Raw genomic sequence first — 57126 nt, forward strand, 5'->3', positions numbered from 1 at the left:
CCGACATTCCTGGGGGGAAATTTGGCATCCGTGAAGTCTCTATCGCAGGCTGAAGTCAGTGTCATAAAGGGTATGCTGAACCTCAGCCCCCGGCCAACTGATCAGAAAATCCTGGCCTATTTCACCCATCCGGATCGAGACCTCAATCACCGCCTAATCGGGCAGATTCGCAAAGGCCATTGGTTTAGCGCGATCAGACCCGCATCTGAGACAGCGGTGCACGCCTTTATGCTCGCGTGCCAATTTGGCGTTTATCCTGACGCAACACTGTTCGAGCCGCCTGCTGGTGGTCCCTCTCTTGGAGGGCATGGCCCACGATATCTCTTGCTCGATTGGTGGCCCGTAGGCCAGGGCCTTTTCTCCTCAGGTGCAATTTTGGCGGACAACGGCCCCCGCTTCAATTGGGTCTATGACTGCGGAACGACATCAAAGGACAGCCTCTTGGCGGATGCCATTGCGTCCTGCAATTTCAGGCGTTCTGCACTGGGTTTCAACCGGCTCGATCTGGCCGTCCTCTCCCATTTCGACCGCGATCATATCAGCGGCTTTTCGCGCCTCGTGCAGACATCTCGAATTCGGATGATCTTGCTCCCCTATCTCACGCCGCTCCAGCGCCTTGTCTTGGCGCTTCAGCAAGGCGTATCAGCCGACGACGCCGAGTTTGGCTTCTACATTGACCCGGTTGGCTATCTCAGAGCCTTGGACGGTGGCGATATAGGCGAAATCGTGTTTGTACTGGCCTCCGGACCGGATGACGAACTGCCACCTCCGCCTATCGAACCGGGTCCAGATCTTGAGGGACCGGAAGAGCCCCCTATCAAGTTCCCCGAGGACACGCCACCGGAAGGGTCACAGGATGAGCTATTCTGCGCGCAAGACAATGCGAATGTGCGCTATCTGAAGCGAGGCGGAACGATATCAGTACCGTTCGATTGGGAGTTTCTTCCCTATAACGACCCGTCAATGCTGCCAAAAGCCACGAAAAGGTTCCAGTTAGCAGCGTCGAAGTTGGTACAAGATATCCTGACCGTACCGACGACACGCAGCGCCACGCTCGACAAGCTAAAGAAGCTTTACGATGCCCACTTTGGGAAATCATCAAAGAACCGGAATATTATCTCGCTTTTCCTTTATTCCGGCCCCGTCAATCAATCTGCGGTCCTGCTTTGGCACTCCTCCAATCGTCCGCTCGGCTCCCTCGCCGGAAGCACGCGCTTCTCGCAGATGTATACGGGCGACGGAACCCTCGGCGCAGGGAAACAATTCGCCGATTTTGAGAAGCATTATCGACCCGGAAGCCGACTTGCACGTGCTGGCATCCTCCAGGTCATGCATCACGGGGCCGAGGGTAACTGGCACTCAGGTTTGGGATCGCTTCTAAAACCGGAAGCGAGCATTTTCTCATCTGACCCAGACCACAAAGGCTACGCGCATCCGCACGCAGCTGTCCTCCGTGACTTCTGGTCCTTTCATCCGGTGCAGGTCGACGGATCTCAAGGATTGCATTTATTGGGTGCGTTTTAAGACTATGGCCAAAACTCAGTCGCCTGAAGCTATCCTGGAAGCGGTGTGCGCAACACGAACAATTCCCTCGTCCTGACTAGCCACTCTCAGACTACCCGCTCGCTTCACAACAACGTGCTGCTTTCCTCCTCCGCGAGGACTTCTTTCTGACCCAAAGTTCGGCGGTTCGTCCCATCGGGTCATCGACGCCTCATTACTCCTTTTTGCCGTCCGTAGATGGTTCAGGACGGACAAGGTCGTTGACCCACTCGCCAATCAAGACCTTCGATTCCAGAAACATTCCGCTGAATAGGAAAAGGGATGAAAACGGAATTCCTTCGATGCGGAGAAGATGCGTTCGAAAGGTAGCGTCATGAACGCGGCCATTCTGGAGGCTGCCGTCAAACCTCTTTTTCCGGTCCTCGTCCTCATAAACATTAATGGCTAAATCCAGATGCTGCATCTTCACTTCGCCAAGGGGCGTAAACGCTGGATCACGAGAATGCACTAGTTTGGCCAGTTTCTCGAAGTATCCGTCAATATTCATGCTGGGCCACCGAAATTTATATCTCAAATGTCTGTACGCGCTGGATTGTTAGAGCGACACTGTATCGCGATCAACCCAGGAGTATTACTCTGTAAGACAAGCCCACCGCCGCGCAGGGGCCTATCGATGTCGGCCGACCAAAGGAAAGACCACGGCCTTGCGCTTGCCGATCCTTCGAGGTGAGCAATTAGACCTTCGTTGAAGAAAGGCACGGGCCACCACATTGCAAACTGTCAGAAAGCTGCATATATTTCTGACAGGAGAAATAATATGCAACGACTGACAAGTCAGATCATGGCCTATGCCGAACAGCTGCCCGAGGGAACAGCGCTGTCCGCAAAGGCCCTCCTGCATTTGGGAAACCGTGCCGCGGTAGACCAGGCACTGTCGCGCCTATATGAACGCGGCGAGCTCGTCCGGGCCGGTCGTGGGATCTATCTCAAGGCGATCAAGAGCCGTTTCGGGAGCCGACCGCCGACGGTCGAGCAAGCCGTCGAAGCCGTTGCACACCAGCGTGGCGAGGTCATCGTTTCGAATGGTGCTGCGGCTGCAAACTCGCTGGGGCTGTCCACTCAGGTACCGATCCGGTCCGTCTATTTCACATCCGGCCGCAGCCGAACCATTACTGTCGGTAGCCAGACGGTCGAGTTGAAGCACGTGCCGCGCTGGCAGCTCGCCTTGGCGAACAAGCCTGCCGGCCTGGCTGTGCGCGCGCTGGCATGGCTTGGTCCGGAAAAGGCAGAAGAGGCACTTCCGAGCATCAAGCGGAAGCTTTCCGCCGAGGCATTCGGCGAACTCGTTGCCGCCGCCCCTCAGTTTCCCAGCTGGCTTGCCCGCAGTGTAGGAAAGGCCGCCTATGGCTGAGCAGTTTTTGAAGCTGTCCCTGGACGATCGAAGAGACGTTCTTGCGATCGCCGCAGAGAAAGCCGGGCGCCCGATCCATCTCCTGGAAAAGGACACGTGGGTCGTCTGGGCTCTGCAGACCCTTTATGGAACGGCGCTCGGTGACCACCTCGTCTTCAAAGGCGGCACGTCCCTCTCTAAAGCCTACAACGCCATCCGTAGGTTTTCGGAAGATGTCGACCTGACCTACGATATCCGCGAACTCGCTCATGATCTCGTCGGCGAGAACGAGCAGGCGTTGCCGGAAACCAGAAGCGAGGAAAAGCGCTGGTCGAGCGAAGTCCGCAAGCGTTTGCCGACCTGGGTATCGGAGACCGTGAGCCCGCTCATTGTCGATGCGATCGACGCCCAGTCGCTTCCAGCCACCGTCCGTGTCGACGGCGACAAGCTCTTCATCGACTACGAAGCAGTTGCTGGAGGATCCGGCTATGTCGCGCCGAGCGTCATCTTGGAGCTCGGGGCTCGGTCGACCGGAGAACCGGCAAGCGTTCGTGACATTTCATGCGACGCTGCTGGCCTTGTCGATGGTATCCAGTTTCCCACCGCAAGGCCGCGGGTCATGCATGCCGAACGCACGTTCTGGGAAAAGGCGACGGCAATCCACGTTTTCTGTCTGCAGGAACGGCTCCGCGGAGAGCGATTTTCACGACACTGGCACGATATCGTTCGTCTCGACGAAATAGGCATCGCCGACAGCGCAATCGCTGATCGCGAGCTGGCCAAGTCGGTGGCGCAGCACAAATCGATGTTCTTCGCTGAGAAGGCGGCTGACAAAACGCCGATCGACTACGAAGCAGCAGTGGGCGCTGGGCTTCAGCTGACGCCCTCCGGCGCAGGGAGGGCAGAACTCGAACAGGACTACGCCCGAATGCTGGATGACGGCCTCCTTCTCGATCAGGCCGAGACCTTCGACGAACTCCTCGCTCGATGCGCAAAAATCCAAGACAAGGCCAATGCCAGCGGCTGAGAAAAGCGCCCATGATCGCGGGAACCCAACTGAAATGACAATTCGCGCGATGGCCGATCCGTGATTTTCAACCGCTACACCACCTATCGGCCCGGCCTTTTCGCCCGTCTGCTTCCCTCCGGCAGGTGGAAGCTCCGGCTACCGACGGCGACCACGGCGTCCGTCGAGCTCCACACCGGAACGCGGGCCAAGCTACGCTGTCTGGACATTACCGCCATCGGGATCAAAAAGGCCCTGCTTTGGCACACGGTCGAAATCCGCACATGCAGTCATGTCGAAACTCTGTCGTGCCTCGGCGAGGACGCCGCTACTCGGCTCGCGACGGACCTTCACAGGTTCATCAATCGCTACCTGCTCGAACTGATCCGGTCGGATCAAGAGGTTTTGAAAGAGGTCGATGCGAAACTCGAGCCATTGATCGAGGGGAAGCGGCAATACCTCGCACAGGCAGATCTGGCGCAAGCCATCGCGAGTGTTTCTGGTCCGGCCGCCGCAGCACTCTCCCGTCCCTTGTTCGACGCCGACGGCTTAACCGCGGCCATGGAAGCCGATCTTCCACGGTCCCTGTTTTTCCTGACCGACCCCGACCGGCGCCATCAGTACAATAATGAATTTGTTGCGACCGAGATCACCAGATACGCCCCCTTCTTTGACGATCTCGATGGCCGATCATTGTCCGACCAACAGAGGGAGTCCTGTATTCGCCTTGAGGACAGCAATCTCCTCATCGCGTCCGCAGGGTCAGGCAAGTCGGCGACGATGGTCGGCAAGGTCGCTTATGTGCTGGACAAGGGACTGTATCAACCGGAGGAAATCCTTGTCCTCGCCTATAATCGGGCCGCAGCTGAAGAGCTGAGGGAACGAATTGCGCAGCAGCTTGGCGTCCAGCCAGCGGATCTGCAGTGCAAGGTCACGACGTTCCACGCTCTCGGTCGGGGTATCATCGAACTGGTGGAGGCCAGGCCACCGCAATTGGCGAATTGGGTGGACCACCCTACTGGCGAAGCACGGGTCATCGCAAAGATCATCGAAGACTTGATGCAATCGGACGCGGGCTTTGCCAAGGTCTGGATTGACCTTCTCGTGCTATATCCGCAAGCCGATATTCCAGCGTCCGTTTTTGACAGCGATGCGGACTACAACCGCTACATCTCGGCGCGCCGGCGTGGTGGCGACGCGTCTATCGGCGCATTTGGCGGGATCTATGTCAGATCTTTGCAAGAGCAGACGATAGCGAACTGGCTGTGGCTCAACACGGTCGAGTTCCAATACGAGCGCCAAATCGACACGGAAGACGAAGACGGGACGATCAGATATGTGCATCCCGACTTCTATTATCCGGCAAGCAACACCATCCATGAACATCTTGCCATCGATAGCGCCGGATCCTCGCCATTTGCCAACTATGTGGAACATGCCGATAGCAAGCTGGCGGCCTACAACCGCGCACAGCTTGACGTTTTCACGACGGAATCGGCCCAGGCAAACGACGGAACGCTTCTTCTTCAACTCGAGGCCGAGCTTGCAAAACGAGAAATTCAGTTCCATCAACGCAGCCTTGAGGAAATCCTGAAGGCGGTCGAACCGGTCGTTATCAAACACTTCCAGAAGCTGATCGCCATCTGCATCAAGCATATCCGTGCTGGCGATCTGACATTGGAAATGCTCTTGGTGCGCGCAAATTCCCTTCACGACAAGAAGCGTGCCAAGGCGTTCGCGCAGGCAATCTGGAAGATTACCGAGGCCTACTCGAAAAAACTAATTGATGACAAACGCATCGACTTTGATGCCATGATCGCCAACGCGACCCGTTTGGTGGAAGAGGCCCGGTATAAGAGCCCCTACTCCCTCATCCTCGTCGACGAATTCCAAGATATCTCAGATTCCCGCGCCAATCTGATTAAAGCACTGAAGCACCAGAAGCCATTCTCGAAGATCTTTGCGGTCGGAGACGACTGGCAATCGATTTATCGCTTTGCCGGCTCTGATATCAGCATATTCACGCAATTCGAGGAAAATTTCGGCGCAAGCTGGCAAGGCAGGCTCGAGACGACCTACCGATGCAATCAGGTGATCGCCGATGCTGCCGCAAACTTCATACAGCGAAACCCCGCTCAGCTGAGAAAGGCAGTTCGCTCGGCCAGACCGGCGATTGCGCGATCCATCAGAGCAATTCCGATAACGGGCGAGCAAGGCAAGCCCGACTTCGGTAAGGCCAGCCTGCGGCTCCTGGACCGGCTTGACCGGTTTCTCGGCGGGATCGCAAGCCAATGGCGCACGAGCAGCGCTGCCCGGCTGAAGGTCATGGTGCTTTGGCGGTATAACCTGCTTGATCCGTTTGCCGGCGGGCTCCCCCGGTTTGAAAACATCGAGGTATCGGGTTTGTCATTTCATCGCGCGAAGGGGCTGGAGGCGGATTACACAATCCTGCTAGATGTCAGCGAGGGTGAATATGGTGTTCCCAGCCGAATTGAAGATGACGAGCTTCTAAACCTCGTTATGCCGCAGCCAGAGACCTTCGAATACGCTGAGGAACGGCGTTTGTTTTACGTCGCCCTAACGCGGGCAAGCCGAGGTGTCTTCCTGCTGATGAACGATCGGCAGCCATCACGTTACATTCACGAGTTGGCAAACATCGCCGGTGGCAACTTCCGACTGGAGACAATTGACGGCGAGGCGCTGCCTCAATGTCCAACATGCCATGTCGGGCATGTCACCGAAAGAAAGAGCAAGACCGGAGACCGCTTTATGGGGTGCACGCAGTACCCAGATTGCAGTTACACAGCGCAACTTGGTGTGCGCTGAAGAACATCCGATCATCGTGGACAACCAAAAATGCTAGAACCGGCTCAAGAACTCCCACGGGTACCCTTGGAAACCGTGGACCCGATAGCGCGTAAGTGAATAGTCGTTGCGATTACGATGTCCCCGGGTAACGAGCGTTCGCCGTTTCGTCGCGGCGGTCGGCTGGGACTGGGATGACGGTCGACCGGAGTCGTTCCGGGCTCCGATGACCTCATAGTTGACTGAATTGTCCAGTGCGCGCCAGGCGGGCCGGCAAATTGCGGAAAAGATCACGGATCCCGGTGGTGTCCGCACATCACCAGAGCACCGGGAACTCCTCGAACCCGCCATTGATGATCTCCTTGCGCAACTTGGGTTCTTCCAGCGCCACGACCAGGCGCAGCGTGGGGAACCGCTGAAGATCGTACCGAACACCACCTTGACGGCGCGTCCGATGTGGAATTTCCGGGTCGTCGAAATGGCTTCGATCGAACAACTTCGCCGGTAGCCGATCAGCACCTTGCTCTCCGCGGGAATATGCACGCCCGCGATGGTCGCGGCCGCCCCTTGGATAGCGCACGATGCCATCCCAGCCCGCGCCCCGGCCAACGCCTTGTCCACCAGGGATGGATCGCCGACCAGGGTTCGGCTTAAGAGAGCGCGCGTATTCGTCCGGTCATCGCAGGCGCTCGGGCTGCTTCAGGTTCCGCAACCAGCAATCGGTTAATGATACTAGTGGATATACAACTAAAAGTGCAGAAAAGGTCCGACCCTACTCTCGACTAAGAGACGCATCAGCGGTTAAACATCCATCGGGTGGAAGCAAATTTCGCACGGCAAAGCCGCTTTACTTCAGCGGAGTGAACACCTGTTGCCGTTCAGGGGGGTCTTATGAAATTAATCTATTCGCTCTTTCTTGCCTTTACGCTATCAGCAAGTTCGGCTACCGCACACGGCGGCGGAACTGACGGGAACGGGTGCCATACCAATCACAAGACCGGGGGCTACCATTGCCATTGAGAACTCTTGCACTGATTGGAATGTTTTTCGCCTCGAGCAATATTTGCCTTGGCTGGGATGGCGTCGATAACGAAACGGGGGCCTCAGTCGAGATCGGTAAAGGTAATCTTGTTAGATCCGGCCAGACTATTGAGATCTACGACCACGGGTCCGGTGAATACCGCGACGTTGACGTCCAAAGCATTCAACGTTCCGGTGGATCCGTTGAAGTGGAAGTCTACGACAGTGAGAGCGGCGAATATCGCACTCTCGAGATGGATGATTGAAGCCATGAGCAGGCGTCATGGTGGCGCCTGCTTCATATTGTTGCACAGCGTTGAATCAAGTTTTCAAAGGCGCGGTCAGAAATTGACGATCGGCTCCCAACCCCGGTGCAAAAATCGCGGAGATAGTTGCGCTACGTAGCTCCTGCACGCTTGCTTGCGGGGTATGGGTTGCTTGTCACACCGAAAACCAGAGTAATCCATGTCTATTGGTATCCTCACGCCGACTGGTGAATGCAGCATCGAGCCTGCTCCTGGAAGGCCTATCATCCTCCTCGGACCTAACGGTACTGGAAAGAGTCGCCTTGGCATCCACATCGATAATCTTGAGGAGACAGGAGCCTCTTATCGTATCGGGGCACAACGCTCACTTGAGCTCCCGGATGAAGTTTTTTCGGAAAGGTACGAACGAGCCATCGGCTTGCTTCGCCGTGACAGCCGGCGCGTCCAGGCCTCGCCGGGATCAATGGAGCATAATTACGATGAAGTACTTGTCGCCCTCTTTGCCGAACGCCTCCGGGCACTGGAACTTGCGCACGAAAAATCGAAGGGGCGGAAAAATTCCATTCGACCGGTTACCGTGATCGACAGACTTCAAGAGCTTTGGCATGAGTTGATCCCCAGCCAAAGCCTTCTGTTTTCGGAAGCCACCGTCCGGGCGGTCAGGCTCGATGGCGATGGCGAGTCATACGAAGCGTCCGCGATGAGCGATGGAGAGAGGCTTGTTCTCTATATTCTCGGTCAGGTCCTACTGATCGAGACCGATAGCCTTCTGATTGTTGACGAACCCGAACTGCACATGAACCGCTCGCTGCTTGTGCGGTTATGGGACCTTGTCGAGCGCGCCCGACCGGACTGCTCTTTTCTCTATGTGACACATGACATCGATTTCGCGGCGTCCCGTCGCAGCGCTCAACTATATGCCGTTCTAAACTATGTGCCGGCGACCTATAAGGAGGTGCTTGTTCGCACACGAACTCGGCTTGAGGAGGACACGCCGGCAATGTGGACGATCGAGCCCGTGCCCTCGGCGACTGAGCTCCCGCGCGATCTTCTTGTGCGGATGGTCGGAAGCCGCAAACCAATCCTGTTTGTTGAAGGGAAACAAGGCGGCCTGGACGAGACGATCTATAGGGCGATCTATGGCAATTTCACCGTCATCCCGTCCGGATCTTGCGGCCAGGTGATCCAGTTTGTCCGCAGCTTCCGCAAGCAGGAGGAGTTGCATTGGCTGCATTGTGCCGGTTTGGTGGATCGCGACAATCGCGATCCAGCGGCGGACGGTGCTCTTGAGGAGGGGATTTTTACACTTCCCGTTCACGAGGTCGAAAACTTGCTTCTCGCGCCCGAAGTTTTCTTTGCGTTGGCCGAGGAACTCAAGCTCGACAAACGTGAGGCGACGCGCCGCTTTGACACGCTGACGAGTGACGTCTTTGAAGCGGCAGGACGCGACGCGGACCGCGTTAGCCTGAGACACACCAGCAATGTTATCTGGCAATCCGGTAAATCAGTCGGCGCGAAAGCCAAGAACATCAATGAGTTGTCGCGCATTTACGCTGAGCTTACGGCTAAAACCGACCCCTCCTCGATCTATTCTGATTTTCACTCAAAATATCAGGGCGTCTTGGCAGCGCGGGACTTCGAGCAACTTCTCCTTCTATACGACAACAAGAACAAGCTTTTGGACATGCTCGGGAAAGCATTGGACCTGCAAGGCAGAAGCGCGCTCGAAAATCTCGTGTCTCGGCTTCTTGTATCGCCAACCGCGAGCCCACTGACTGGCGCTCTCGTGCAACGACTTCCGGTAATTGATACTGGTACGTACTGACACGCAGGCAACTTCCGTGAACCCCTCGTACGCGGCTCCTGCTTGCTTCAGAAGCTCTGGGGCCATGACATCTCCATGCTACCCTCGACCTCCGATCGATCTTCGCCTCCGCCCATGCTAACGCCGAAACGCGCAAGAGGTGCGGCAGCGTCGCCGATCGGTTGGTTGCAAAAGCCCTATCCGGTTGACGCTTTGATCGATCTGGCCGGGTGGCATCTGGCTTCATCGTCGTCATCGGACGACCTCCAAAAGGAACGGAAGTTAGCGCGCTCCTATGGGATCCGAACTTTGAAGCCGAAGGGGATTTCGAACGACGAGTTCGACGCCGACCACGTTCTGATCGCTTCCCTTACTTGGTGGCTTCCTGTCGGACGATCGGCGTGCGCAACGCTTCTGGGCAGATCTGCAGAAACTTGTCGATCCAGATGAGGACGTGCTTCTGAATGCACTCGGCACTTATGACGCTGGCCGCGGTGCCGCGTGATCAGGCTTTACAGCCCTTGGTGATGCCAACGTCGGTTGCGGCCTTGACTTTCGGTTGCATTCTGGGGAATGGGCTTTGGTGCAGACGGGCCGGCGACGAAGCCGTGCCGTGCAAGCTGCGGAGACCGTCGGTCGACAGTGCCCGGCCGGATGACTGCGCCGCAATGCGCCGGCAAGTGCGGAGCACGTTGTCAGCCTTTGGTGAGGTCATGGGTGTCAATCGGCGCGGCATAGGACGGCTGGTGAGCAGTACGAAATCGAGCGGCTACAACGTCTTCAGATATTCAACCAAGGCCCAACGATCTGCATCCGATAGCGAACCTGCTCCGTACTCATGACCCACATTGCTGTTTCCATCGATGGGGACGCCATCTTCGTCAACAGTATTGAATTCAAAATTCATGGCACCTAATGGCTGCAGAGGCGGAGCATAACCGACACGGACCGGATCATACTCGCGATTTCCTGTCGCGAACCTCGGAGGACGTTTGTTGGCAGGAAGGAGAAGATCGTAAAGCGTCGGAACCGATCCGTTGTGTAGATAGGGTGCTGTCGCCCAGATGCCATCGAGCGGGCGAGCCTTATAAGCTAAGAGATCGTTCTTCGTGGTCTTGCAGAGTTGGCGCCGCTGGTCCCGAGGGTCCAAAACGGTCTGCATCCAAGACTTGTCTGTAATCACCGGCGGCCCGCCATCGCCGAAGATTTTTCCCGCGGCAACGCCGACAAGCTCGGGCTTTCGCCCGAGCATCACGCCAACAACTGTCTGCGCGAGCAGACCGCGGATTGAGACGAATGTTTCCTGCCGCTTATCGCCGTCCGCCAGTTTCCCAGCCGGTGCCAGGTAGGTAAACGCATTGCAGGCCATCCAGATATCCGTCAGTTCGTTCGCCGGCATACCGACGAACTTGTGCATCGTCTCGGTATCTGTGGTTTCATGGGTGGGCTTATGGCAATTGGTAGCGCACTTCATCCCGAAGAGCTCGGCACCACGAGATGCCTTCGATTGATCAATCGGCGGAAATGAGATCGGCCATCTGGGTGCCTGAAGCTTCTCAAGGGTTGTTTCCATCCGATCGAGATTTGCGAGGTCGACGCTTGAACGGAAACCCTCAAATGAGCCGAGGAGACCGTTCTGGGGAGTTACGACAACCTCACCAAAGACACCGAGAACCTCACCGGTGTTCCTGCCCATGGCCCCGTAGTCCAGATGTCCGACGCCGAGCTGAACCTTGGTGTTTTCTGCAATTCCATTCCATTGCACATGTTTCTGTCGGTGAATGTTCCAAAGGAAAGGAAAGCTCACCGGAGCGTCGGCAGGATTGTTCGTAAATTTCTCCGAACCGGCAAACATCGCCACTTTGTTGTAGATATGGCCGAATGCATCGACGCGTCCGTAACCGTATCTGAGCGGCGTGGCATTCAGGCGTGCCGTTTCGTCCTGCCACTCGATCAATTTGTCGAGCGCAGCCACAAGCAGATGCCGATTTTTCGCGCTGTTTCGACCGGCCAGAACTTTCCGGGAAAACCGCTTCAATTTCTCCGGTTCGCTTTTCGTTGCGATCAGTGCTTTGTCCAGCGCTTCGATGAATGACTGGAAATCTGTCAAACTGGGACCGCCGTCGATGCGAAGGCTGTTACCCTGATAGGCGATCTCAGCGGTGTGACAGGCGGAACAGTTGAGTCCAACCCAGGGCTCTGCGTGACTGCCGCCTTGTTGCGTCTGATACCACCGAAGCTTGGTCGCGACCAAATTGGCATCCGGCTGCTTGTCAACGGCAAATCCGATCGGCCGGCGGAAGGACGATCCGCTCGGGGGCGCGAGATAGCCGAAAGAACTGAGGTATCCGATGTCAGCGAACGGTTTGTCGTTGTCGGGCTGCTCCAATGACTCGAACCATTTCAGCGGCAGCAGTCGGGACCCTTGGCTGCCCCAATACCAGCCCTGTCGCTGGGTGGTTGTCCACCCTTGGACCTCGTCAGCAGTATTTCCCCCAACGGGCTTCAAATAGGCCGATAGCGCAATAGCCGTGCCGACAATCAAATTAAGGATTGTGTTCGCCCGAAATCCCATCCGTCCCCTCCTGGATAGTTCGAAATTGTCGCGGAGGTTGCATGCCTCCTTCGATCAAAGCAAGTAACCAAGTATCTTTGTTGCGAATAAACCGAATAAAGCAGAAGAAACTGCGCACCGATGAATAACGTCGAATTCAATGGCAACTTGCACTTTCATTTCGACGCTCCGAACTTGGGTCCCTCCCCGAGTTTTGTTGAAAATTTGCAACTCAGGCTAAGAAGGAAACCAGCGGGGATACGCTAGGCATTCGTCGGACAGGCCGGTGCCTGAGAATATTTCCTGTAGGTATCCGCCCGTTGTCGCGAAGGCGGCTCGACACCTGTAGTACGGGCCGACAACGTGATCGCCGTAATCGTGTTCTCGACAACCATGTGGAGCGTCTCGAAGAACGATCGGCGCAGCTTCTCCATCTCCTCCGCCGCCGGCTTGCGGCCGCAGGCGGCAATCTGCTTCAGCGCCTCTTCCTGTCCCTTGAACATCAACGGCATGTTATTGCCGTTGACCTGGCTGGCGCCCACGGTCCCATGCCTGCCGGGCGTGGCGCCATGAAAACGAAACCATAATCCGGGTTCAGAAGCTCGGGTCGATCTCGTCGCGGATGCATTTGTAGACTTTCTCGGAGCCCCCAAAACGCGCCAAAGCACTTTCGCCCGCTTCTGCAATCCGCGCTCCCGTTATCGGCCTATCGAGAACGAGATCGTTTCCAGGGAAGAGCAGAAGTGCTGTTCGTCCGGCCTGGAAACGGTCTATAGCGTCCTGACGGTGCCGCGGTTGATCATTGTCAGCCAGTCCATTGAGCTTGCGGTTCATTGCAATGTTGGCTTCGCCGATTTCCTTAACGGGACCGTAGTCACCCACGATCCCAAAAACCGTTCTCGTCGTCGCGCTCCGCGAGAAACCCACCACGAGACTACGCTTGACTACGCCGTTGGTGGTAAATTCAGACGGCGTGGAGCTAGTTTGTTTTGGCAGGACAATCGCCGGAGCGGACAAGGCGTCAATCCATTTCGATTGGTCGCAGTCACCCACCCGGTTCCAGCCACCCGCGACCGCGACATCCGCAGTCATCGACACAAGATAGCCATCCGGCGTTGTGCAGGGCTTCTGGGTCACCGAATTCTTCTCGATAATATCCGGGCTGAGAACCTGCCAAGTTTTATTAACAGGGAACCCAGAGTCACGGACTGCACCGAAATCCGAGACGGGCCTGTCGGAGTTATTGAAGGCGTTCCGGATATTGTTGATGGCACAGGGGGTCGCGGACGGATCGGAGGCGCAGCGTCGTCCAGTCGCATCATCAACGTGATACGATATCTTCGTCCCGTCAGTGTTGACCTTCAATGACGTGACCAGGAGAAGCGGCCGGATGCCGTTGAGTTGGGAGACAGCATTGCCGCGATAGACCTTTACAACGCTCGATCCACCTTCGTCAGGTCGCGTGAAACTTAGCTGAAACCCGCAGTCGGCAGAATAGGCATCTAAGCCCGACGACAGCATGAATAGGGAAAGCAACGCCGCACGACAAAATATCTGGTTAGACATCCCTAATATCCCTTAGGTTCGTGGTCAATCGACATGGTTTAGTTGCAAATTCACCGCATCCGCCCAGCCTGTTGATGGCGCACGATTACAAGCCCGCCAGACATTTCAGCCAATGGCGCAGGCCATCGATGCGGTTTCTCCTCGCGTCCAAGGCATTCTACGCATCTTTGGTTCGCCAAATCGAGGCGCTGCTTATTGAACCCTTCCGAACTTTTTGGCAGAGGCCGAAGCTAGTGCCTGAGATGCGGTGATCTCAAGCCACCGGAGTGATTTCCTCCATCTTTGCGAGGTATTTTTGAGCTATTTTGATCGCTGCGCTTTTGTCAGGATGGAGCTCGTCATGCCAATGCCCGGTGCAGCACCCCCTGGCGTTGATCAGATGGACGCCGCTTTCCCGACGATCAAAATCCGCCAGGAGTCCGTAAAACTCGTCAACGACGACGCGGATGATTGCGGCCGCGATTGGATCACTCGCGTTATAGCCGAGCGCGCTGAACGGCGTACCCATCCACGGGCCACCAGGGCGAGGTATGGCATGGTCATAGCCGTGTAGCAGAATTTGAGTGTTTCCGCTCCATGCCTGGACGTTGTCGATGATCCGCTGATAACCGGCAGCAACTTCAGCAAAAATTGCCCTCAGATTATCCTTGCGAACATACGCCCAGGGATCGCTGGCACCGCCGCCTGCCGAAAATGGTTTTACGAAACGCGCCAAGCTCCGCCCGCCGAGAAAATCGTTGCCTCCGCCGGAGAGTATGAAAAAACCGAAAATCCCGCTCTGTATTGGAGCCTTATATTGCTCCTTCGCGACAATGTCCGAGAACTCATCGCCCGGCCATCCGATGTTGTTTACGAAGCAACGACGGTCACCCTCGATGATATCGACGAAACTCTCGTTGAATCCTTTGACCTTCGAGATTGGCCAGAGGATATTCACCCAAGAGTCCCCTTCAGCACAAATCTTGTAAGGTCGCGTCAGACGCGCTTGTAGTTCGTGATCAACGGAAGGGGACGGGCCTGGAAATGGTGGGTAAGGTTGCCTAAGAGCTTGATACTCGGCTTCGGTCAGCGCGGTGCCGTCACTTCTCTTTACTTCAAAGACGAGACTGTCGCTTCGTTTCTCAAGCTCGATGTCATCCAGAACCAGAGGCACATCCATCCTGTTCTCAGCTCCTTGTTCGAGAAAAAAGCGATCAACTTTTAGGCGGGCATTTAGCGAGAGCCATTGTCAGCTTTAGCATTGGCGCGGCCGCGTCTCCGGGAACCCCGGATGAAACCATGCACTTAACTGCTTCCACGCCGGTGTACCCGGGTCGGATCAGGCCGAAGAGGACGTGAGCAGAAGCACAATATGGCGAGGCCATGGAAGTCCCACTCATCTTTCCATAGGAGGAGTTTGAAGGGCTGCTCTGTCCGTCAAAGGCCAGCGAACTCATCACGTCGACACCGGGGCAGGAAATGTCGGCATCGACATTCGAGAAGTTTGCGCGCTTACCTGCCGCGTCGTGTGCGGCAACTATAACTCCGTTTTCTATGCCTTTGTCTCGGGCCGCCAATGCCGCCCAATTGAACGGGCTGGCATACTTTGAGCTGATTGGCGTCTCACCTTTTTTGCTGTCATTGCCGGCAGCGGAAAAAATTACTTTCCCATCTTTGTTAGCTGCCTCGAGGATAGACACAAGGATTACGCCTTGGGATTCCACTAACGAACGCCACGCGCTTGATTCAGGCAGATCGGGATTGATCCCGAAGTTACTGCGCCAATTATACCCCAGGCTGACGTTGTAGGTGGAAACGTCGTCTTCGCCACCGACGAAGTTGTTGAGGGTCGCGAGTATTTGGCTGAAGAGAACGACAAAGCGCAATTCGGGCGTCTGGGCTCCGGACTGGAAGAAGACGTCGCCGGAGCGTGCACGGACAAAACAATTGGGTAGGACGCCCTCGATGCCTTTCGAATTGTGCAATCCACATGCAATTCCCGCGACATGGTTGCCGTGATTGTCAGCATGAGTGTCCGTGGGGAACCCGAGGAACGATAGGTCTTCATGTCGCGAAAATCCGACATCCATCACGCCGAATATGATCCCGTCATTGGCTCCTGGCATAGACCAAAGCTTGTCTGCCTCGATATCCTTGACGCCCCAGTCAATCGTTGACGCCAACGCCGCACCAGATGCGCCGGTTATTATTTCGGTGGGCTCGATCATATTCCGCACATCGAGCTCGTCCTCATGAGCCGTTTTGTCTGATAGGAAAACGTCCGGCGTCGCGCTGAGGACGCGGGGGTCCTTTTTGAAGCTGTCGATTGCTTGGTTCATGCCTCTGAGAATGGACTCATTCGCGCTCTTGTCCGTAATTTCACTGTGAAAATATTTGGAAATATCGGTTATGACCTGGACTGCGCCAATATTTTCGAATTTTTGAATGACTGGGAGATTGTTGGACTTTAGATAGTCATCGACTTGAGCGGGCGTGACGTCAGAGTCGAATTGGATGATCATCGAATTTGGCACGACGAATGGTACTGTCTTTTGCTGACCATCGTTCATTTCAAGCTTCTGCTGTCCAGCAGCGTTCAGATTGTTCTGATCCACCACAAGATCGCGGAACAACGGCTTCTCCGACGCCCAAACCTTGGCACCCACTTCAGGCAGGCTACGAATGAGATCGTTTGTCGCCTGGCTTGGAAGCGTTGTCGCTTTCGAAAGTGCGTCCTGCGCGCTTGCAATTCCAGGCGCGATCAACTGAGCCGTCGCCGATATGATGACAAAGGCGCCGCTCAAGCGAAGCGCGATCATTTTCCCCTCCAATGTACATTTAGCGCCTGGGCACCTGCTGATCAGGCTGATCCACCATCCAGATAGACAGGGATGGGATAGAAATGGACTTTGAGCCTCTTCATGTCGCGATAGCGGGCTACCCATTTCTTTAATGTGAAGTTTTGCTTCCAGAGCGCCGCTGCGCTTGAGTTCGAGTAAATTAGCCTGCTGTCGTCACCGGTGGGGGGCCCAAGAATACCCACGTGACCAATGTTCGACCCCTCAGTCGGCGATATGATAATCCCGCCGGCAGGAACGTCACGTTCGCTGATGTTCGAGCCAAAGCATCGCCGTAGTTCCGGGTCAAAAACAGCGGTGCCGTCGGTGCGCGTAATCCATCGACCGAGGGCGTTCTTCGCGATGTGCCTCACTGCCCAAACGCAGGCGAGGTTTCCGCCGTCTGGTCCTGTTGCCGAAGAAAATCGGTCGACGGATTCCAGCGACTCGTTATGCACCGCCTTGATATCACCTGAATCACTAACCTCACAGCGGAGCGCCGCAGCCGGAGAGAACGTATCAATTCGTGGACCGATGACGACCGCATTATCGGATTCCTTTAACACCAGGCCCTGGTTGGTTATCTCGAAAAGCAGCTGGCCGGAATCCACTTCGCCGACCTGCGTAACGATGAGATATTCTCGACCACCTGAGTTCATCTCACTGGCCGATAGTGTGTAAGAATCCGTTTTATCGATGAAATTACCGACTTCTGGGTATTGATCAAGAATGCCCATGATTGCCCCCTGTCGTTGAACCCACGGCGGCAAGAATACATCTTAAACGGTACTTAACAAGGTTTATTAACTAGCGCCGAAATTGCATTTTATTGCAAACATAGTGAGATCGGTAACAAAATCCCCGTATTGGCCACTTCAGTATCGAGGTGTTGATGCAAGTATCGAAAGTGATTGCTTTGCTGAAACAACGATGAAGAAGAGGCCGCGGTTGGTAACTACAGATGCGGCGTCACAGAGCTATCAATTTGGAAACCATCTCGTGCTCCGCAAATACAATTTTGGCGAGCTTCAAATTGCCGGATCTAGGGACATCAAGTGCCGATTTCCGATGAAGCCTGCCTTTGTCCCAAGATGATCGCGCCCCCGGCTTCACGGATGATCTCTGACTTTCCATCCGGCTTTGGACCCCTCACCTGGCCGGCCGAGCCAGTGAGCGGGCGATATCGACGATGTCGTCGCGCGAGGCGGTTGGGTCTTCCTTGTTCCAGGCGACACCGAGCCCGATCCTGAAGTCGATGCCCCTGACCGCCTTCAGCTCGAAGGCCCGGTTCGGCAGGCCCTCGGTCCATTCCGGCGCAAAGCCGATGCCAAGGCCTGCCGAGACCAGCGACACCAGCGAATAGGTGTCGTCGCAGCTATAGGCGATGTTGCCGGTCAGATCGTATTCCTCGAACTTCTCGTTGAAGTACCGCTCGGTGTAGGAGAGGTTCTTGCGGTTGAAGGCGATGATCCTTTCCGAGCGCAGATCGTCGATGGCGATCTCCGCCTGCTCCGCCAGCCGGTTGGTCCGGGAAACGGCCAGCAGATAGCGCTCATGGGCGATCGAGGAGAAGCGCAAGGAGCCGATGTTTTCCACCGGGCGGATGAAGCCGAGATTGATCTGGCCGTTCTCCAGGCCGCGGATGATGTCGCCGGTATTGCCGCTTGATATATGGATGCGGATATCCGGGTACTTGCGGGCGATCTTTGCCAGAAACGCCGGCAGCACGCCGGTGGTCGCCGGATAGACGGTGCCGATCCTGATCTGCCGGATCGTCTTGCCGGCCACCGCCCTGGTGATCTCCGCCGACAGATCGACCTCGCTCAGGATCCCGACGCAGCGCTCGTGGAAGATCTCTCCTGCCCTTGTGAGTTCCACCCGCCTGGTCGAGCGGATGAACAGCGCACAGCCGAGCTCCCGCTCCAGCGCCTGCACGTGGTTCGACAGCGCCGGCTGGGCGATGCGCACCTTGGCTGCCGCCCGGCCGAAGTGCAGTTCCTCGGCCACCGCCACGAAGTAGGAGAGCTGGCGTAGTTCCATGAGTGGGTTCCTCGATCGACGTGAGGATTAAGCAGTTTATCTGAATTTAAGATAACTGGAAATCAGATATAATCAAACACCCCATCTTAAGCAAGGTGGGTGAACGTGGCGAAGACGCTCGGCACGGAAAGGCATAGAGCGCTGATAGCGCTCCTGGTCGAGAAGCGAGAGGCATCGGGTCTCACGCAGACGGAGCTTGCCGACAGACTTGGGGAGTATCAGTCCTTTGTTGCTCGACTGGAGAGCGGACAGCGCCGGGTCGATGTCGTCGAGTTTCTCGAGCTGGCGAGGATACTAAACTTTGACCCATTGGACGCCCTGCGCCGACTTGCTAAGGAGTAGGCCGCTGAATTCTACTCCGCGAGCACTTGTCTAGGACGATTTGCCAGCTGAACCGCGACTCATTGCGACCTGGCGGGTATAGACGGAGCCTTTAGCAAGAGAAGCGGTCTTGAAGAGATGCGCACCGCAAACCCGTGAACTCATTGGTGCGGCTTAACCCCTATTTATGGAACATCGAGGCGGTTTGCTGGCTGTTGCATTTTGAGCTGAAACCGCGTTTTGCAAGATTGTGGAAAACGGGAGATTCTGCGGTTTCTGGCTTTGCTTTCTCGCTTGCCGATGAGATGGTTGCACTCGCTTGGAAACGACGCGAGTCACTATGCCGATCATTAATATAAGAGATGCAGCGCTGCCGCTATTCCATTGATCTCTCCGAACCTGCGTCGAATGGTTACCTTAGACCTGTCTAGCGGACAGAAGGGCAATGGCTTCGTCTGTCGGTCGCACATCGCCAAAGCTTCGATAGATATTGTGGAGTGCCGCGTTGTGATCCTGATCGCGCCTGGCAGCCGTCCCATCAGCTATGAAAATTACCCGGAACCCGCTTGCATACGCGTCTCGGGCCGAGGATTCGCAGCAGATGTTCGTCACCGTCCCGGTGATGAAAACCGTGTCGATACCGTGAGCGCGAAGGGCCTCAGGCAGGTCCGAAGAGCCGGGGAAGAACGCGCTATACGAGGACTTCTCGAAATACAGGTCTTGTGTCTGCGGAGATAGGCCAGCCCACACTCTCTCCGAGATCGGGCCAGCCCCACCCGACGCCCTAAATATCTCCGCTTCCTCTTCGCCAAAGAATTCCCGTGTGAGGTCTGGATGAGGTTGATCGGAGCCGGGAATAACCCACGCCACCGTGCCACCAGCGGTGCGGAGAGCGTCTGCGAGACGAATGATGTTGGGCAGTATCCCTCTGCAATAGCCGCTTCCCTCGACAAAAAACGGGACCATATCGATCACGACTAGAGCCGTTCGACGTGGATCGACGGATTCATACGCATGGCGTCGCCCACGCCTCTGCTCCTGCCGGTCGTACTCACGCTGCTCAATCACCCAATCGTGGAGCTTCGGGCGTGGGCCGGTATTACTAGGTGCAATTGTGCTGCCCTGATCAGAATCCATCTCGGCGAATCCTCGTGCGATTCAACGATGATCACCGGCCGTTGCGTCACCGTCAACGGTTCGCACTACGACGCCCCAAAAGCAACAGGAGGTGTTTTAGGGATGAGCTACAGGGCCTTTCTGTTGCAAATCCTCGGATGATTATGTTCCTTGGTTTATCGTCAGAGATATTTGAATTGGAGATAGTATTGGAGCGCTTCGAACTACGCCGTCCTTCGCAGCGATGACGCGTCGGCAAGGTCGGCGACACGTTCCATGATGAAATATTGATGCGCTTGGACGTGAGAAAAAGCGACTAGAGCGCCATAACCTGGGCCTCTGAAGCAGAACAAGGACGTCGGGGCGGCAATATCGGACTACATCCTACATGGTCGTCCAACATCCGGGTCCCGCACTATCTTTCACAGGGTGCAGACCCCATGCACACCGTTCGAGACGGCCACGCCCGTCATCCTGATCGCACGCAGGGCGCTGAAGCGGGCAAAGGTTTCAGGCACGCGGTCTCATCACGCGCATATTTTCAGGCACACCTTCGCCACGATTGCGATCAGGTCTGGCGTGGGCATGACCGAGCTTGCCCAGCTCCTCCGCCATAAGGACCCTGATACCACCAGGATATATGCGAAGTTCGATATTGAGGGCCTGCGTTCCCTCTCACGGCCATGGGCAGGAGCGGTTCTATGATGGATATGTCCGATGCCCTTGAACAATATCTGACGTTGCGGCGCTCACTCGGATTCAAGCTCCAAACTCAGGAGAGCCGTTTGCGCAATTTTGTGAGGTATGCGACTGCGCGTGGCGAACTGCGGGTTACTGCAAAGATTGCGGTGGATTGGGCAAGCCACCAATGTGGACCCGCAACGTGGTCGTCGCGCCTTTCGACGATAAGAGCTTTTGCCCGCCATCTCCAGGTGGTCGACCCCCAAACCGAGATTCCGCCTTCGCACATCTTTCCACCACAACGAAGACCGCGTCCTTTCATCTATTCGGATGAACAGATCGCCGATCTCCTGAAGTCGATGCTCGACATGCATCCTGGAAGCTTCCGAGGGCCGACATATCATTGCTTCTTCGGCTTGCTGGCATCCACCGGACTTCGATTCTCAGAAGCGGCGCGGTTGCTTCTGAGGACGCCGATCTGGAAGCAGGCATGCTGACGATCCGTGAGACGAAGTTCGGAAAGACCCGCATCGTGCCGCTGCATCCGAGTACGACGCTGGCGCTTCGGCGATATGCGTCAATCCGTGACGATCACCCGGTCAGACGGGTAAGCAAATACTTCTTTACCGGAGACCTTGGCAGGGCCGTGATCCATGCTAACCCACACTTCTCCTTTATCCGCTGGACACGCCAGGCGGGACTGAGGCAGCCGGATGAGCGTGACGGTCCCAGGATTCACGATCTCCGCCACACCTTCGCCGTTCGAACGCTGCTGTCCTGGTACCGGGATTGTGAGGACGTTGAGCGGCGATTGCCTGAGCTTTCGACCTATCTCGGGCACAATCATGTCAGCGCCACCTATTGGTATCTTACCGCGCATCCCGATCTGCTGGATCAAGCAAGACTTCGCCTCGACGCAAGGTGGGAGATGGCAGAATGACCAATCCGCTACCTCGACTGATCGAACGCTTCTTTGGGCAGCGCCTTGCTCGCCAGCGCAACGTGAGCCCACATACGATTGCCTCCTATCGCGACACATTCAAGCTCTTCCTGAAGTTCGCACACTGTCGAACCGGCAAATTTCCGTCTAAACTTCGACTGGAGGATTTCGATGCGAAGCTGGTTGTCGCATTCCTTGATGATCTGAACTCCGAGCGCCACGCCAGCCCCGCGACCTATAACCTTCGGCTAACTGCAATCCGGTGCTTCTTTCGCTTCTTGGCCTTCGAGGAACCAACATATAGTGGGCAGATACAGCGTGTCCTTGCGATCCCAGGGAAGATCGGGTCGAAGCGGGAGGTGCAGTTTCTCACTCGCGACGAGATCGAAGCGATCCTCTCGGCTCCTGATCGACGAACCTGGGTTGGGCCTCGTGATTATGTTTTGATGCTGACAGCCGTGCAGACGGGGATGCGCCTCTCCGAGCTAGTGGGCCTCGATCGAAGTGCCGTCACCATTGGCACAGGGGCGCACATCCGGTGTTTTGGGAAGGGGCGCAAGGAACGCACTACGCCGATCACCAGAATGCTCAATGCTACGCTCAAGGCCTGGTTGGATGAGCCGCCGGTTGGGAACGGCAGTGCTCTTTTCCCGACCGTTCACGGCGGGCGAATGAGTTCTGATGCAGTCCAGTATCTTCTGGCCAAATATGTTTTGGCAGCATCGAAGGGCTGCTCGTCGTTACGATCAAAGCGGATATCACCCCATGTCCTTCGACATAGCGCGGCGATGGAGTTGCTGGATGCCGGTGTCGACAGCACGGTGATCTCATTGTGGCTCGGCCATGAGTCCACGCGGTCCACACAGCCGTACTTACATGCCCAACTGGCAATCAAGGAGGTCGCTCTAGCCAAGATCGACCCGTTCAATGGACAATTGCCTGGCCGGTTCAGGGCTGGCGACGAGCTATTGGCGTTTCTTGACAAACTTTGATCCCTGCCAAAGCTATTGACATCGCGGTGAGGGCCGCGATGTCACGCCGAGCGCACCAAACATCGAGGAACGTTCACTAGGCAGTAGAGCGCCATTTGCAGACATCTGAACTCACGATAGTGTTGAGCGATGACAAGCGAAGCATCCGACGAAAGAACCGAAGCGAACCGCCATGCTTGGAACGCTCAACGATTTGACGCGTGGCTATCGGCGTTTGGTAGCCCGGAGGCCGAGGCGCGGAGAATTGTTGCTGAACCGGGGCAGGTTCTCCGGCGACTCCTGCCATATCTTGGGGAGGTTGCGGGCAAGCGCATCTGCAATGTGCAAGGCTCGCATGGACGCGTTGCGGTCGCCCTGGCCCATCTGGGCGCGGATGTTCTTGTGATCGATTTTGCAGAAGACAACAGGCGCTTTGCTCTTGAACTCGCAGCATGTGCGGGTGTGGTTATCGATTATGCTCTCTGTGATGTCCTGAAGGCAGATGAACTCGGCCGAAACCGCCAATTCGACGTCTTGGTGCTTGAGCTTGGCATTCTTCACTACCACCAAGACTTAAACCGCTTTTTCCAAGTGATGCGAGAGCTTGCGACAGATGGTGGCACTCTCCTTTTGAATGAATTTCATCCCATTCAACGCAAACTGTACTGGCCAGAAGGCCCGCACCACTACTTCCAGACGGACCTGATCGAGGCGGACGTTCCGAACCCCGCCCAAGACGGCGAAAGTCTCGGGAGGTGTATGTACCGGTTCTGGACTTTGGGAGAGATCGTGACTGCAGCCGTAAACGCGGGGTTTAGGATTGCAAGGCTCGACGAGCATCCCGATTGGAAAGACCCAACTATTCCCGGCTCCTTTACAATGCTGGCCGAAGCGTGAGCCGATGCCATGACCGGTTCGGGCCGAGCCTGGTCTTCCAACGCCTTCAAACTATGCCGAGCTTTTGATCCTGGATTACCGGAAATCTCGGGCTTTAGGGAATGGACTCGGCATAGTATCGGGCTCGGGATAAATTCCGTTATGCCGAGTTCGGCATAAAGGCACGAACATGTCGCGCGGGGCTATAACCGGCTTCAGCTTATCCCGTGGATCAGGCCCATTGCCTCTGGCAAACTCATCACCACGGCCGGCCGGCAGCTGGAGCTCTTCATCACGATCGGCAAGGCCGCTCAGATCGCCTGACAGGTCGAACAGCTGCTGGGCGACAAGATGCACGACGTCCCCTTCCCGCTGGATCCGGCCGTTGATCGCCATCATCGAGGACCCGAGCACGACCCGCCGGCGTTTTTCGAATAGTGTTGGCCAGACGACGAGATTGGCCGGCCCGGTCTCGTCCTCGATGGTGATGAACATGACGCCCTTGGCCGATCCGGGCTTTTGCCGCACCAGGACAAGACCTGATGTATAGACCCACCGCCCGTCCCGCGAATTCATCGCCTCGGCACAGGTGATGATGTTGCGCACTGATAAATCCTTGCGCAGGAAGGCGATCGGATGCTGCCGCAATGTCAACCCGGTATGGCTGTAGTCCTCAATGACGTTATGGCCGTCTGTCATCTGCCGAAGTGCCACCTCCGGCTCCTGCTGCTCGGCGATTGCAGCCATCTCCCGTTCGGCAGCCGCCGCAAACAACGGCAGGGGTTCATCGCGCAGCGCCTTGATCGCCCAGAGCGCGTCGCGCCGTTCGAGCTTCAGCGACGGCAGAAAGGCATCGGCCTTGGCAAGCTGGAGGAGCGCCTCCGATGGCACACCGGATCGGCGCCACATATCATCAACCGAGGCAAAGGCATTGTCCATGCGTGCCGCGACGATGCGCGCCGCGTCAGCGACCGCCAGTCCTTTCACCTGCCGGAAGCCGAGCCGAACTGCGTGGCGGCCAGAATCGCCGATCCGCTCCAGCGTACAGTCCCACCGGGACCGATTGATGCAGACCGGCCGCACCTCGACGCCGTGGGCTCTCGCATCGCCGACGATCTGGGCGGGCGCGTAAAAACCCATGGGCTGCGAATTGATGAGCGCCGCGCAGAAGGCTTCCGGATAGTGGCATTTGATATAGCTCGACGCATAGGCGATCAGCGCGAACGAAGCCGCATGGCTCTCCGGGAAACCATAGGAGCCAAAGCCTTCGAGTTGGGAGAAGGTCTTATCGGCGAATTCGGGCGTGTAGCCGTTCCTCACCATGCCGGACACGAGCTTGTCCTTGAACCGCGAAACGCCGCCGGTGAACTTGAAGGTCGCCATCGACTTGCGCAGCTGGTCGGCCTCGCCACCGGTGAAGCCGGCGCAGACCATCGCCACCCGCATCGCCGACTCCTGAAACAGCGGCACGCCCAGCGTCTTGCCGAGCACCGCCTCAAGCTCGGGCGTCGGATATTCGACCGCCTCCTTGCCTTCGCGGCGGCGCAGATAGGGATGCACCATGTCGCCCTGGATCGGGCCGGGCCGGACAATGGCGACTTGCACCACGAGGTCGTAGAAGGTTCGGGGTTTCAGCCGCGGCAGCATCGCCATCTGCGCGCGGCTTTCGATCTGGAAGGTGCCGAGCGTATCGGCCTTGCGGATCATCGCATAGGTCGCAGGATCCTCCTGCTCGATTTTCGAGAGATCAAGATCCCGATCCTTGTGCTCGCGGATCAGATCGAAGGCCTTGGCCATGCAGGTCAGCATTCCAAGCGCCAGGATGTCCACCTTCATGAATTTGAGGGCTTCGACGTCGTCCTTGTCCCATTCGATGATCTGACGGTCCTTCATCGTGGCGGGCTCGATCGGCACGAGATCGTCGAGCCGATCGTGGGTGAGGACAAAGCCGCCCGGATGCTGGCCGAGATGCCGTGGCGCGCCCATCAGCTGCTGGGCAAGCTTCAGAGTCAGCACAAGACGCCGGTCGTCTGGATTGAGATTGAGCTCGCGGACATTGCGATCGCAGACCTCCTCCGACCATGACCACATGCCGGACGACAGCGCCTTGATCACGTCCTCCGGCAGGCCGAGCGCCTTGCCGACATCGCGGATCGCGCCGCGCGCCCGGTAGCGGGTTACGGTGGCGCAGAGCGCTGCCTTTTCTCTGGTATAGGTTCGATAAATCCACTGGATCACCTCTTCGCGCCGCTCGTGCTCGAAATCCACATCGATATCCGGCGGCTCGTCGCGCTCCTGGCTCACGAAGCGTTCGAACAGAAGATCGTTTGTCGAGGGGTCGATACTGGTAATGCCGAGAATGTAGCAGACGGCGCTGTTGGCAGCGGAGCCCCTCCCCTGGCAAAGGATACCTTCAGACCGCGCATAGCGCACGATCGAGAAGACGGTCAGAAAATAGGGCGCGTATTTCATGGTGCGGATGAGATCGAGCTCGTGGCGCACGACCTTCAATACATCGGGCGGCAGACCTTCGGGATAGCGATCGGGCACGCATTGCCAGACATAATGCTCCAGCGAAGCCTGCGCATCCTTGCCCGGCACGATCGCCTCCTCCGGATATTGGTAGGTAAGCTCCTCGAGCGAGAACGTGCAGCGACGGACAATCTCCATGGTTCGTGCCAGGGCCTCAGGATATCGCGGAAACAACCGCTCCATTTCTTCCGGCGGCTTCAGATAGCGATCGGCGTGGCGCTCGCGCTCGAAGCCCACCTCGTCAATCGTGGTGCGGGTCCGGATGCAGGTGACGATGTCCTGCAACTGCCGGCGGCCTGGCTCATGGAAGAGGACATCATTGGTGACGACCGTCCGCACCCTGAACCGCGCCGCGAGATTGGAAATCTCATGCAGCCGCAGCTGGTCGTTCTGCCGGCGCCGCAGACAGAGCGACACATAGGCCCGATCACCAAACAGCTCGGCCATCTTGCGCAGCTGGATCGCGCAGGCGTCATCCGGCAGATCCGGCACAAGAATGCCGATCATGCCGTCGGCGTAGGCAATGACATCGTCCCAATGCAGGATGCAGTTGTTCTTGCCGCCGCGCGACTTGCCGAGCGTGATGAGGCGGGTCAGCCGGGAATAGGCAGCCCGATCGGTCGGGTAGACCAGCAACGACATGCCGTCCTGCAGATCGAGCCGGCAACCGACAACGAGGCGCAGACCGGTGGCGCGGGATGATTCAAGTGCCCGGACAATCCCTGCCAGCGAATTGCGGTCGACGATGCCGAGGGCTTCGATACCAAGAGCCTTGGCGGTCTCGAACAGCTCCTGCGCCGAACTCGCACCGCGCAGGAAAGAAAAATGGGTGGTGACCTGTAGCTCGGCATAGCTCATGCGAAGATCCCGTGGATGAACCAGCGATGGCTTCCGGTTTCCGGATCGATGCCATCACCGGAGCGAAACACCCAAAGGCGCTCGCCGGCCTCGTCTTCGATGACGAAATAGTCCCGCACCGCCTCCATCTCGGCGTCGCGCCGCCACCACTCGCCAAAAATCCGTTCCGGACCATCGGCGCGCTTGACCTTCCGGCGCTTGCCGCGCCAGGTGATCGAGACCGGCGGCCGGTCCGGCAGCAAGGCGATGGCCTCGATCAGCTCGGGACGGGCGAGCAGCCGGACCGGCCGGCGCCAATGGCTGACCCAGGTGACCTCCACCGGATCGGCAGCAGGACTGATGCGCTGGACGGAGCGCTCGGGCACGTCGGAGGCAACCGGTGCCACCCGATACACGCGCTGCCCGCGGTTGCCGTAGATATCGATCAATGGCGTCACGTCCTTCACTTCCTCCTCGACCAGCGAGGAGGACTTCTGGCGCTCCTCCAGCGGCTCAGCCATCACCGCAACCAGGGTCAGCTTCTCGATCCCGAAACCGGGCTCGATCTTTTCCGTCCGGTCGCGAAACAGCTTTGTCAGCCAGGCGACGTCGCGCACCGGCTTCACCGTGCCGGCGCGGATTGCCTGCCGCGTACCGTCAACCTTTTCGACGACCAGGTCGGCGCGGCGAACACCAAGGCCGCGCCTCTGCAGTTCCTCGATCAGTTGCACGACCAGCCGGCCGACATATTTGTTGATGGTTTCGGCAGCACCGATCGGCTCGGCGAAGGCGCGGCTCACCTCGACGAGCTCGGCGGTGCGGATCGGATCGATCGGTTCGCAGATGCGGCCGAACATCTGATCCAACCGCCGGCCAATCTCCGGACCGAAACGAAGCGTCAGCGGCGCGCGTGGCGTGTTGGCCAATTCGCCGATCGTCTGGAAGCCGAGCGTGCGCAGGTCGCTGACGACTTTCCCGGGAAGGCGCAGCAACGATATCGGCAGCTTTTCGACCGCGCGGACGGTCTCACCTGAAGGCACGATGACCGTTTCGCGGCTGATGGCGCGGGCGCAGGCGTGGGCCGCACCCCAGGTGTCGGCGATGGCGACACGTGAAGTAAGCTTCTTTGCCAGGAACTGATTGGCGATCTTCGTCACCATGGAAAGTTCGCCGCCTTGCAGGTGATCGGCACCCTCGGTGTCCATGACGATGCCGTCGATCCCATCGACCGCGACGATCGGCGAATAGAGCGTCAGCGCCCAAAGGGTAATGCGTTCGAGTGCTGCGGCATCCTTTGCAGGATCCGCATCGACCAGCATCAGACCGCGGAACAGCGCCTGCGCTTTGGCCGCCGGCATGCCGACATGCACGCCGGCTTTCCTGGCGGCCGCGTCGGCGGCCGACACCCAGCGTTTCGAGCCGCTCCTGGCAACCACGGCGATTGCCTGTTCAGGCGGAATAGACGGATCGGCGCGACGAATGCGATCCGTCGGCAGATCCGGAAGATAGATCGAGACGACCCTTGTCATCGCACGCCCTCACGAGAAACTCAGCACATTCACCCGCTTTCACGCGCATCAATTCCAGCAACCATTGAGCCCTCCCCACACCCGGCACCGGCAATTCCTCCGACGGCATGACGCTGACCCGCCACCGCGTGGTCGACGCCGTCGGCTGGCCGAAATCATTCGCCTCCGTCTGCCGTCGCCAGCGTCGCACAGCGAGCGCCATCGTGCCCGTTCGCTCAGCCGCCAGCTGCAGCCGGCGCGAGCCGACCATCGGCAGGCGAACGAGTTCACCGACGACGGCGCCGAGCCCGCCGAAGGACAGCCCCTCCTCCATATTGGCGAGCACGTCTTCCTCCTTGTCGGATTCGACAAAGATCACCCGGTCGGGATGGAGACCGACCTCAGCGAGCGCCGGAAAGAACAGGTCCGGACGTGTCAGGCACCAGACGATCGGGCCCTTCGTGCGTGCTGCGATGCCCGCCGCAAACAGGGCTGCCGCCGCGCCATCCACCGTGCCCGATCCGCCGCCTGCAAATTCGTGTAGGGCGCCATGGGCAAGGCCACCTCCCGGCAGGACTGCATCGATTTCCGGCACGCCGAATGAAAGACAGCCAGCCTTTCTGGCTGACACGCCTTCCAGCGAGGCGATGCGCTCGCGCAGATCGGAAATCACCCTTTCACGGGCAGCAGTCATTATTCACGGCTCTCTTCACGGTCGTGTTGGCGGCCGACATCATGTCGAACAAAATGCGGATGTTCTCTTTCTGTTCCCACCCTATAAAAGAGTCAAGCAACCGGAGGAATGGGAATATTATCCTGAACATTAGAAATCAGCAGAATACCCATGAGAATCAGCCCAATAGCGGCGGCCGACTTTTTTTCCGAGCGTTTGCGAGCGCTAATCCCTTTGTGTGAATTGCGGGGACAAGTCGGCATCGTCGTGTCGTGTCTGCAATTTCTTCTCGATCCCCACGCCTGAAGGCACCCCGCCGACACAACTTCGCGGATCAAGCGGCTCGACGGTCATGGCCCCCCGCCCGACGTGTTGCTGTCCTCACTGGCGCAACGCAGGTGATAAAGCGCCGCAGTTGCGGCTCGCGCTTTAGACTGCCAGCGATGACTGGAACGGAACGTTCGAAAGAGGCTTGACGCGGAATGTACCTGCCGGGAGTGGCCGCAGGATTTCCTCTTCCGGTAGAAGCCCATCGAGCCAGTCCATCTGCTGATCACGCGTCAGCACCGCCATCTGCCGGTCATGATAGGGCGCAATGTCGGCATTCGCCTCGATGGTCAGGATGGCGTAGGCTTCCGGCCAGCCATGGGACGCCTGCCGCCAGATACCGGCGAAATAGAACCAGTCACCGTTCTTGAGCGAGAAACAGAAGTTCCTCGCTCCACTGCGATGGCGAAACTCGGATGCCGGCACCAGGCAGCGGTGCGTTAGAAACGTCCTTCCTTTAGAGCGGACGACATTGGCCGCGCGTAGGCCGCCATCGAGCGGACGCAACCCCCAGGGCACCTCCACCATCTCCACATCGCCGTCACGCCGTCTTATGATGACGCGGCGCTCGTCGAGCGGTGCGTCGGACTGGAAAACCTTCGCGTTCATCATATGTAGAACATAGCAAGAACCACGCTTCACAACAAGAACTGCGAGGAAAGCATGTGCAATGATTATCGGCTGATGGTGGACGTGGCGTCGATTGTGGAGGACTTCGCCCATCTCAAGATCAAGATCCGCTTTGGTGAAGGTGCACCGAACATTGAGGCACGCGAAGACATCAAGATTACAGATATAGCGCCGATCATCCGCACACTCGAGGGAACGCGCGACGAGGCGGACCTCGTCCGCCGCCGGTGGAGCTGGCCTGGCCGGAACAAGCGGCCGGTCTATAATTTCCGCTCCGATGGACGCGAGTTCGATTCTAACCGATGCCTGATCGTCGCCGATGGTTTCTACGAGTTCACCGAACCAACCGAGAAAGGCAAAAAGCGCAAGGACAAGTGGCTGTTCACCAAGAAGGACGAACCAATTTTCTGCATCGCCGGCATCTGGCGCGAGACGGATGACGTCGGGCAAGCCTTCGCCATGCTGACGATGGAGCCTGGCCCGGATATCGCGCCTTACCACGACCGGCAGATCGTCATACTTGAGCGGGACGCCTGGGCCGACTGGCTCGATCCATCTGTCTCGGCGAAGTCTCTGATCAGGCCGCTTCCCGCCGGCACCCTCAATGTCGAGCAGGTCGGCTGACGCGCTTTATGTTTCCATCACCTCATCTCAACGGGCTGAATTGGAACAAAATGCGGGCTGGATGCTTCTCAGTTCCGAGGTCCGTGCCGTGTCAACCGGACGTGACAGGGATGACGAATGTAGGCATTTTTGCGGTTTCCACTTGCGGCCAACGAAGCGGCAGTCGAGCATCCCACCTGTCCAGCGCGCGCCTCAGCTCCGTCGAGTTGACCTTCCCTGCCCCATCTCAGAGCACATCTCGATGGTGTAACGTGGTCAGGAAAACAAAGTGGCTTACGAGCCTGATATGGCTATCGTCTTCAATATGTGGCAAAGGCGGTGATCGTCAGTTTCCGCGGCGTCACGGTCTATCTGCCGGGTCCCTATGCTGACCGAAAGGCGGCCGTCCTGACCGCCGAAGCGCATTGCCGCCGACTTGGCTGGCGAGATTGATTGCGATTTATGTCAACGATCCACAAAAGGCAGATATTAATATTAGGAATCGCTCGTCCTTTCGCAATGAGCGCGCATGCCGAGGCAAAATGTGCTAAGGTCTTTGCCAGGTATCGAAAGATCGCTACCGATTTCTCGTCGCTGGTTGTCAACAATTTCAGCGGCTTATGTGCGGTTTTGTCATAAACGCACAGTTCCTTGGGACCTATGGTCAAACCAACGGCCGTCCCGTAGTTTTTCACCAACTCACAGGCGTTTGGTTTTGACATCCAAGCTCCCATGCGGAGCCGCTATGACTCACCTTGACCAATCGACTGTCGAAAACACCCTGCTGAAAATGTTGAGCGCGGACCGCTTCGCACGCCTCTCGGAAGGGATGGAGCGCGTCGACCTGCCAATACGGCACGTTCTTGTTGCCAGCGACGTCCCAACCACGCATGTCTGCTTCTTGGAAAGAGGCCTGGCATCCATGGTGGTCAGCAGCATCGATGAAGAGGTGGTGGAAATCGGCCACATCGGGCGCGAAGGCGCATCCGGCATGCACGTCGTTCTGGCGGTAGAGACCACCCCCACGCGCACCTTCATGCAGGTCGCAGGGTCCGGAATTATGGTGCCGATGGAGACGTTTCAGCGCGCCCTCGCCGATGATCTCGAGATGAAAGCGTTCTTCCTTCGCTATGTTCACACAACCGTGCTGCAGCTCGCCCATTCGGCGCTCGCCAACGCCCGCTACAATATGCATGAGCGGCTGGCGCGGTGGATCCTGATGTGTCACGACCGCCTTGAAGGCAATGACCTGGCCATTACCCATGAATTTCTGGCATTGATGCTCGGCGTCCGGCGTTCGGGCGTCACCAATGAACTACACGTCCTTGAAGGCGTCCACGCGATCCGATCGACCCGCGGAAACGTGCGAATAATGGACAGGGAAAAACTGATCGAAATTGCCGGTGGCTGCTATGGAGTGCCGGAGCGCGAATACGAAAAGCTGCTGGGTCCGCTCCGCGCCAGGTAGATTAGCCCACTCGCTTAACCGCTTCCGAAAAAGGCAATACGAGCAGGATATCGCCTGTTTCGTTTCTGATCTCGACGCTTCTTGACGAAATGTCATGTCCGAGGAGCACGGCACTGCTCATCAATGCGCGAGCATCACGCACCGCCTCAACACGAGCGGCCTCCAGATCAGCAAGCTCGGTTCCTTCCCAGTCGTCGAGCGAGCCTGCTTCAGACAGAATGTTGAAGTAGAAGCGTTCGAAATCCTTCACAGCCCGGCGTGGCCGGCAGGATAGCCTGTTCATTTTGCCTGTCTGTCGCGGCCAAAGCAACAACATCGGTAACGCGTTCGCCACTATGCCATGTCGCCGCCGGCAACTGTCCGCAACCGCACGGATGGTTGGCCTTGGGAGGTTGATGCACTACGGTTCTTATCGCGATCCGGGCGAGCTGTTGCGAGGCTCAAGGAGGATGATATGGCGAACTTCAATCTCTCACTCCAGATAGAAGACGTGAACGTGCTTTCGGACGCTGTTCGGACCTGGTGCCGGCATAATCACGCCACGCCAACGGAACAATCAATGCAGTTGCTTTGCAGCGCGGCGGTCGACCTCTATAATCAAGGACACAGGACGCGCGAGGAACTGGTCACGCTGTTGATCACTAGGTTTGATAGCCCCGACTCGCTGAAGGTCAACGCGCCGTCGTCCACGTCTCACCACTAGTGATATCGGTCTCCTCTCCTGGCCTGACACTAGAGGGTGACAAGACGCTCCTATCGGATCTTGGAGGCATAGAAATGCTTCAGTCCCTCATTTCATTGCCCGATCAAGACATCGAGCTCGTCATCACCGCGGTTCGGCAGTGGTGTACAAAGAACGACTGCGAGATCGATAGTAATGAAGGCCGTCGCGCCCTGACCCTTGCCATCGACCTCGTCCAGTACTCCTCCCGAGATACTCTCTTCCAGGACTTGACTAAGCGCCTTTGCCCGCGGTCCGGTCCGATAGACGCGGAAACCTCCGGCGCTGGTTGACGAGCACGGGTACGAAGGCTGAAATTCTTCCGCTTCATGGACGTGGAACGCAGGTAGATTCCATTGCACATTTGCGGTGCGTTTATCAGCGCCGGCTGTCGGTGCCGCTCATCCAAGCTCATGCAATGGTCGATGCCGGAGCTATTGACCACCAGCCAACCATGCAATTCCAACAATTTTTTCGTAGTCCTTCTCGACCATCCGGCATGGGACGCGGTCGAACGACTGTTCGCCGTCGAAACCGCTGAAGTCAGGGTGTCTCTCCTGGCCAGGTCTCGCGCCATTTTGTAGATCGGCTGGTATATACATCTTCCACTGCGTGGACTCATCCATCGGCGGACGGCAATTAAGCACTTGCTGATGTTATGGTGACAAGCCGGTTCGATTCCGGCCCGCAAGCCGCGAAATTCCGCGCAGCCGAACCGTCCACAGGAACGCTCATGAGAGCACCCTCGCAGCGACAGCAGCCTCCATGAACGTCCTGCGGGCAAGCTCAGCGCCTCCACGGTGTCTGATGGCGTCTGAGCATCTGCATTTTGCAGCCGCGTATTCTGGTTGCGATTGCGATGGCCAACGATGGAGCAAGGCTTCCAATGCAGCCTTAGGACCGTCGATACGCTCGAGGAAGCCATTTCCGATACGAACGAACACGGGGGCTCCCCAACTGACGTCCGGGTCAGCTTTGATGATCGTCTCCATTGACGAGCCTCCTTCTTTAGCTGCGTACGATGCCAGTCGACCGAACCTTGCTGTTGCGCGGCAGTTCCCGTTCGTCGGCGTCTGTGCGCAATCGGACAGGGATCAACAGCGCAATATCGGAGAGATGGCCCCGATACCTGATGGCCGCGCGGACCTCCTGGCAAGCTTTTCGGTGCTCGACTTCAATCCCTCAGCACCGCGGGGGTGTTGGCATCGTTGCCGATGACCGCGAGACCGTCGAGTGGGAGGGCTGCAGGTTGGGCTGCGCCGGGTTGGCGACGTGATGCAGAGGGAAAAACTTCAGCTCCCATCGAAGTAACGAAAACAAAAGTCTCCGCCGAGCCGGCCATCAGCGGCGTCATTGTTATGCTACCGGTGGGGTTGCGGCCGGGCCGAGTCCCGGCTGTTCAACGGTGTCCACAAGCACCTGCAATTCACGCTCATCGAGAGTTTCCTTCTCGAGGAGAAGCCTTGCAGACCGATCCAGTATCTCTCGCCGCTGCCTGAGGAGCGCCACCGTTTCATCGAAGACATGGTCGACGATCCGGCGGATCTCCTCGTCAACCCTCGCTGCAGTCTCATCGGAATAGTCGCGCTCCTGCGGACCGTAATACAGCGGATCAGCCCCCAGTAACGCGCGCCGGTCTTTCTCCAGGGCCACGTGCCCCAGCTTGTCAGTCATGCCATAGCGTGTGACGATCGCGCGGGCAATGTCGGCAACTTTAACGAGATCGTCGGCAGCACCGGTCGAAAGATGGCCAAAGACGATCCATTCCGCCGTGCGGCCACCGAGCAGCACCGCCATCTTATTCTCCAGTTCCTCCCGCGTCATCAGGAAGCGATCCTCGATCGGACGCTGGACGGTATAGCCGAGGGCGCCGATCCCTCTGGGAATGATGGACACTTTGTGCACCGGATCGACGCCGGGCAGCGCCATGGCGACCAGCGCATGTCCCATCTCATGATAGGCGACGATTTCACGCTCCCTTGGATTGAGCAGCCGATTGCGCTTTTCGAGACCGGCGACGATGCGTTCGACGGCGTCATTGAAATCGGCCATCGTCACCGCCTCCGCCCGACGGCGTGTGGCGAGCAGGGCTGCCTCGTTGACGAGATTGGCGAGGTCGGCGCCAGTGAATCCCGGTGTGAGCGCGGCGACCTTTTCCGGTGAGACATCCGCCGCGAGCTTCACTTTCTTAAGGTGCACGCCGAGAATCTGGAGTCGGCCCGACTTGTCCGGCCGATCCACCAGCACCTGCCGATCGAAACGACCGGCACGCAGCAGAGCGGGATCAAGTACCTCCGGTCTGTTGGTTGCGGCCAGCAAGACGAGGCCAGTGGAGGGATCAAAGCCATCCAGCTCGACCAGAAGCTGATTCAGCGTCTGCTCCTTCTCGTCGTGCCCGCCAGTCATGGAGCCAATCCCACGAGCGCGGCCGAGAGCATCGAGCTCATCGATAAAGATGATGGCGGGTGCTTTGGCGCGCGCCTGCTCAAACAGGTCCCGGACCCGCGCTGCACCGATACCGACAAACATTTCGACGAACTCCGACCCGGAGATCGAGAAAAACGGCACACCGGCTTCGCCCGCGACGGCGCGCGCCAAAAGCGTCTTACCGGTTCCAGGTGGACCCACTAGAAGCACACCCTTTGGCATACGCCCGCCAAGGCGGCCGTAACCCGCCGTGTCCTTCAGGAAATCAACGATCTCCTTCAGTTCGTCCTTGGCCTCGTCGACGCCGGCGACGTCGTTGAACGTCACGCCAGTGTCGGTCTGGACATAGACCCTGGCCTTCGATTTGCCGATCTGCATCAGGCCTCCGCCGAGCCCGCCGCCCATGCGCCTGATCATGAACATCCAGACGCCGACAAAGAGCGCCACGGGGATGAGCCACGACAGCAGATCGCGCAGGAATGTGCTCTCGATCTGACCCGTCACGACTACTCCGTATTGCCGGAGCTGCTCGGCCAGATCGGGCTCGACCCGTGTCGTGACGAAAAAGGGGCGCTCATTCTGCGGCTCCTTGTACCGGCCTTGGATAAAATTGTCGGAAACGGCAACCTCGGCGATCTTCCCATCCTTGAGATCCGTCTCGAACTGGCTGTAGGGAATCCGCGCAATCTGGTGAGTAGTCGCGAAAAAGGACTGGAATGCCGCCAGAAGCAAGAAAGCGATAATCCAGTACCAGATGTTGAAGCGCGTCTTCCTGTTCATCTCCATGGCCGTCTACTCCTACCGGACGACCAGAAGCAGTCGCGCGCCCTCACGGACTAGTTCGAGCGCCAATACGCCAGGTTTTTCGGCGATCCTGCGCTGCAGCTCGGTGACCGAAGCGACCGGAACTCTATTGAGCGCGACGATCATATCACCTGCTTGAAGGCCGGCGCCGGCGGCCGCGCTGCCGGAAGCCACCTTTTCGATCACCACACCGTAGCCTCCGGCTTGCTGCGCCTCTTCGCCAGAAGCATTCCTCATCATAGCGCCCTCGAGCGGCGTGCCGGAGAGAGCTGCGGATGACCGATCGTCCATTGCAATGGTGGCCGTGATCACCTTCTCCTCGTCGCCGCGCTTCACTGTGAGGCTCAGCTTGCTGCCGGCAGGCATGAGGCCAATGCGGTTCCTGAGGTCAGTCGCACCACCGATCGGGCGTCCGTCGGTTGCGGTGACCACGTCTCCGGTCTTCAGTCCGGCCTGTTCAGCCGGCGAGCCCGACTGGACGTTGGCGATCAGTGCGCCGCGGAGGTCACCGAGTCCGAGAGCCTCCGCCAGCTCCGGCGTCAGATCCTGAATGCCGATGCCGAGCTCACCGCGCTCCACCTTACCGTGCGCGATCAACTGGTTCATGACCGTCGCCGCCATACTGCTCGGCACAGCAAAGCCGATACCGACGTTGGCGCCGGCGGGGCTTAGGATTGCGGTATTGATGCCGACCAGTTTGCCGTCGAGCGTCACCAGGGCACCACCGGAGTTTCCGGGGTTGATCGATGCATCTGTCTGAATGAAGTCCTCGTAGCCTTCGATATTCAGACCGCTTCGCCCCAACGCACTGACGATGCCTGACGTAACAGTCTGGCCAAGCCCGAACGGATTGCCAATCGCCACGACATAGTCGCCAACCTTAAGTGCATAGGAATCCCCGATCTGGATAGCGGTAAGATTTGCAGCATTGACCTGCAACAGAGCGATGTCCGTTTCCTTGTCGCTGCCGATCAATTTGGCCGAAAGCTCTCGTCCATCCTTCAGCGTTACTGAAATCTCACTGCCGCCATCGACGACGTGATGATTGGTGAGAACATAGCCTTTTGCGGCGTCGACGATGACGCCGGATCCTGCGCTCATCCTCGATCGTCGTTGCTGTTGCGGCAGACTGAAGTACCGGCGGAAGGTGGGATCGCTGAAGAGAGGATTGTCTCGCGACGGTGCGCGGGAGACGACCGCGATGTTGACGACGGCCGGCGTGACTTGTTCAAGCATCGGCGCCAGAGATGGAGGTGACGCCGAAGCGGTGCCGGATTCCGGCGTCTGCGCGGTGACCGGCGCTATCGTAAGCAGGATTGCTGCAAAGGCGATCACGACCGACGCGGCAATCCTATGAAATCCCTGGAGGATATCGAACATAGTTTGCTCCTTGGATTTGACGGGAGGTCAATGCCGCCCAGCCCAATGCAAACAAAGAAGCGGGCCCGGAGTTCCGGGCCCGCTCGTTTTGCCTCAGGTGGTCGACAGCGGGTGGTTGTGGGTAAACCAGATGCTGCCTGCGGCGAAAACCGCGACCACGATGCCGGCAATCAGATGTGCCCACATCGCAGCGCCCACCGCCGAGAAACCCAGAACCCATGGCGCCACTACGGCCCAGACGCCGAGCACGAGGTTGATCCATTCTTCCGCCTCGTAAAATGCGAAGAGAGCGGCGGCGGCGATCACGGCAATGGCAAGGCCGACGATCCAGGCGTTCCACGCAGCATAGGCCTCGGTTGCGAAACCGAGGAGCCAGGGTGACAGGAAAAGAGCCAGCCCAGCAACGATATTGATGATATCGAATGCTGCACGGTCCTTCGAAGACTGAGATTTCATCATTGTCGTTTCTCCTCACTTGTTTGCATCATCATTGAACCGCCTCCGGTGGCGTGGAGACGGGTGCTGCAGCGGCGATTGTTCGCCGTTGCCGCGAAGGTGAGTGGCCGGATCGGCGGAGTGAAGTCGCTTTGTTCCTGCCGGTCCGCCCAGAAAGGGTGCGAGCTCGCTGCTGGAGAACGAGCCTCTTGCAATCTCCTGCAGCGCGAGTTCGCTGACGCAGGCATCGGAAGGATCCAGCCTCGGCTCCGCCCCTCGATAAAGGGCGCGGCTTCGTGCGGCCGCAGCCATAGTCAGCGCGAACCTGTTGGGCAGGATCTTCTCGCAATCGAAGACGATAGATGGGTTCATGGCTCCACCTCACGCGGCATCTCGGTTGATCGTCGGCTGAAGATCTCGCCTCTCGACGTTGCGCTCGAGGTCAAGCAGTGCCTGCTCGACCTCGTGAAGGCGCGACGGCCGGTCGTTCTCAGACATTCCCTCGTTGATTGCCCGGTCGATCAGGTACTCCGTCCAGGCCCAGTTCATCAGGATCGTCCGCTTTGCTTGCAGCGTCAGCGTGCGATCGCAGACAACGTCAGCAGGCGATGGCCATGTTGCGGGACCATCGTGGGTCTGCAACCCGGCGTCCAGTGCCTGTCCGTAGCTCTCCTGACGTGCCGCGAGGCCGAGCCGTAGCAATGTCGAGTCGGAGAAGGCATGAGGTCGGTACGTTCGCCGGCGGGTTCTCTGCTTTGCCGCCGGCTTATTCACCCGACGCTGCACCCTGTAGGTCAGCCCCTGCCGCTCCGCATAACGGATTGCTGATTCAAGGGTTGGAAATTCCAGCTCAACCTGTGGGAGCGTGTCGGTACTACCCGTATAGCCCATCAAAGGCTCGATGAACGGTGCGCTACGGCGCTCGAAGACGAGCTGCCAACCTTTCGTTCGCGGCGTGCCTGACGTCATCACCGAGCGCGATGGCTTGAAGATTCGGGCGACAGCACCCTCGGGAAATACTGAGCGGCCGAATGACAGAGGCTGCCGCTGGTTGTCATTTGCTGGCCACGTATCCGAAACAGCCGTGTTTGGTTTCTGCGTCTCTCTGTTGTGGGTCTCTCTGTTAACGTCCATCATCATATCCCTCCCTATCGGCGAAGGATGCCGGCGGCCGCCGCAAAGCCGGCCGCCGGTCGCTCATTGGTTGGTTAGCTCTTGATGGCGATCCGCTTGACTTGCGACTGCGCCTGTTCACTCTTCGGCAAGGTCACCGTCAACACGCCGTTTCTGAATCGGGCGTCGATATTGTCTTCCTTGACTTCCGCACCGAGCGGAATGCGACGCTCGAAGCGGCCGTAGTAGCGTTCGGAGAACTGGCGATCCTTGTCCTCGGTCTCGGAGTGCTTTTCGCCTTTCAGCGTCAGCACGCCGTCATTGAGCAGGACTTCGATGTCCTTTTCCTCAAGTCCAGGCACCTCGGCCGTCACCGTGATCTCCTTTTCGTTGTCGGAGATCTCGACGTTCGGCCATCCGCCACCAAAGCCACTGCGGCCAGTCAACGACGGAAAGTTGGAACCGAAGCCGCGGAATGCGTCATCGAACAATCGGTTCACCTCGCGATGCAGGGACAGGAATGGATCACGATCGTCATCACGCAAAAGGCTGGGAGCCTTATGGCCGTTGTTCCCGCTCCAGGGAATGAGATCACGAACACTCATGTCTTTTCTCCTTTCTCTTGGTTAGCAGCGAAGCGCGCATATCGGCGCCGGGCGTGCCCGGCACCGATGTGCCTTTCGAGGCTTAAGCCGCTTGCGTCTCAGCTTCGATCTGCTTGGTCTCGAACTTTGGAAGCGCCTGGCCAGTTCCGATCTCGATCTGGCGCGGCTTCATTTCTTCGGGGATCTCGCGCTTCAGATCGATGATCAGCAGTCCGTCGACGAGTTCAGCGCTTTCGACCTTGACGTGGTCGGCAAGTTCGAAGCGGCGCTGGAAGCTTCGCTGAGCGACGCTGCGATGAAGATACTGCACGTCGTCATCGCTATCCGCCTTCCTGCCCGCGACCACGAGCAGGTTCTGCTCCTGCGTCATCGACAGTTCGTCCTGGGAGAATCCCGCCACCGCCATTTCGATGCGGTATTCATCCTCGCTCGTCTTGAGGATGTCGTAGGGCGGCCAGTTATCGACGGTGTCGATCCCGGCTTGAAGCGCACTTAACATTCGGTCAAAGCCGATGCTTGACCGGAACAGGGGAGAGAAATCGAGGTTTGTCCTCATAGCCATATCCTCCTTTGAAGCAACATGGATACAAGGAGACGCCAAGAGCGACCCGGCGTCTCCTGGACTTTGCCGGTCCCAATTGGGCTACCAGCATAAATCATTTAATTCAGGCTATTAGCGGTTCAAGAGGGGCCGGGCACTAAGAATGAAAAAATGAGATCGGCGTGCTATTCGGCCGGCGTGAAATCGGTAAATGCTATCGGACAGGAGGTGAGCGGTACTACTTTGACTTTCGCAGAAACCATCGCCCCGACGGTCACGGGGGGGCGGCGAACGGGCGCTAGATATCGCCAGCCAACCAGGCTGTCAAAAAGAGCCCCGCGTTTGAACCTGCGGGGCTAGTGAGCGTACATGGAAAGGGGATCATCGAAAGGCTAGGCCTTCGGATCCGGCTGCCAAACGCATCGAAGCCGGAAAAGTTCCGACACCGCTGGTGAAGACCGAGCATTCCCTGGTGACGGACGTCGGGGCTGTCCGGCGTGTGGCTTCTGAGACCTCCGGGCTAGCTTTCAGTGGCGACGGCAAAACCGCGCGATCAACGAAACACGTTCATCGCCCTCGATGAACTGGTATCGATTGCCCCGGTGCGGACGGGGATCTCCATCGCCCGAGCCGGAACGCGTGACATTGCACTAGCGTGTTTCGGAGGTCGGTTTGTCCAGACGTGCGCACCTCGGATGAGGGAGACGCCGAGGGTGACCGATTTCTGCCCGTGTTTTCCGAGAAAGAGCCCCGCCGAGGCGGGGCAAGTCAGGGGTCGCACAAGAGGAACACCGTTGCGTCCTTCCGACATAATAAAAAAAGAACCGGCCAGGTTCCCGGTGCGCTTTTGTACTGATCTTCCAGAGCTTAAACGTGACGAGGGAAGAAAATCCCCGCAAAAGCGGGGCTAAGGTACGGGGTGATTTCTAGGCAGGAACGCCTTGTGGCGTTTCTAAAACTACTTTGCATAAGCCTCCGATATGAGCAATAAATAATACTTTCTCTCCACAGTCCTGATCGAAAATTAAGCAAATATCGTACGATTTCGCTCTGAAGGACAAAGTGGCTTCAGGTCACAGCTATAATGAGTATTATTGCCTAGGCCGCCCAGCGATTACTTGCTAACCCCAAGCATATTGTCTCCTGTGCGTTGGGCGGCCTCCAACGCCCGCATCAGGCCTGCGATGGTAAACGGCTCATCGTCTGCGGCCATTCGGTCCCCCCATGCTCCAGCTTGTGATTTGGGATAGCCGTTCGAGTTCGACCTCCATTAACTTTCGGATTTCTTCAGGAGACTGATCGACAAAAAACCAGTCTAGCGTTCTCTCTGAGCAAGAATAATTCCGTCTGGTGTTTGTCCTCATCGAACCGCATCTGGATCACGGCATCCATGTTGATCCAGCGCGTAATCGTGCCGTCGGTCAACTTCACGAACATCCTAGACTCCAAAGGTGGCGGCCCCGAACCGCAGCAAAAAATTTAGAGCCGATTCCCGACATGTCTAGCATGCGCCCCGGTCCTGGAACCCATCAATCGCACACAGGCGCCGCGACAATCGCGTCAGGTGCCTTCTTAAGAACGTGATTACATGCGATGATGGGACATCATCCGCCATCGACCCAGGCGCGGATGGCTGGGAGATACTCGTTGCTCTTGCCTGTACAGGAGCAACAGATATGGCTCGCTACTTTTTCAACGTACATGACGGCATCTCCATTCCGGATACGGTGGGCTCGGAGCATTTCGACCTCCAGAGCGTCCGCCGCGAGGCTGTAGAGACGGTAGCGGAGCGGTTGAAGGGCGCTCTGTTGAAAGATGCTGACGTCTCGGCATGGCTGATGAACGTCACCGACGATCGCGGCTTCACCGTCATCGTTCTTTCCTTCACGGCCGCCGTCCAGATCGTGGATCATGTGATTCTCGCTGCGACCGGCGCATCGCAGAATTGTCAAAACCGCACAGAAGGCATGGCCCCTCTTGGCCTGAAGACGCGTTCTGCCACATAAATTAAGCATTGCTGACGCTTCGCCATTCGACATCAGATCTGGGGCAATCCCGCCGGAGGCTTAGCCATGTCCGACTTTTCGCAGTCAAACATTCAAAACCTTCTTCTGAGAGCGCTTGCGCCCGAAGCATTCGATCTGCTGCGGGAGACGATGCAGCCGCTCGCGCTTCCGGTAAAGTTCGAACTGATCTCTCCGGGTGTGCCAAGTGGGACCGTCTACTTCCTCGAGAGCGGCCTAGCATCGATTGTAGCCACCAACTCCGATGATGAATCCGTGGAAGTCGGGCATGTCGGATATGAAGGCATGGCAGGGGCTCATGTGCTGCAGAAGGTCGACCAAACGCCGAACAGGACCTTCATGCAGGTCGAGGGGCATGGGATTTCGGTGCCGGTATCCGCACTTCTTTCAATGGCGCAACGGGTTCCTTCGGCCAACGACCTGCTTCTCAGATATGTGCATTGCTGCGACTTGCAGCTTGCCCATTCCGCTCTTGCCAATGCCCGCTACAACATGTCTGAACGGCTGGCACGATGGCTGTTGATGTGCCACGACCGGCTGCGGACCGCTGATCTGCCTCTTACCCACCAGTTCCTCTCGCTCATGCTTGGCGTCCGACGTGCGGGGGTTACCAATGAAATTCACATCGTTGAGGGTGTGCGAGCCATCAGCGCCAAGCGTGGGAATATACGGATCCTGGACAGACCGAAGCTGGAGGAGATGGCAGGCGGCTCCTACGGCGTTCCCGAGCTGGAATATGAACGGCACATAGGGTTTCCGATCAGACGCACTTGACGTCGAGTAGACCACTTCCCAGCCAGGACTGTCCACAAAGCCTCCGTGAACAAAAACGACGGATCTTGCGGGTTCTGCGTCCGCTGTCGCCGAATGTAGTCTAAAGTTTACCCGACATCGGTGAGTATGTTTCCGCCCTCGCGATTTCGGCGTTACTGGTTGGCAGGGTTATGCATTCCTCTTCCGAGCGGAGGACCGCACGAAAAAGAGCGCGTGGGAACAGAACTCAGTTTCAACAGCTAAAGCAGGGAAAGAGTTGCCAGCCCAGCCGCCCAGGTCTTGTCCTACCGCAATAACGCCGGCTCTACAAAAGCTCCCGCATCAGCTTCGCTACATTGTCGCGGTCGAATGGAATGTTGCGCCCGTGGACGCGGATGTGGAGAACTACCCCGAGTGGGGTAGCGTCCAATGCCTGAAGATAATCAATTGCATCTTGCATTGTCGGAAACGTCTTTTCCTCAGTGAGAAAGCTATCTCTGACGAATGTGATCGTGGTTGCACACTCGCCATATATGGCCAAGGTCTCTTTTGCGCTGAAGTTATCGCTCATCTCGCCTGCTCCAGTCGGAGGCAAAGCAAATTTCGGCCGGTGCCGGGCGAGCTACTGCTGTTGCTGGCCGCTTTCGCAGTGTCGGTGCACTGCGCCAGTTCAGCCTAGGCTTGTCCCGGCGGTGAAGAAAGCCAAATACGCCACCGCTATGATTACCGCGACGACGACGATAGTCAGCACGAGTTTGACCATGCCTTTGGTGGCTTTTTGCTCTGTGTTGCTCATGCCCATACAACATAGATGAAGTTTGGAAGTTCCGCCGCTCGGCATTACTGACCCGTTAGCAGCTTAACGACTTCCTCAATCGCCTCTCTCACCGGATAATAACTCGGCGCCCCATCCTTCTGAGGCGCAGCAACATGGATGTCAGTGCTGGTCTCGAATGCTCGCACGGCAACAACGTGTTCCGGATTAATGAAGACGACGGCGGGTCAGTCCCCGGTAAACGACAGGTTCTCGAGTTCTCGCGACAGTGCCGCAACGCTCTTTTCTCGCGTGCCGCACGTAGTCATTGTTGTAACGGAGCCCGCGCATCACGCCATTTCGCCCAAGGCTGCCATCGCAAGGACAGTAAATCGGTAGTGTCGGTTCCCTCCGCGGTTCTGCGATGGCGGCAGCCGAAACGGTCAAGACACAAATGTCCAGAACGCGCAAGGCCATACCAAGACAAGTGAACGTCGGCGCCGAGGGCGGTGAGCCAGGAACATGGAGGAGCGTGGGTGGAGGCCGGACCTGACCACCGCACGTCTCCTTGTTGCTACGACTGCACCGACCTCTGAAAGACCCGTGCAAGCCGCTCGGCAAATCGGCGGGGATCTGCTGGCCGATCGCCATCCAGAATGCGCGCCTGGTCGAGCAATAAGAAGGCGGCGTCCTCCTGGTAGGGGGCATCACCCTCGACGCTCGCAATCGCTTTGATCAAGGGGTGCAGCAAATTGATCTCCAGGATCGGCTTGGCCGCGTCTTGAAGACGACCGGCGTTTCGCAGGATTTTTTCCATTTGCCTGTCATAGCCGTCTTCGGGCGCCACGAGGCAGACCGCACTCTCCGTCAGACGGTCGGAAGCCCGGACATCGGCAATCTGGTCGGCAAGTTTTTCCTTGGCGAATGCAAGGAAGGTTGCTGCGCTGTCGTTAACCCCCTCCTGCATTGTCTGGCCATCAAGCTTTGCAAACTGTGCCAGATCCGCGGCACCTTGCGTGATCGACTTGAACGCCCTGCCTTCATAGTCTGGAGCATTCATCGTCCAGAAGCTATCGATGGAGTCCGCCAAAAGCAGCACTTCGATGCCGCGCGCCCGGAACCCTTCGAGCTGTGGTGATGCCTTAAGCTGATCCAGGCTCCCGCCCGCCAGATAGTAGACGGCGTTCTGGCCTTCCTTGGCATCTTTGACGTAGTCGGCAAGTGAACGGTAGCCTTCGTTCGATGCGGACGTCCGAAACCGAGCAAGCGTCAAGAGCTGGGCGCGTCGCTCGAAATCTTCGTAGATGCCTTCCTTGAGGACTGGTCCAAAGTTTTCCCAAAATTTGAGGAAGGCCTCGGCGTCACTTTCAGCCAGTTTCTCTATCGCGGTGACGATCCTGCTGGTGATGCCTTTGCGGATCGCCGTCAGGATCGGGCTTTCCTGGATCATCTCACGAGAAACGTTGAGCGGCAGATCGGCGGTATCGACCAACCCACGAACAAAGCGCAGGTATCTCGGCAGCAGATCCGCATCATCGGTGATGAACACCCGCTTGACGTAAAGCTTCATCCTGCCTTTGCGTTCGGGATCGAACATATCGAAAGGCTGCGTTCCGGGTATGAACGCCAAAGCCGTATATTCCTGCCGGCCTTCAGCACGGAAATGTACGGTCAGCGCCGGTTCGTCGTACTGGCCGGAGACGCCACGATAGAAGTCCGTATACTCTTCCTTGCTGACATCGCTCTTCGGCTTCGTCCATAGTGCGGTGCCGTCCGTTATCTGAACTGGCTCTTTGCCCGGTTTCTCAACAAGGCGGATCGCAACCGGCACGTGGCCGGATTGTTCCTTGACGATGCGTTCGACGGTCCAGCGGGCCGTATATTGCTTAGCGTCCTCCATCAGATGCAAGACAATACGTGTTCCACGGGATGGAGCTTCAGTGAGGCTGGTTGCCGGGCTGACGCTGTAGCTTCCCTTGCCGTCCGAAGTCCATGTCCAGGCTTCCTGCGTTCCGGCTCGACGGGAGACCACATCGACACGTTCCGCCACCATGAAACAGGAATAGAAGCCGACCCCGAACTGCCCGATCAGTTGAGCTCCTTCAGCGGCTTTGCTCGCTTCGATTCGCTCCATGAACGCTCGAGTTCCCGATCTCGCGATCGTTCCCAGCGCCTCGATCATTTCGTCGCGGCCCATTCCGATGCCATTGTCTTCGACGACAAGCTGCCGGCTTTCTTCGTCCAGCGTCAGCGTGATCCGGTTTTCGGCATCAGCACCAAGGAGTGACGGTGTCTCGATCGCCTCATATCGAAGTTTCTCGCAGGCATCGGCCGCATTCGAAATCAGCTCACGCAGAAACACATCCCTATCCGAATAAACGGAGTGGACCATCATGTGCAGAAGGCGGGCAACGTCGGCCTCAAAGACGTGGCTTTCAGCGGTCTGTTCTGCAGTCTTTGTCATGTGCTCGGGTTCTCCAGGAAAGCGAATTAGCGCCGATCAAATGGCGAAACAGGTTTGAAAAATCAAGGTGGGAACAGCCCTGATCGTAATGGAGACACGAGCCGGCCAATCCTCGCAACGTCTCTTCGAGAACTGCCTGGCCAATGCGGGATCCAGAAGGCGGTAGCCTTTCACTGTGGCGGTACAGTGTTCCGACACATCGCCGTTGCCTTCATCAACCGAGTCATCATGGGAACTCGCAGCTAGCGCCTTTGTTAATGCCGTAATGAGCCCAATGATCGAGCAAACATGAAAGGAGCCGCGTGTGGACGAGGACAGTAAGGCCCAGTTGGCTATCGAAGGGGCGGACAAAGAGCTGAACCAGGCAAAGAAGAACCCTCAAGCCGGGCCACATGCTCAAGATCATCTGACCGACGAGAGCAAAACGCCAGGCGCCGGAACATTGCCGGAGCGGGATGAAGAGACGGTCACGCCGGGATCCGGCTGATAGATCTGTTTCGTATCGAAACCGATCTGCCCGCGGCGATTGGGGCCAAAGGTGATTGAGAGCGAGTTGGACCGAGATATTGGATGTTCAAATCGACGCAGGGAGGAAGGGCTGCTTAAGTCTCGGCGAGGCGAGGCCACTTTCTCATGCAGGCAAATTGCGCTGGCCTCCGAAATCGCCTTCTCCGACGCATTGCATTGATGGTAAGTCTACGGTCCTGAACGGATTCGAATCCGCGCCCCAGTCACCGATGACTTCAAGGTTTTGAATCATTGTTCCGATTCCGAGTGTAATGAATCTGATGGGTGCTAGCTATCTTAACAACTTCAACGCGCACGGCTCCTTGTCGATTTGACTGAGCTTGCTGTCCCCGCCCCTCCTAGTTCCCTCTGCCTCAGCAGAGCGCTGTCGACAGGACATTCGTCAAACGTAACCTCCCACGTTGGGCGAAAGAGCCGTCAGACCGCCTGCGTTCGCCGGTCCCTGGCAAAATGACGTTAAGGTGCTGGCCCCGACATTCGCTGAGTTCATAGACGCGTTTACCGGGGGTCGTGCCTCCTAGCTGAAAATCGAATATCGTGTCCTCGACCGAGTCAGACGACGATCGCGCAAAATCTATTGTCCTCGCGCGCATGGAGGATTAACAATCGTTCCATGAAGCTGCTTGTGTCCACATACGGATATGTCAAGCGCGGGGGCTGGTGGCCGCCGCCGTCGGAATTTCGGGTTCATACGCGATCCTGAAACCGACGGAGAAATTTCATGAATATCGAACGTGTAGAAGCGCGAGAACGCGTTATCGCCGTGCATTGGATTGACGGCACCACGTCATTCTATCCAAACCTTTTCCTGCGTGACAACGACCAAAAGGGCTTCCACCCACAGACCGGTGAACGGCAGTTCGATCTGCTGTCCGTGCCGCTCGACCTGACAGCCGAAGCGGTCACGCTCGATGGCGACGCCGTTCACATCGATTGGCGAGGAGATAACGACAGAACGACACTGGCCGCTGATTGGCTTTACAACCATCGCCCGGGTGTACGCGCGGCCGACCCCGCCGATATAGCCGCCGAGATCTGGGAAGCGGACTTACAGATTCCCAAAGTGTCCGTCGACGATCTCTCGGAGGACCGCGTCTTCTTTGAATGGCTTTGCAGCACAAAGAGGCACGGTCTTTCGGTGGTCACCGGACTTGATGATAACGAGGAAGCAGGCGTGGCACTCGGGGAACGCATCGGGTTTCTGAGGCGCACGAATTTCGGCCTGACTTTCCGTGTCGAGACCATTCCCGATCCCAACAATCTTGCGTACACCTCGCACGCCTTGCCCCTTCATACCGACCTTCCGAACCAGGAAATGCCGCCGGGATACCAGTTCCTTCACTGTGTGCGGAACGGCGCGGAAGGCGGCGAGTCCGTGTTCGCGGACGCTTACATGATTGCCGAGAAGGTCCGCCGCAAGGACGCCGAGGCGTTTCGGCTGCTGACGTCGATACCAATTCCGTACCGCTTCCACGATCGCCAGTATGATATTCGCGTGCACAGACCGATGGTCAGCGTCGATGAGCGGGACCGCGTTTTCGATGTCCGCTACAGCGCCCATCTCATGGACAGCTTCGATATACCCGACACCGTGATGGCCGACTACTATGCCGCCTACCGGAGGTTCATGGCGGAGACGCGTGACCCGGCCAATATCATCACATTCAAAATGAAGCCTGGAGAGATGGTCGTCTTCGACAACAGGCGGATCCTACATGGCCGAACCGCTTTCGATCCGATGACAGGTCACCGGCTGCTCAAGGGCTTTTATGTCGACCGTGGCGAGTTCGACAGCCGGATCAGGTTGTTGGCGGAACAAACATGAACGGTTGCGCCGACCCATTCTCACAAAGACCGACAATCGCGAACAGCCAGGCGGCGGCCGACTGCGGGCTCGATGACGTCATGACCCTCCCACGCTTACTCAATTGCCACCGGCCCCGCGGTGCATAGCGCTTGGCATGCGTACAGCTCTTGATAGGAACGAAACCGCGGGCACAGCTATCCGCCAGGTGGCCGTCTTGAACCAATGTGAACCGGCGACAGGCCGACCACTTACCTTAAGTTGCTGAAAAAGCAGCCGTTGCAGCGTAATGCGACTCATGAACTATTGAATGACCACGGACTCTTCGACAACGCCCGATTACGGGGTGGAGGCGAGGTAACGACTTTTTTTCTCAATGGGCAGACGCAACGGTCTGCTCATCGATATTTTCGCGGGCATAGATCTTTCGGGCCATGACCGCAAGCACGAGCAGCGTCACCGTCGCAAGTAGGCAACAGCTAGCAAAGCCTATTGAGAAAGACTGGCGGGCCGCTTCGAGCCAGGCCGGGACAGCGCTGTCTTGAAGCGCCCTTGCGGTTTCGACGGCGCCACCGATCGTCGTTTTCACCGCTGCCCTCTCAGCGGCATCGAGCCCGGCAACATTCACCCCGGCCATCAGCATGCGATAGATCAAGGTGCCGAGGCTGCCGAGCAATGCGATGCCGAGCGCGCCTCCGAATTCGGCACTTGTCTCTGAAATCGCCGAAGCGGAGCCCGAATTTTCGGGCGGCGCGCTTCCGACGATTAGGCCGGTTGTCGTCAGCACGACCGGCACGAAACCGACGGCGATCACCATGGTTGCGCCGAGAACTCCGAATAGGCTTTCGCAATAGGCGGCGACCGACATAAGCAACATGCCCGCAGAGTTTATCACCAGGCCCAGCAATACGGTGCGGACCGGGCCGAAATGGTTGGTGAACCGATAGGCTTGCAAGGACATGACTGTGAAGACGATTGACGAGGGAACCGACCAGAGGGCCGCTTCGAGCGGTGTGAGGCCAAGCACGAACTGGAGGAACAGGTTCTGATAGAGAAAGACGCCGAACACGAAGAACATCCCGGCAAGGTTTACCAGAAGCGAGGCCGTGAAGGCGGGCAGAGCAAAGAGCTTCAGATCGATCAGGGGATCTGGCAGGGTTTTCTGACGGCGCAAGAACAGCCAGCCGACAACGAGCCCGCCGCCTATGGGCAGTAGATGACGAATGTCAAAACCGTCTGCGGCCACGTGCTTGAAGCCGTAGATGATTGGCAGCACGGTAGCAAGCGACAGTAGTACGCTCAGGAGGTCAAGCCTGGCGCCGTCCTCGCTCTTGTATTCCGGTAGCAGGATGGGAGCTGCGATCAGCAGGATGAACATGACTGGGATGTTGATGAGAAAAACAGCGCCCCAGTGGAAATATTGCAGCAGAAAGCCGCCTAGAAGCGGCCCGATCAGGCCACCGAGGGCGAAAGCGGTGCCCCAAATGCCGATGGCACGGTTACGCTCCGCCTCATTGGTGAATAGGTTGACAATCAGAGACAATGTCGAAGGTGCGATCGTCGCCCCGGCAATGCCGAGGAACGCCCGCGACACGATGAGCTGTTGTGCGGTAGTAGAAAAGGCCGCAAGCGCCGAGGCGACGCCGAAGGCGGCGGCTCCTATCAGCAGCACGCGGCGACGACCGATCCGATCTCCCAACGTGCCCATCGTAACCAGGAAGCCGGCTACCATGAAGCCGTAGATGTCATTGATCCAAAGGAGTTCGGAGGCCGACGGGTCGAGATCTGCGACGATCGCAGGAATAGCCAGGAACAGGATGGACAGATCCATCGAATAGATGAGACAGGCAATCGAGAGCACGCACACGCCGATCCATTCCCTGCGTCCGGCAAGGTTCCGGTCTGCTTTGGCGCTTCCAGTGTGCATCGAACTCCTCCTGTAGCGGCGGCAATGTGACGTGCCCGATGATAAATGGCAACGCTCCAACCTTGGAGCGCCGGGTTCGAGATGCGCCCAAGCCAGCCAGACGCAGCACGACTGGGCGGATGGGGGATTTTTCCAGCTGAACCGATTCACTCACTGAATGTCGACATGTGGGGTCAGAAAAACGAGGCGGTCAGTATGCTTGACGTGTAAAAGGCGAGGCATCACACGGCCAAAGTAGATGGGTATCGCGAGGCAAGCCAACTCCTCACTGATTCAAACTCGACAGGCGAATGCCCACCGAGTGAAATTGGCTGAGCGCAGCTTCACCAACGTTTCATGAAGCTGGCTAGCTCTTCGTCGGGACCGTTGGGCAGCACGATCTTCAAAGTCACATAGACGTCGCCGGCGCCGCCATTCCCGCGCGGCACACCCTTGCCCTTGATGCGCAAGACCTTGCCGCTGCTGGAATTGGGCGGCAGCGCCAGATCAACGGCACCGGAGGGTGTCGTCACACGTACCTTGCCTCTGAGCACGGCTTCGCTAAGCGGGACTGGCAGTTCAAGGCGCATGTCGTCACCGTCGCGGGTGAAGAAGCGGTGCCTGACAAACGGCGTGGACGTCAACGAGGCCGGCATCGACGTCATCATGGATCTCGTCGATCAGCTTCACGGTCTTCGCATGATCATGCGCGCGACCTCATCTCGGCTGTGGGCAACGAGGCTCCAGCGGTGAAGCAACGCTTGCGTGCCGCCCTGGATAAAGATTTTGACGCCCGTTCGTTATAGCTCTTACCGCCGCCGCGCTCTTGCACTTCAGAGCAACCGCCCAGGCCTGCGCCTGGATCAACGAAGCAGCGCCTAGTGGACGGCGTGACCGACAATACGATACGGGTGCGTCGCGTTGAACTGCGAAATCATGGCGGCTGCTTGCTGTAAAATGCGCTTGGTATTTCTCAAATCGTCGCGCGCCAGCTCATCGGCGTTGACGCGGATCGCTTGCGCCATATTGGCGGAAAGCGCTGCTAAGTGGCGGTTACCTTCAACAAAGGCTTCACGTGCCGTGCCCTCGAGGGCAGTAGCGACGTCGACGAAGACGTCTTCCCGTTCCTCGATGCTGAGGTCCCCTATATTCCCGATCTGCTCTTCCATATCCGTCTCACTCTAAACAGACGTTCGTTAGCGACCGAGCTCGTCGAGCCTCGATCGCCCGGAGAATTAGGAAGAGAAAAATCGGCATTCAACAGTCAGTGCAGCTTGAATTCGCCGTCGACGCGCCGCCATTCGTTCGGACCGACGAGACGCTGATGCGTATACCGGACTGAGTGCAGAGGCCCATCGAGATTGGCCTGCCAATAGTCGAGGAACTTCTGCATGTGGGGGAAATCCGGCGCCAGATCGTAGTCCTGCCAGACATAGGTCTGCAGGACGGTTTCGAAATCGGGAACGCGATAAAGGATATGCGCTGTGGTGAGTCCATAACCGTTGAGTTGCCGCTCAAGATCCGAAGAAAACTGCATGCTTCATCTCCTTTTCATAACGGGCGGAAGGATGACGCAAGTCCGCTGTGTCATCAATCAATTTGCAAACTTTTGACTTCATTTATTGTTCCGTTCCAGCATGTTAGCAGCCGCGGGAGAGTGCTAATTTTCCTTCAAGACCCTCTTGAAATCGGAAAATCTCGAAAATAAATTTTCTGCGCGAAGTGCTCAGAGAGGCTTCGCACCCGCCCGAACTGGTCATCCGGTCCGGCTCGGGGATTAACGTCATCTTGTTTGTCCATGGAGGAAAACATGTCGTTCAGACCGCTTCACGATCGCATTCTCGTCCGCCGGGTCCAATCCGAAGAAAAGACCAGAGGCGGAATTATTATTCCTGATACTGCCAAGGAAAAGCCGCAGGAAGGCGAAGTCATCGCCGTCGGGTCCGGCGCCCGCAATGACGCCGGTCAGATTCAGGCCCTTGACGTCAAGGCCGGTGACCGCATCCTGTTCGGCAAATGGTCCGGCACCGAGATCAAGATCAATGGCGAAGACCTGCTGATCATGAAGGAAAGTGACGTGATGGGCATCATCGACGCCCAGGCCGAAAAGAAGCAGGCCGCGTAAGGCGCGCGCTCCGCTTATCAGTCAAAAAGCTGCCTATTGAAGGAGTGAACAAATGGCTGCGAAAGAAGTCAAATTCAACACCGATGCCCGTGAACGCATGTTGCGCGGTGTCGACGTTCTCGCCAATGCCGTGAAGGTGACGCTCGGCCCGAAGGGTCGCAACGTCGTCATCGACAAGTCGTTCGGTGCACCACGCATCACCAAGGACGGCGTTTCCGTCGCCAAGGAAATCGAGCTGGAAGACAAGTTCGAGAACATGGGCGCCCAGATGCTGCGCGAGGTGGCATCGAAAACCAATGATCTGGCCGGTGACGGCACCACCACCGCGACTGTTCTTGCCCAGGCGATCGTCAAGGAAGGCGCCAAGGCGGTGGCATCCGGCATGAACCCGATGGACCTGAAGCGCGGTATCGACATTGCCGTTGACGCCGTCGTCAAGGAACTGAAGGCGAATGCCCGCAAGATCACCAGCAATTCCGAAATAGCCCAGGTCGGCACCATCTCAGCCAATGGCGACGAGGAGATCGGTAAATATCTCGCCGAGGCGATGGAAAAGGTCGGCAACGAAGGCGTCATCACCGTCGAGGAAGCCAAGACCGCCGAGACCGAGCTGGAAGTCGTCGAAGGCATGCAGTTCGACCGCGGTTATCTGTCTCCCTATTTTGTCACCAACCAGGACAAGATGCGGGTCGAGCTCGAAGAGCCATATATTCTCATCCATGAGAAGAAGCTCTCCAATCTCCAGGCAATGCTGCCAGTGTTGGAGGCTGTGGTGAAATCGGGTAAGCCTCTGCTGATCATTGCCGAGGACGTGGAAGGGGAAGCGCTCGCAACACTTGTCGTCAACAAACTGCGTGGCGGCCTGAAGATCGCTGCGGTCAAGGCGCCTGGCTTCGGTGACCGCCGCAAGGCCATGCTGGAAGATATCGCGATCCTGACGGGCGGCACTGTCATTTCCGAAGACGTGGGCATCAAGCTTGAAAACGTGACGCTTGAGATGCTCGGCCGCGCCAAGAAGGTGGCGATCGAGAAGGAAAACACCACCATCATCGATGGTGTCGGCTCCAGGTCGGAGATTGACGGCCGTGTGGCGCAGATTCGTGCCCAGATCGAAGAAACGACGTCCGATTATGATCGCGAGAAGCTGCAGGAGCGCCTTGCCAAGCTCGCTGGCGGTGTGGCCGTGATCCGTGTCGGTGGTTCCACCGAAGTGGAAGTGAAGGAGAAGAAAGACCGAGTCGATGACGCGCTGCATGCCACCCGTGCTGCCGTCGAGGAAGGTATCCTGCCGGGCGGCGGTGTCGCCCTGCTGCGTGCGGCCAAGGCGCTGGACGGTCTTCCCACGGCCAATGACGATCAGCGTGTCGGGATCGACATCGTCCGTCGCGCGATCGAGGCGCCAGTCCGCCAGATCGCAGAGAACGCCGGAGCCGAAGGTTCAATCATCGTCGGCAAGCTGCGCGAAAAGACTGACCACTCCTTCGGTTGGAATGCCCAGACCGGCGAATACGGCGATCTTTACACTCAGGGCGTCATCGATCCTGCCAAAGTGGTGCGCACCGCGCTGCAGGATGCCGCCTCGGTCGCCGGTCTGCTGGTGACGACCGAAGCCATGATCGCCGAGAAGCCGAAGAAGGACGCCGCTCCGGCGGTACCCGCTGGCGCCGGCATGGACTTCTAAGGCCGACGGGAAGGCTCGCGCAGTCCGCCAGCGCGGGCCTTCCCTCACATTTCCCTATCACCCGTTCCGTCGAGCAACATCAATGGAGCCAACTATGAGAAAGGACATCGACAACGCCCTTCCGGAGCAACCCACTGCGGCCATCAGTGCCGCCCAATTGCTTCATCCGGCCAGGCATTTCAATCACCCGCGGGACGTGCTTGCCGCCGGGGACATTAGCAAGCAAGAGAAGCGGGCCATTCTTGCTTCGTGGGCCTCCGATATGTTCGCGATCGAATCCATACCCGCCCTCCGACTTTACCCTGGCACGGCTGAAGCGGTCTCCTATGACGAGATCATCCAAGCGCTGAAATATCTGGACGAGGACGATATGCGCACTGGAGAGCAAGGGTTATCAGCTGCCTGCAACGTCCAGAGTGGCCATCGCCGCAGACCACAAGCACGCCGGCTCGGTGGCCTCGGCCTGTGTAGCTACTGGAAAGGAGACCGCCGCCGGCAGCCATTGGAAATGTAGAAACCGCCTAATCTGCCGCATGCCTTACCGAGGATGCGGATCTGATTTTTACCGTCGACTCTTTGCTCAATTGAGGAGGTTTTGCCGATGAAGATCGCCCAAATCGCGCCACTTGCTGAAAGTGTCCCGCCCAAGCTGTACGGCGGCACCGAGCGTATTGTTTCATATCTGACCGACGAGCTGGTTCGGCAGGGTCACGACGTCACCCTCTTTGCCAGTGGCGATTCCGTTACCGATGCCAGGCTGGTGCCGTGCTCGGACGTCGCTTTGCGGCTCAATCCGGCCGTCAAGGACCACCTGCCGCATCAGGTGGTGATGCTGGAAGAGGTCCGCCGCCGGGCGCACGAATTTGACGTCCTGCACTTTCATATCGATCTCTTGCATTTCCCGCTGATCCGCGATTTTGCCGACCGCACCGTCACGACGCTGCACGGGCGGCTGGACCTGCCGGACCTCAGGCCCTTCTACATGGCGTTTCCCGATATTCCGCTGGTGTCGATCTCCAATGACCAGCGTCGCCCGATGCCGCCGGTCAAATGGGTGGGAACGGTCTATCACGGGCTTGCTGCGGATGGCCTGCCCTTCACCGCGCAGCCAAAAGGCAATTATCTCGCTTTCCTTGGCCGCATCTCGCCAGAAAAGCGACCCGATCGGGCCATCCAGATCGCCGCGAAAGCAGGGATGCCGCTGAAGATGGCCGCAAAGATCGACGATGCTGACAAAGCATATTGGCAAACGGTCATCGAGCCGATGGTCAAGAGCCATCCGAATGTCGAGTTCATCGGAGAGATCAACGAACATCAGAAGGCGGAATTTCTCGGCAATGCGGGTGCCCTGCTTTTCCCCATCGACTGGCCTGAGCCTTTTGGGCTGGTCATGATCGAGGCCATGGCATGCGGGACCCCCGTTATCGCCTTTAACTGCGGCTCGGTGCCTGAAGTGGTCGACTCCGGGCTCTCCGGCATCATCGTCGATACTGTCACGGAAGCGGTGGAAAACATCGAGTGGGCGCTGCGAATGGATCGCCGCAAAGTGCGCGAGACCTTTGAGAAGCGTTTCTCGGCAAAGCGCATGGCGTCCGACTATCTCGATATCTATCGCAGTCTTCCGGGGGGGCGCACCGAGGCCGCACGCATGCGCCGGCCCAACAGGACGGTTCCTGATCTGCAAGTCGTCGCATAGGGAGAAGCCATGTCTATCGCGCTGACAACCACCAACGGGGTGCCGGCGAAATCAACGCAGTCGTCGCCTGTTGCGCAGTTTTTCATTCCGGCCACCGCTTCGCTGCAGGAGCGGCGGCCGCGCACCTTGAAACACGGCGATACTTTCGCTGTCTTCGACCATAACGGCGACGCGCTTTCGGGACCCGGCAGCCCGGAAGGCCTGTTTCACCGGGACACGAGGTATCTCTCGCACCTCTCCCTGACGATCAACGGCAAGCGGCCGATCCTGCTGTCGTCGTCACTCCGTGACGATAACGCGACGCTGACCTGTGACCTCACCAATCCGGACCTCTTCGATGACAATGGCAAGCTTACCCTCGCGCATGACCTTATCCATCTGCGCAGGACCCGCTTCCTTTGGAATAGCCGCTGCTATGAGCGGCTGACAGTCAAGAACTATGACGAGCGGCCCCAGCAAGTCCGTATCGAGATCGTATTTGGGGCGGATTTCGCCGACCTTTTCGAGGTCCGGGGAACCGTCAGGGCAAGGAAGGGGCGCTCTCTCCCAGCCGTGATCGAGACGGGCAGCATACTTATTTCCTACCTGGGACTCGACCTACGAAAACGCACGACGCGTCTGTCTTTCGACCCCGTTCCTGCTAGGTTGGCCAGCGATCTTGCCGTTTATGATCTTCGCCTTGCACCCCACGAAACCCGATCGCTGTTTATCGAGGTCGGCTGCGACCAAGCGGAAGCCTGTGAATCAAACTACCTTTCCTTTTTCCTTGCTCTCAGGGACGCCCGCCGCGCGTTGCGATCGTCGTCCTCGCGTGCGGCGTCGATTGTCACGTCGAACGAGATATTCAACGAGGTGGCACGACGCAGTGTCTCCGACCTGTACATGCTGATGACGGACACGCCGGAGGGCCCTTATCCCTATGCCGGTATCCCGTGGTTCAACACAGTCTTCGGCCGCGATGCCCTCATCACAGCCCTCCAGACCTTGTGGCTAGACCCGGAGATTGCGCGCGGTGTTCTTTGCCATCTGGCGGCCAATCAGGCGACGGAATTCAATCCGGCCGCGGATGCCGAGCCCGGCAAGATTTTGCACGAGGTGCGCTACGGCGAAAT

54 protein-coding genes and 2 pseudogenes (1 of these 56 only partly in view) are annotated in these 57126 nt (G+C 57.8%); 26 read left to right on the forward strand and 30 right to left on the reverse strand.

Features of this window, described 5'->3' with window-relative positions:
• A partial coding sequence (locus RWK44_RS29145) for a hypothetical protein (protein ID WP_316029805.1) occupies positions 1-1524 on the forward strand: 1524 nt, incomplete at its 5' end.
• A gap of 193 nt (positions 1525-1717) precedes the next feature.
• On the opposite strand, the gene RWK44_RS29150 is transcribed toward RWK44_RS29145, so the two are convergent.
• Positions 1718-2050: a hypothetical protein gene (locus RWK44_RS29150; RefSeq protein ID WP_127431510.1), complete on the reverse strand. Its 333-nt coding sequence runs from the start codon at positions 2048-2050 to the stop codon at positions 1718-1720.
• A 270-nt stretch (positions 2051-2320) separates the two neighbouring features.
• Here RWK44_RS29150 and RWK44_RS29155 point away from each other — a divergent pair, with 270 nt between their 5' ends.
• Genes RWK44_RS29155 through RWK44_RS29165 form a run of 3 tightly spaced genes read left to right on the forward strand, consistent with a single transcriptional unit; the run spans position 2321 to position 6725 of the window.
• A complete protein-coding gene (locus tag RWK44_RS29155; RefSeq protein ID WP_127431509.1) occupies positions 2321-2914 on the forward strand; it encodes a DUF6088 family protein in 594 nt (197 codons plus the stop codon).
• Positions 2907-3920 carry a nucleotidyl transferase AbiEii/AbiGii toxin family protein gene (locus RWK44_RS29160; protein WP_127431508.1) on the forward strand — a complete coding sequence of 338 codons (1014 nt, stop codon included), beginning with the start codon at positions 2907-2909 and terminating at the stop codon, positions 3918-3920. Before RWK44_RS29155 ends, RWK44_RS29160 begins: the two co-directional genes overlap by 8 nt.
• Positions 3921-3980: 60 nt before the next feature.
• The gene (locus tag RWK44_RS29165) at positions 3981-6725 is read left to right on the forward strand and encodes a UvrD-helicase domain-containing protein (RefSeq protein ID WP_316029806.1); all 2745 of its coding nucleotides are present in this window, start codon (positions 3981-3983) and stop codon (positions 6723-6725) included.
• Between the two features lie 295 nt (positions 6726-7020).
• Here RWK44_RS29165 and RWK44_RS29170 read toward each other — a convergent pair.
• Positions 7021-7346: pseudogene (locus RWK44_RS29170) on the reverse strand (cytochrome P450); the annotation flags it as partial.
• 249 nt (positions 7347-7595) lie between these two features.
• Between RWK44_RS29170 and RWK44_RS29175 the strand changes: the two are divergent.
• The 3 genes from RWK44_RS29175 to RWK44_RS29185 all read left to right on the forward strand — a co-directional run bounded on the left by RWK44_RS29175 (position 7596) and on the right by RWK44_RS29185 (position 9815).
• Complete coding sequence (locus RWK44_RS29175; RefSeq protein WP_127431506.1) at positions 7596-7724, forward strand: YHYH domain-containing protein; 129 nt, start codon at positions 7596-7598, stop codon at positions 7722-7724.
• Positions 7715-7990, forward strand: a complete 276-nt coding sequence (locus RWK44_RS29180; RefSeq protein WP_244604864.1) for a DUF5334 family protein — start codon at positions 7715-7717, stop codon at positions 7988-7990. Before RWK44_RS29175 ends, RWK44_RS29180 begins: the two co-directional genes overlap by 10 nt.
• A 199-nt stretch (positions 7991-8189) precedes the next feature.
• Positions 8190-9815 (forward strand): DUF4435 domain-containing protein, encoded by a 1626-nt coding sequence (locus tag RWK44_RS29185; RefSeq protein WP_222008614.1) that lies wholly within the window; start codon positions 8190-8192, stop codon positions 9813-9815.
• Between the two features lie 748 nt (positions 9816-10563).
• Here the strand turns inward: RWK44_RS29185 and RWK44_RS29190 are convergent.
• From RWK44_RS29190 to RWK44_RS29220, 7 genes are all read right to left on the reverse strand, one after another.
• Positions 10564-12369, reverse strand: coding sequence for a di-heme-cytochrome C peroxidase (locus RWK44_RS29190; protein WP_316029807.1), 1806 nt, complete (start codon positions 12367-12369; stop codon positions 10564-10566).
• Positions 12370-12611: 242 nt separating this feature from the next.
• Complete coding sequence (locus RWK44_RS29195) at positions 12612-12890, reverse strand: hypothetical protein (RefSeq protein ID WP_316029808.1); 279 nt, start codon at positions 12888-12890, stop codon at positions 12612-12614.
• 52 nt (positions 12891-12942) lie between these two features.
• Positions 12943-13914, reverse strand: a complete 972-nt coding sequence (locus RWK44_RS29200) for a hypothetical protein (protein ID WP_316029809.1) — start codon at positions 13912-13914, stop codon at positions 12943-12945.
• Between the two features lie 253 nt (positions 13915-14167).
• Complete coding sequence (locus tag RWK44_RS29205; protein WP_316029810.1) at positions 14168-15073, reverse strand: hypothetical protein; 906 nt, start codon at positions 15071-15073, stop codon at positions 14168-14170.
• A gap of 34 nt (positions 15074-15107) precedes the next feature.
• Positions 15108-16712 (reverse strand): S8 family peptidase, encoded by a 1605-nt coding sequence (locus RWK44_RS29210; protein WP_316029811.1) that lies wholly within the window; start codon positions 16710-16712, stop codon positions 15108-15110.
• 41 nt (positions 16713-16753) lie between these two features.
• The gene (locus RWK44_RS29215; RefSeq protein ID WP_132614697.1) at positions 16754-17467 is read right to left on the reverse strand and encodes a hypothetical protein; all 714 of its coding nucleotides are present in this window, start codon (positions 17465-17467) and stop codon (positions 16754-16756) included.
• A gap of 412 nt (positions 17468-17879) precedes the next feature.
• Complete coding sequence (locus tag RWK44_RS29220) at positions 17880-18770, reverse strand: LysR family transcriptional regulator (RefSeq protein ID WP_316029812.1); 891 nt, start codon at positions 18768-18770, stop codon at positions 17880-17882.
• 99 nt (positions 18771-18869) lie between these two features.
• Between RWK44_RS29220 and RWK44_RS29225 the strand changes: the two genes are divergently transcribed.
• On the forward strand, positions 18870-19112 hold the full coding sequence (locus RWK44_RS29225) for a helix-turn-helix domain-containing protein (protein WP_132614701.1): 243 nt from the start codon (positions 18870-18872) through the stop codon (positions 19110-19112).
• Between the two features lie 396 nt (positions 19113-19508).
• Here the strand turns inward: RWK44_RS29225 and RWK44_RS29230 are convergent, their stop codons facing one another.
• Positions 19509-20228: an isochorismatase family cysteine hydrolase gene (locus RWK44_RS29230; RefSeq protein ID WP_316029813.1), complete on the reverse strand. Its 720-nt coding sequence runs from the start codon at positions 20226-20228 to the stop codon at positions 19509-19511.
• Positions 20229-20588: 360 nt separating this feature from the next.
• On the opposite strand from RWK44_RS29230, the gene RWK44_RS29235 reads away from it, so the two are divergent.
• From RWK44_RS29235 to RWK44_RS29255, 5 genes are all read left to right on the forward strand, one after another.
• Positions 20589-20912, forward strand: a complete 324-nt coding sequence (locus RWK44_RS29235; RefSeq protein WP_410056150.1) for a tyrosine-type recombinase/integrase — start codon at positions 20589-20591, stop codon at positions 20910-20912.
• Entirely contained in the window at positions 20909-21385 is a 477-nt protein-coding gene (locus RWK44_RS29240; RefSeq protein WP_316029815.1) for a tyrosine-type recombinase/integrase, read from the forward strand. The genes RWK44_RS29235 and RWK44_RS29240 overlap by 4 nt, the downstream gene beginning before the upstream one ends.
• Positions 21379-21828, forward strand: a complete 450-nt coding sequence (locus RWK44_RS29245) for a tyrosine-type recombinase/integrase (protein WP_316029816.1) — start codon at positions 21379-21381, stop codon at positions 21826-21828. Before RWK44_RS29240 ends, RWK44_RS29245 begins: the two co-directional genes overlap by 7 nt.
• A complete protein-coding gene (locus RWK44_RS29250) occupies positions 21825-22820 on the forward strand; it encodes a tyrosine-type recombinase/integrase (protein WP_316029817.1) in 996 nt (331 codons plus the stop codon). Before RWK44_RS29245 ends, RWK44_RS29250 begins: the two co-directional genes overlap by 4 nt.
• A gap of 129 nt (positions 22821-22949) precedes the next feature.
• The gene (locus RWK44_RS29255; RefSeq protein ID WP_316029818.1) at positions 22950-23696 is read left to right on the forward strand and encodes a class I SAM-dependent methyltransferase; all 747 of its coding nucleotides are present in this window, start codon (positions 22950-22952) and stop codon (positions 23694-23696) included.
• Between the two features lie 75 nt (positions 23697-23771).
• Here the strand turns inward: RWK44_RS29255 and RWK44_RS29260 are convergent, their stop codons facing one another.
• The 4 genes from RWK44_RS29260 to RWK44_RS29275 form a co-directional block, all read right to left on the reverse strand.
• The gene (locus tag RWK44_RS29260) at positions 23772-27065 is read right to left on the reverse strand and encodes an error-prone DNA polymerase (protein WP_316029819.1); all 3294 of its coding nucleotides are present in this window, start codon (positions 27063-27065) and stop codon (positions 23772-23774) included.
• Positions 27062-28573, reverse strand: a complete 1512-nt coding sequence (locus RWK44_RS29265; protein ID WP_316029820.1) for a Y-family DNA polymerase — start codon at positions 28571-28573, stop codon at positions 27062-27064. The genes RWK44_RS29260 and RWK44_RS29265 overlap by 4 nt, the downstream gene beginning before the upstream one ends.
• The gene (locus tag RWK44_RS29270) at positions 28494-29246 is read right to left on the reverse strand and encodes an ImuA family protein (RefSeq protein ID WP_316029821.1); all 753 of its coding nucleotides are present in this window, start codon (positions 29244-29246) and stop codon (positions 28494-28496) included. The genes RWK44_RS29265 and RWK44_RS29270 overlap by 80 nt, the downstream gene beginning before the upstream one ends.
• A 408-nt stretch (positions 29247-29654) precedes the next feature.
• Positions 29655-30164, reverse strand: a complete 510-nt coding sequence (locus tag RWK44_RS29275) for an SOS response-associated peptidase family protein (protein ID WP_168336652.1) — start codon at positions 30162-30164, stop codon at positions 29655-29657.
• A gap of 51 nt (positions 30165-30215) precedes the next feature.
• Here RWK44_RS29275 and RWK44_RS29280 point away from each other — a divergent pair, with 51 nt between their 5' ends.
• Both RWK44_RS29280 and RWK44_RS29285 read left to right on the forward strand, forming a co-directional pair.
• Positions 30216-30806 (forward strand): SOS response-associated peptidase, encoded by a 591-nt coding sequence (locus RWK44_RS29280; protein WP_077978135.1) that lies wholly within the window; start codon positions 30216-30218, stop codon positions 30804-30806.
• Between the two features lie 724 nt (positions 30807-31530).
• Positions 31531-32253 (forward strand): Crp/Fnr family transcriptional regulator, encoded by a 723-nt coding sequence (locus RWK44_RS29285; RefSeq protein WP_077978134.1) that lies wholly within the window; start codon positions 31531-31533, stop codon positions 32251-32253.
• 1 nt (position 32254) lies between these two features.
• Here RWK44_RS29285 and RWK44_RS29290 read toward each other — a convergent pair whose 3' ends face one another.
• A complete protein-coding gene (locus tag RWK44_RS29290) occupies positions 32255-32503 on the reverse strand; it encodes a DUF6894 family protein (RefSeq protein WP_391580946.1) in 249 nt (82 codons plus the stop codon).
• A 204-nt stretch (positions 32504-32707) separates the two neighbouring features.
• On the opposite strand from RWK44_RS29290, the gene RWK44_RS29295 reads away from it, so the two are divergent.
• Positions 32708-32956, forward strand: coding sequence for a hypothetical protein (locus RWK44_RS29295; protein WP_017957083.1), 249 nt, complete (start codon positions 32708-32710; stop codon positions 32954-32956).
• A 74-nt stretch (positions 32957-33030) separates the two neighbouring features.
• The gene (locus RWK44_RS29300) at positions 33031-33267 is read left to right on the forward strand and encodes a hypothetical protein (RefSeq protein WP_077978132.1); all 237 of its coding nucleotides are present in this window, start codon (positions 33031-33033) and stop codon (positions 33265-33267) included.
• Between the two features lie 438 nt (positions 33268-33705).
• Here RWK44_RS29300 and RWK44_RS29305 read toward each other — a convergent pair whose 3' ends face one another.
• The 8 genes from RWK44_RS29305 to RWK44_RS29340 all read right to left on the reverse strand — a co-directional run bounded on the left by RWK44_RS29305 (position 33706) and on the right by RWK44_RS29340 (position 40294).
• A complete protein-coding gene (locus tag RWK44_RS29305; RefSeq protein ID WP_077978131.1) occupies positions 33706-33966 on the reverse strand; it encodes a DUF982 domain-containing protein in 261 nt (86 codons plus the stop codon).
• A 364-nt stretch (positions 33967-34330) separates the two neighbouring features.
• The gene (gene ftsH / locus RWK44_RS29310) at positions 34331-36187 is read right to left on the reverse strand and encodes an ATP-dependent zinc metalloprotease FtsH (protein WP_206117019.1); all 1857 of its coding nucleotides are present in this window, start codon (positions 36185-36187) and stop codon (positions 34331-34333) included.
• Between the two features lie 12 nt (positions 36188-36199).
• Positions 36200-37585: a DegQ family serine endoprotease gene (locus RWK44_RS29315; protein ID WP_077978130.1), complete on the reverse strand. Its 1386-nt coding sequence runs from the start codon at positions 37583-37585 to the stop codon at positions 36200-36202.
• A 93-nt stretch (positions 37586-37678) separates the two neighbouring features.
• Positions 37679-38044 (reverse strand): SPW repeat protein, encoded by a 366-nt coding sequence (locus RWK44_RS29320; protein WP_168336857.1) that lies wholly within the window; start codon positions 38042-38044, stop codon positions 37679-37681.
• Between the two features lie 12 nt (positions 38045-38056).
• Complete coding sequence (locus RWK44_RS29325; protein ID WP_143529434.1) at positions 38057-38392, reverse strand: DNA-directed RNA polymerase subunit omega; 336 nt, start codon at positions 38390-38392, stop codon at positions 38057-38059.
• 9 nt (positions 38393-38401) lie between these two features.
• Positions 38402-39157: an ETC complex I subunit gene (locus RWK44_RS29330; RefSeq protein WP_077978154.1), complete on the reverse strand. Its 756-nt coding sequence runs from the start codon at positions 39155-39157 to the stop codon at positions 38402-38404.
• 71 nt (positions 39158-39228) lie between these two features.
• Positions 39229-39738 (reverse strand): Hsp20/alpha crystallin family protein, encoded by a 510-nt coding sequence (locus RWK44_RS29335; RefSeq protein ID WP_077978128.1) that lies wholly within the window; start codon positions 39736-39738, stop codon positions 39229-39231.
• An 82-nt stretch (positions 39739-39820) separates the two neighbouring features.
• Entirely contained in the window at positions 39821-40294 is a 474-nt protein-coding gene (locus RWK44_RS29340; RefSeq protein ID WP_003551284.1) for an Hsp20 family protein, read from the reverse strand.
• A gap of 1661 nt (positions 40295-41955) precedes the next feature.
• On the opposite strand from RWK44_RS29340, the gene RWK44_RS29345 reads away from it, so the two are divergent.
• Positions 41956-42285, forward strand: a complete 330-nt coding sequence (locus RWK44_RS29345; RefSeq protein WP_316029822.1) for a DUF6894 family protein — start codon at positions 41956-41958, stop codon at positions 42283-42285.
• A 66-nt stretch (positions 42286-42351) separates the two neighbouring features.
• Positions 42352-43077, forward strand: coding sequence for a Crp/Fnr family transcriptional regulator (locus RWK44_RS29350; protein ID WP_003551279.1), 726 nt, complete (start codon positions 42352-42354; stop codon positions 43075-43077).
• A gap of 304 nt (positions 43078-43381) precedes the next feature.
• Here RWK44_RS29350 and RWK44_RS29355 read toward each other — a convergent pair whose 3' ends face one another.
• The 3 genes from RWK44_RS29355 to htpG form a co-directional block, all read right to left on the reverse strand.
• Positions 43382-43627, reverse strand: coding sequence for a hypothetical protein (locus RWK44_RS29355; RefSeq protein WP_025397996.1), 246 nt, complete (start codon positions 43625-43627; stop codon positions 43382-43384).
• Between the two features lie 99 nt (positions 43628-43726).
• Entirely contained in the window at positions 43727-43852 is a 126-nt protein-coding gene (locus RWK44_RS29360; RefSeq protein WP_260685698.1) for a hypothetical protein, read from the reverse strand.
• 532 nt (positions 43853-44384) lie between these two features.
• Positions 44385-46274 carry a molecular chaperone HtpG gene (htpG, locus tag RWK44_RS29365; protein WP_316029823.1) on the reverse strand — a complete coding sequence of 630 codons (1890 nt, stop codon included), beginning with the start codon at positions 46272-46274 and terminating at the stop codon, positions 44385-44387.
• 304 nt (positions 46275-46578) lie between these two features.
• Here htpG and RWK44_RS29370 point away from each other — a divergent pair, with 304 nt between their 5' ends.
• Both RWK44_RS29370 and RWK44_RS29375 read left to right on the forward strand, forming a co-directional pair.
• Positions 46579-46761: a hypothetical protein gene (locus RWK44_RS29370; RefSeq protein WP_025397998.1), complete on the forward strand. Its 183-nt coding sequence runs from the start codon at positions 46579-46581 to the stop codon at positions 46759-46761.
• 762 nt (positions 46762-47523) lie between these two features.
• Positions 47524-48627 carry a TauD/TfdA family dioxygenase gene (locus RWK44_RS29375; protein ID WP_077978125.1) on the forward strand — a complete coding sequence of 368 codons (1104 nt, stop codon included), beginning with the start codon at positions 47524-47526 and terminating at the stop codon, positions 48625-48627.
• A gap of 352 nt (positions 48628-48979) precedes the next feature.
• Here RWK44_RS29375 and RWK44_RS29380 read toward each other — a convergent pair whose 3' ends face one another.
• From RWK44_RS29380 to RWK44_RS29395, 4 genes and pseudogenes are all read right to left on the reverse strand, one after another.
• The gene (locus tag RWK44_RS29380) at positions 48980-50533 is read right to left on the reverse strand and encodes an MFS transporter (RefSeq protein WP_077978124.1); all 1554 of its coding nucleotides are present in this window, start codon (positions 50531-50533) and stop codon (positions 48980-48982) included.
• A 323-nt stretch (positions 50534-50856) separates the two neighbouring features.
• Positions 50857-51132 (reverse strand): annotated as a pseudogene (locus RWK44_RS29385) (DnaJ C-terminal domain-containing protein); the annotation flags it as partial.
• Between the two features lie 258 nt (positions 51133-51390).
• Positions 51391-51681: a hypothetical protein gene (locus RWK44_RS29390; RefSeq protein ID WP_077978122.1), complete on the reverse strand. Its 291-nt coding sequence runs from the start codon at positions 51679-51681 to the stop codon at positions 51391-51393.
• A gap of 95 nt (positions 51682-51776) precedes the next feature.
• Entirely contained in the window at positions 51777-52049 is a 273-nt protein-coding gene (locus tag RWK44_RS29395) for an usg protein (RefSeq protein WP_025398002.1), read from the reverse strand.
• A gap of 273 nt (positions 52050-52322) precedes the next feature.
• On the opposite strand from RWK44_RS29395, the gene groES reads away from it, so the two are divergent.
• The 5 genes from groES to RWK44_RS29420 all read left to right on the forward strand — a co-directional run.
• Positions 52323-52637: a co-chaperone GroES gene (gene groES, locus RWK44_RS29400; protein WP_003551321.1), complete on the forward strand. Its 315-nt coding sequence runs from the start codon at positions 52323-52325 to the stop codon at positions 52635-52637.
• Positions 52638-52689: 52 nt separating this feature from the next.
• On the forward strand, positions 52690-54318 hold the full coding sequence (gene groL / locus RWK44_RS29405) for a chaperonin GroEL (RefSeq protein ID WP_025398003.1): 1629 nt from the start codon (positions 52690-52692) through the stop codon (positions 54316-54318).
• A 94-nt stretch (positions 54319-54412) separates the two neighbouring features.
• Positions 54413-54832: a hypothetical protein gene (locus tag RWK44_RS29410; protein ID WP_131661875.1), complete on the forward strand. Its 420-nt coding sequence runs from the start codon at positions 54413-54415 to the stop codon at positions 54830-54832.
• A gap of 87 nt (positions 54833-54919) precedes the next feature.
• Positions 54920-56014 (forward strand): glycosyltransferase family 4 protein, encoded by a 1095-nt coding sequence (locus tag RWK44_RS29415; protein ID WP_221951404.1) that lies wholly within the window; start codon positions 54920-54922, stop codon positions 56012-56014.
• Positions 56015-56023: 9 nt separating this feature from the next.
• Positions 56024-57126 carry the 5' portion of an amylo-alpha-1,6-glucosidase gene (locus RWK44_RS29420; protein WP_221954840.1) on the forward strand. Its footprint extends 1108 nt past the window's final position, so the window shows 1103 of its 2211 coding nt (coding positions 1-1103); it begins with the start codon at positions 56024-56026; its stop codon lies off the right edge, out of view.

The sequence above is a fragment of the Rhizobium sp. 25PS6 genome (assembly GCF_032464655.1).
Taxonomy (GTDB): Bacteria; Pseudomonadota; Alphaproteobacteria; order Rhizobiales; family Rhizobiaceae; genus Rhizobium; species Rhizobium laguerreae.

Excerpts from the sequence above, each read along its gene's own strand:
- RWK44_RS29270 (WP_316029821.1), bottom strand. The coding sequence starts at position 29,246 with ATGACTGCTGCCCGTGAAAGGGTGATTTCCGATCTGCGCGAGCGCATC.
- RWK44_RS29260 (WP_316029819.1), bottom strand. The coding sequence starts at position 27,065 with ATGAGCTATGCCGAGCTACAGGTCACCACCCATTTTTCTTTCCTGCGC.
- RWK44_RS29220 (WP_316029812.1), bottom strand. The coding sequence starts at position 18,770 with ATGGAACTACGCCAGCTCTCCTACTTCGTGGCGGTGGCCGAGGAACTG.
- RWK44_RS29285 (WP_077978134.1), top strand. The coding sequence starts at position 31,531 with ATGACTCACCTTGACCAATCGACTGTCGAAAACACCCTGCTGAAAATG.
- RWK44_RS29375 (WP_077978125.1), top strand. The coding sequence starts at position 47,524 with ATGAATATCGAACGTGTAGAAGCGCGAGAACGCGTTATCGCCGTGCAT.
- RWK44_RS29300 (WP_077978132.1), top strand. The coding sequence starts at position 33,031 with ATGCTTCAGTCCCTCATTTCATTGCCCGATCAAGACATCGAGCTCGTC.
- RWK44_RS29255 (WP_316029818.1), top strand. The coding sequence starts at position 22,950 with ATGACAAGCGAAGCATCCGACGAAAGAACCGAAGCGAACCGCCATGCT.
- RWK44_RS29415 (WP_221951404.1), top strand. The coding sequence starts at position 54,920 with ATGAAGATCGCCCAAATCGCGCCACTTGCTGAAAGTGTCCCGCCCAAG.
- RWK44_RS29360 (WP_260685698.1), bottom strand. The coding sequence starts at position 43,852 with ATGAGCAACACAGAGCAAAAAGCCACCAAAGGCATGGTCAAACTCGTG.
- RWK44_RS29265 (WP_316029820.1), bottom strand. The coding sequence starts at position 28,573 with ATGACAAGGGTCGTCTCGATCTATCTTCCGGATCTGCCGACGGATCGC.
- RWK44_RS29395 (WP_025398002.1), bottom strand. The coding sequence starts at position 52,049 with ATGCAGTTTTCTTCGGATCTTGAGCGGCAACTCAACGGTTATGGACTC.
- RWK44_RS29160 (WP_127431508.1), top strand. The coding sequence starts at position 2,907 with ATGGCTGAGCAGTTTTTGAAGCTGTCCCTGGACGATCGAAGAGACGTT.
- RWK44_RS29190 (WP_316029807.1), bottom strand. The coding sequence starts at position 12,369 with ATGGGATTTCGGGCGAACACAATCCTTAATTTGATTGTCGGCACGGCT.
- RWK44_RS29390 (WP_077978122.1), bottom strand. The coding sequence starts at position 51,681 with ATGGAAGAGCAGATCGGGAATATAGGGGACCTCAGCATCGAGGAACGG.
- RWK44_RS29320 (WP_168336857.1), bottom strand. The coding sequence starts at position 38,044 with ATGATGAAATCTCAGTCTTCGAAGGACCGTGCAGCATTCGATATCATC.
- htpG (WP_316029823.1), bottom strand. The coding sequence starts at position 46,274 with ATGACAAAGACTGCAGAACAGACCGCTGAAAGCCACGTCTTTGAGGCC.
- RWK44_RS29355 (WP_025397996.1), bottom strand. The coding sequence starts at position 43,627 with ATGAGCGATAACTTCAGCGCAAAAGAGACCTTGGCCATATATGGCGAG.
- RWK44_RS29245 (WP_316029816.1), top strand. The coding sequence starts at position 21,379 with ATGCTGACGATCCGTGAGACGAAGTTCGGAAAGACCCGCATCGTGCCG.
- RWK44_RS29380 (WP_077978124.1), bottom strand. The coding sequence starts at position 50,533 with ATGCACACTGGAAGCGCCAAAGCAGACCGGAACCTTGCCGGACGCAGG.
- RWK44_RS29280 (WP_077978135.1), top strand. The coding sequence starts at position 30,216 with ATGTGCAATGATTATCGGCTGATGGTGGACGTGGCGTCGATTGTGGAG.
- RWK44_RS29340 (WP_003551284.1), bottom strand. The coding sequence starts at position 40,294 with ATGAGGACAAACCTCGATTTCTCTCCCCTGTTCCGGTCAAGCATCGGC.
- RWK44_RS29315 (WP_077978130.1), bottom strand. The coding sequence starts at position 37,585 with ATGTTCGATATCCTCCAGGGATTTCATAGGATTGCCGCGTCGGTCGTG.
- RWK44_RS29155 (WP_127431509.1), top strand. The coding sequence starts at position 2,321 with ATGCAACGACTGACAAGTCAGATCATGGCCTATGCCGAACAGCTGCCC.
- RWK44_RS29345 (WP_316029822.1), top strand. The coding sequence starts at position 41,956 with ATGGCTCGCTACTTTTTCAACGTACATGACGGCATCTCCATTCCGGAT.
- RWK44_RS29250 (WP_316029817.1), top strand. The coding sequence starts at position 21,825 with ATGACCAATCCGCTACCTCGACTGATCGAACGCTTCTTTGGGCAGCGC.
- RWK44_RS29205 (WP_316029810.1), bottom strand. The coding sequence starts at position 15,073 with ATGGATGTGCCTCTGGTTCTGGATGACATCGAGCTTGAGAAACGAAGC.
- RWK44_RS29150 (WP_127431510.1), bottom strand. The coding sequence starts at position 2,050 with ATGAATATTGACGGATACTTCGAGAAACTGGCCAAACTAGTGCATTCT.
- RWK44_RS29200 (WP_316029809.1), bottom strand. The coding sequence starts at position 13,914 with ATGTCTAACCAGATATTTTGTCGTGCGGCGTTGCTTTCCCTATTCATG.
- RWK44_RS29215 (WP_132614697.1), bottom strand. The coding sequence starts at position 17,467 with ATGGGCATTCTTGATCAATACCCAGAAGTCGGTAATTTCATCGATAAA.
- RWK44_RS29240 (WP_316029815.1), top strand. The coding sequence starts at position 20,909 with ATGATGGATATGTCCGATGCCCTTGAACAATATCTGACGTTGCGGCGC.
- RWK44_RS29185 (WP_222008614.1), top strand. The coding sequence starts at position 8,190 with ATGTCTATTGGTATCCTCACGCCGACTGGTGAATGCAGCATCGAGCCT.
- RWK44_RS29305 (WP_077978131.1), bottom strand. The coding sequence starts at position 33,966 with ATGGAGACGATCATCAAAGCTGACCCGGACGTCAGTTGGGGAGCCCCC.
- RWK44_RS29335 (WP_077978128.1), bottom strand. The coding sequence starts at position 39,738 with ATGAGTGTTCGTGATCTCATTCCCTGGAGCGGGAACAACGGCCATAAG.
- RWK44_RS29330 (WP_077978154.1), bottom strand. The coding sequence starts at position 39,157 with ATGATGGACGTTAACAGAGAGACCCACAACAGAGAGACGCAGAAACCA.
- ftsH (WP_206117019.1), bottom strand. The coding sequence starts at position 36,187 with ATGGAGATGAACAGGAAGACGCGCTTCAACATCTGGTACTGGATTATC.
- groL (WP_025398003.1), top strand. The coding sequence starts at position 52,690 with ATGGCTGCGAAAGAAGTCAAATTCAACACCGATGCCCGTGAACGCATG.
- RWK44_RS29175 (WP_127431506.1), top strand. The coding sequence starts at position 7,596 with ATGAAATTAATCTATTCGCTCTTTCTTGCCTTTACGCTATCAGCAAGT.
- RWK44_RS29210 (WP_316029811.1), bottom strand. The coding sequence starts at position 16,712 with ATGATCGCGCTTCGCTTGAGCGGCGCCTTTGTCATCATATCGGCGACG.
- RWK44_RS29275 (WP_168336652.1), bottom strand. The coding sequence starts at position 30,164 with ATGATGAACGCGAAGGTTTTCCAGTCCGACGCACCGCTCGACGAGCGC.
- RWK44_RS29350 (WP_003551279.1), top strand. The coding sequence starts at position 42,352 with ATGTCCGACTTTTCGCAGTCAAACATTCAAAACCTTCTTCTGAGAGCG.
- RWK44_RS29410 (WP_131661875.1), top strand. The coding sequence starts at position 54,413 with ATGAGAAAGGACATCGACAACGCCCTTCCGGAGCAACCCACTGCGGCC.
- groES (WP_003551321.1), top strand. The coding sequence starts at position 52,323 with ATGTCGTTCAGACCGCTTCACGATCGCATTCTCGTCCGCCGGGTCCAA.
- RWK44_RS29325 (WP_143529434.1), bottom strand. The coding sequence starts at position 38,392 with ATGAACCCATCTATCGTCTTCGATTGCGAGAAGATCCTGCCCAACAGG.
- RWK44_RS29295 (WP_017957083.1), top strand. The coding sequence starts at position 32,708 with ATGGCGAACTTCAATCTCTCACTCCAGATAGAAGACGTGAACGTGCTT.
- RWK44_RS29230 (WP_316029813.1), bottom strand. The coding sequence starts at position 20,228 with ATGGATTCTGATCAGGGCAGCACAATTGCACCTAGTAATACCGGCCCA.